At 46.4% G+C, this 57,671-nt stretch carries 53 protein-coding genes and 1 pseudogene (1 of these 54 running past the window's edge); 12 read left to right on the forward strand and 42 right to left on the reverse strand.

Annotated elements, in window-relative coordinates:
* The 9 genes from OEY58_14050 to OEY58_14090 form a co-directional block, all read right to left on the reverse strand.
* Nucleotides 1-716, reverse strand: a 716-nt coding sequence (locus OEY58_14050; protein MDH5326574.1) for a PAS domain S-box protein, incomplete at its 3' end; no start/stop codon positions are given.
* A 118-nt stretch (nt 717-834) separates the two neighbouring features.
* Entirely contained in the window at nt 835-2,025 is a 1,191-nt protein-coding gene (locus OEY58_14055) for a response regulator (protein ID MDH5326575.1), read from the reverse strand.
* Between the two features lie 125 nt (nt 2,026-2,150).
* Nucleotides 2,151-2,924: a 3-deoxy-manno-octulosonate cytidylyltransferase gene (gene kdsB / locus OEY58_14060; GenBank protein ID MDH5326576.1), complete on the reverse strand. Its 774-nt coding sequence runs from the start codon at nt 2,922-2,924 to the stop codon at nt 2,151-2,153.
* Nucleotides 2,925-2,941: 17 nt separating this feature from the next.
* Nucleotides 2,942-3,124, reverse strand: a complete 183-nt coding sequence (locus tag OEY58_14065; protein ID MDH5326577.1) for a Trm112 family protein — start codon at nt 3,122-3,124, stop codon at nt 2,942-2,944.
* Nucleotides 3,117-4,139 carry a tetraacyldisaccharide 4'-kinase gene (gene lpxK / locus OEY58_14070; GenBank protein MDH5326578.1) on the reverse strand — a complete coding sequence of 341 codons (1,023 nt, stop codon included), beginning with the start codon at nt 4,137-4,139 and terminating at the stop codon, nt 3,117-3,119. The genes OEY58_14065 and lpxK overlap by 8 nt, the downstream gene beginning before the upstream one ends.
* Nucleotides 4,140-4,160: 21 nt before the next feature.
* Nucleotides 4,161-5,912, reverse strand: coding sequence for a lipid A export permease/ATP-binding protein MsbA (gene msbA, locus OEY58_14075; protein MDH5326579.1), 1,752 nt, complete (start codon nt 5,910-5,912; stop codon nt 4,161-4,163).
* 9 nt (nt 5,913-5,921) lie between these two features.
* Nucleotides 5,922-6,344 (reverse strand): biopolymer transporter ExbD, encoded by a 423-nt coding sequence (locus OEY58_14080; GenBank protein MDH5326580.1) that lies wholly within the window; start codon nt 6,342-6,344, stop codon nt 5,922-5,924.
* A 42-nt stretch (nt 6,345-6,386) separates the two neighbouring features.
* Complete coding sequence (locus OEY58_14085) at nt 6,387-7,007, reverse strand: MotA/TolQ/ExbB proton channel family protein (protein MDH5326581.1); 621 nt, start codon at nt 7,005-7,007, stop codon at nt 6,387-6,389.
* A 76-nt stretch (nt 7,008-7,083) separates the two neighbouring features.
* The gene (locus OEY58_14090; protein ID MDH5326582.1) at nt 7,084-9,441 is read right to left on the reverse strand and encodes a DNA internalization-related competence protein ComEC/Rec2; all 2,358 of its coding nucleotides are present in this window, start codon (nt 9,439-9,441) and stop codon (nt 7,084-7,086) included.
* An 89-nt stretch (nt 9,442-9,530) separates the two neighbouring features.
* Here OEY58_14090 and OEY58_14095 point away from each other — a divergent pair.
* Nucleotides 9,531-10,031: pseudogene (locus tag OEY58_14095) on the forward strand (DUF2062 domain-containing protein).
* 210 nt (nt 10,032-10,241) lie between these two features.
* Here OEY58_14095 and lolD read toward each other — a convergent pair.
* The 17 genes from lolD to OEY58_14180 all read right to left on the reverse strand — a co-directional run bounded on the left by lolD (nt 10,242) and on the right by OEY58_14180 (nt 27,194).
* On the reverse strand, nt 10,242-10,946 hold the full coding sequence (gene lolD, locus OEY58_14100) for a lipoprotein-releasing ABC transporter ATP-binding protein LolD (GenBank protein MDH5326583.1): 705 nt from the start codon (nt 10,944-10,946) through the stop codon (nt 10,242-10,244).
* Entirely contained in the window at nt 10,939-12,186 is a 1,248-nt protein-coding gene (locus tag OEY58_14105; protein MDH5326584.1) for a lipoprotein-releasing ABC transporter permease subunit, read from the reverse strand. The genes lolD and OEY58_14105 overlap by 8 nt, the downstream gene beginning before the upstream one ends.
* Before the next feature lie 78 nt (nt 12,187-12,264).
* The gene (gene fliI / locus OEY58_14110; GenBank protein ID MDH5326585.1) at nt 12,265-13,683 is read right to left on the reverse strand and encodes a flagellar protein export ATPase FliI; all 1,419 of its coding nucleotides are present in this window, start codon (nt 13,681-13,683) and stop codon (nt 12,265-12,267) included.
* 1 nt (nt 13,684) lies between these two features.
* Nucleotides 13,685-14,338: a flagellar assembly protein FliH gene (locus OEY58_14115; protein ID MDH5326586.1), complete on the reverse strand. Its 654-nt coding sequence runs from the start codon at nt 14,336-14,338 to the stop codon at nt 13,685-13,687.
* Nucleotides 14,325-15,326: a flagellar motor switch protein FliG gene (fliG, locus tag OEY58_14120; GenBank protein ID MDH5326587.1), complete on the reverse strand. Its 1,002-nt coding sequence runs from the start codon at nt 15,324-15,326 to the stop codon at nt 14,325-14,327. Before fliG ends, OEY58_14115 begins: the two co-directional genes overlap by 14 nt.
* Entirely contained in the window at nt 15,323-16,975 is a 1,653-nt protein-coding gene (fliF, locus tag OEY58_14125; GenBank protein MDH5326588.1) for a flagellar basal-body MS-ring/collar protein FliF, read from the reverse strand. Before fliF ends, fliG begins: the two co-directional genes overlap by 4 nt.
* An 88-nt stretch (nt 16,976-17,063) precedes the next feature.
* On the reverse strand, nt 17,064-17,381 hold the full coding sequence (gene fliE / locus OEY58_14130) for a flagellar hook-basal body complex protein FliE (protein ID MDH5326589.1): 318 nt from the start codon (nt 17,379-17,381) through the stop codon (nt 17,064-17,066).
* Nucleotides 17,382-17,396: 15 nt separating this feature from the next.
* Nucleotides 17,397-18,809 (reverse strand): sigma-54 dependent transcriptional regulator, encoded by a 1,413-nt coding sequence (locus tag OEY58_14135; GenBank protein MDH5326590.1) that lies wholly within the window; start codon nt 18,807-18,809, stop codon nt 17,397-17,399.
* A gap of 15 nt (nt 18,810-18,824) precedes the next feature.
* Nucleotides 18,825-19,985, reverse strand: a complete 1,161-nt coding sequence (locus tag OEY58_14140) for an ATP-binding protein (GenBank protein ID MDH5326591.1) — start codon at nt 19,983-19,985, stop codon at nt 18,825-18,827.
* A gap of 122 nt (nt 19,986-20,107) precedes the next feature.
* A complete protein-coding gene (locus tag OEY58_14145; protein MDH5326592.1) occupies nt 20,108-21,544 on the reverse strand; it encodes a sigma-54 dependent transcriptional regulator in 1,437 nt (478 codons plus the stop codon).
* A 320-nt stretch (nt 21,545-21,864) separates the two neighbouring features.
* The gene (locus tag OEY58_14150; protein ID MDH5326593.1) at nt 21,865-22,416 is read right to left on the reverse strand and encodes a PilZ domain-containing protein; all 552 of its coding nucleotides are present in this window, start codon (nt 22,414-22,416) and stop codon (nt 21,865-21,867) included.
* 47 nt (nt 22,417-22,463) lie between these two features.
* Nucleotides 22,464-22,775, reverse strand: a complete 312-nt coding sequence (locus tag OEY58_14155) for a flagellar protein FliT (GenBank protein ID MDH5326594.1) — start codon at nt 22,773-22,775, stop codon at nt 22,464-22,466.
* A 12-nt stretch (nt 22,776-22,787) separates the two neighbouring features.
* Nucleotides 22,788-23,231 carry a flagellar export chaperone FliS gene (gene fliS / locus OEY58_14160; protein MDH5326595.1) on the reverse strand — a complete coding sequence of 148 codons (444 nt, stop codon included), beginning with the start codon at nt 23,229-23,231 and terminating at the stop codon, nt 22,788-22,790.
* Between the two features lie 32 nt (nt 23,232-23,263).
* Nucleotides 23,264-24,628, reverse strand: a complete 1,365-nt coding sequence (gene fliD / locus OEY58_14165) for a flagellar filament capping protein FliD (GenBank protein ID MDH5326596.1) — start codon at nt 24,626-24,628, stop codon at nt 23,264-23,266.
* A gap of 73 nt (nt 24,629-24,701) precedes the next feature.
* A complete protein-coding gene (locus OEY58_14170) occupies nt 24,702-25,133 on the reverse strand; it encodes a flagellar protein FlaG (protein ID MDH5326597.1) in 432 nt (143 codons plus the stop codon).
* A 238-nt stretch (nt 25,134-25,371) separates the two neighbouring features.
* The gene (locus OEY58_14175) at nt 25,372-26,199 is read right to left on the reverse strand and encodes a flagellin (protein MDH5326598.1); all 828 of its coding nucleotides are present in this window, start codon (nt 26,197-26,199) and stop codon (nt 25,372-25,374) included.
* Between the two features lie 170 nt (nt 26,200-26,369).
* The gene (locus OEY58_14180) at nt 26,370-27,194 is read right to left on the reverse strand and encodes a flagellin (protein MDH5326599.1); all 825 of its coding nucleotides are present in this window, start codon (nt 27,192-27,194) and stop codon (nt 26,370-26,372) included.
* Between the two features lie 339 nt (nt 27,195-27,533).
* Here OEY58_14180 and OEY58_14185 point away from each other — a divergent pair, with 339 nt between their 5' ends.
* The 9 genes from OEY58_14185 to OEY58_14225 are packed head-to-tail and all read left to right on the forward strand — an operon-like array spanning nt 27,534 to nt 38,677.
* The gene (locus OEY58_14185) at nt 27,534-30,032 is read left to right on the forward strand and encodes a DUF115 domain-containing protein (GenBank protein ID MDH5326600.1); all 2,499 of its coding nucleotides are present in this window, start codon (nt 27,534-27,536) and stop codon (nt 30,030-30,032) included.
* Nucleotides 30,029-31,042, forward strand: a complete 1,014-nt coding sequence (locus tag OEY58_14190; GenBank protein ID MDH5326601.1) for an NAD-dependent 4,6-dehydratase LegB — start codon at nt 30,029-30,031, stop codon at nt 31,040-31,042. The genes OEY58_14185 and OEY58_14190 overlap by 4 nt, the downstream gene beginning before the upstream one ends.
* A 6-nt stretch (nt 31,043-31,048) precedes the next feature.
* Nucleotides 31,049-32,233, forward strand: a complete 1,185-nt coding sequence (locus OEY58_14195; GenBank protein MDH5326602.1) for a LegC family aminotransferase — start codon at nt 31,049-31,051, stop codon at nt 32,231-32,233.
* On the forward strand, nt 32,223-33,392 hold the full coding sequence (gene neuC, locus OEY58_14200) for a UDP-N-acetylglucosamine 2-epimerase (GenBank protein MDH5326603.1): 1,170 nt from the start codon (nt 32,223-32,225) through the stop codon (nt 33,390-33,392). The genes OEY58_14195 and neuC overlap by 11 nt, the downstream gene beginning before the upstream one ends.
* Nucleotides 33,385-34,458, forward strand: a complete 1,074-nt coding sequence (gene neuB, locus OEY58_14205; protein ID MDH5326604.1) for an N-acetylneuraminate synthase — start codon at nt 33,385-33,387, stop codon at nt 34,456-34,458. Before neuC ends, neuB begins: the two co-directional genes overlap by 8 nt.
* Nucleotides 34,455-35,102 carry an acetyltransferase gene (locus tag OEY58_14210; GenBank protein ID MDH5326605.1) on the forward strand — a complete coding sequence of 216 codons (648 nt, stop codon included), beginning with the start codon at nt 34,455-34,457 and terminating at the stop codon, nt 35,100-35,102. The genes neuB and OEY58_14210 overlap by 4 nt, the downstream gene beginning before the upstream one ends.
* Nucleotides 35,096-36,148 carry a nucleotidyltransferase family protein gene (locus tag OEY58_14215; protein ID MDH5326606.1) on the forward strand — a complete coding sequence of 351 codons (1,053 nt, stop codon included), beginning with the start codon at nt 35,096-35,098 and terminating at the stop codon, nt 36,146-36,148. The genes OEY58_14210 and OEY58_14215 overlap by 7 nt, the downstream gene beginning before the upstream one ends.
* Nucleotides 36,145-36,858, forward strand: coding sequence for an acylneuraminate cytidylyltransferase family protein (locus OEY58_14220; protein MDH5326607.1), 714 nt, complete (start codon nt 36,145-36,147; stop codon nt 36,856-36,858). Before OEY58_14215 ends, OEY58_14220 begins: the two co-directional genes overlap by 4 nt.
* On the forward strand, nt 36,839-38,677 hold the full coding sequence (locus OEY58_14225) for a hypothetical protein (GenBank protein MDH5326608.1): 1,839 nt from the start codon (nt 36,839-36,841) through the stop codon (nt 38,675-38,677). Before OEY58_14220 ends, OEY58_14225 begins: the two co-directional genes overlap by 20 nt.
* Nucleotides 38,678-38,692: 15 nt before the next feature.
* Here the strand turns inward: OEY58_14225 and OEY58_14230 are convergent, their stop codons facing one another.
* From OEY58_14230 to OEY58_14275, 10 genes are all read right to left on the reverse strand, one after another.
* Nucleotides 38,693-40,090: a radical SAM protein gene (locus OEY58_14230; protein MDH5326609.1), complete on the reverse strand. Its 1,398-nt coding sequence runs from the start codon at nt 40,088-40,090 to the stop codon at nt 38,693-38,695.
* Nucleotides 40,091-40,121: 31 nt separating this feature from the next.
* On the reverse strand, nt 40,122-41,195 hold the full coding sequence (locus OEY58_14235) for an alpha-ketoacid dehydrogenase subunit beta (protein ID MDH5326610.1): 1,074 nt from the start codon (nt 41,193-41,195) through the stop codon (nt 40,122-40,124).
* On the reverse strand, nt 41,192-42,154 hold the full coding sequence (locus OEY58_14240) for a thiamine pyrophosphate-dependent dehydrogenase E1 component subunit alpha (GenBank protein ID MDH5326611.1): 963 nt from the start codon (nt 42,152-42,154) through the stop codon (nt 41,192-41,194). The genes OEY58_14235 and OEY58_14240 overlap by 4 nt, the downstream gene beginning before the upstream one ends.
* Before the next feature lie 7 nt (nt 42,155-42,161).
* Nucleotides 42,162-43,685, reverse strand: coding sequence for a PfkB family carbohydrate kinase (locus OEY58_14245; protein MDH5326612.1), 1,524 nt, complete (start codon nt 43,683-43,685; stop codon nt 42,162-42,164).
* Nucleotides 43,682-44,293 (reverse strand): SIS domain-containing protein, encoded by a 612-nt coding sequence (locus OEY58_14250; GenBank protein ID MDH5326613.1) that lies wholly within the window; start codon nt 44,291-44,293, stop codon nt 43,682-43,684. The genes OEY58_14245 and OEY58_14250 overlap by 4 nt, the downstream gene beginning before the upstream one ends.
* Complete coding sequence (locus tag OEY58_14255; GenBank protein MDH5326614.1) at nt 44,262-45,284, reverse strand: SDR family oxidoreductase; 1,023 nt, start codon at nt 45,282-45,284, stop codon at nt 44,262-44,264. The genes OEY58_14250 and OEY58_14255 overlap by 32 nt, the downstream gene beginning before the upstream one ends.
* Before the next feature lie 13 nt (nt 45,285-45,297).
* A complete protein-coding gene (locus OEY58_14260; GenBank protein MDH5326615.1) occupies nt 45,298-46,401 on the reverse strand; it encodes a radical SAM protein in 1,104 nt (367 codons plus the stop codon).
* A 234-nt stretch (nt 46,402-46,635) separates the two neighbouring features.
* Nucleotides 46,636-47,874 carry an ABC transporter permease gene (locus tag OEY58_14265; protein ID MDH5326616.1) on the reverse strand — a complete coding sequence of 413 codons (1,239 nt, stop codon included), beginning with the start codon at nt 47,872-47,874 and terminating at the stop codon, nt 46,636-46,638.
* Nucleotides 47,875-48,546 (reverse strand): ABC transporter ATP-binding protein, encoded by a 672-nt coding sequence (locus OEY58_14270; GenBank protein MDH5326617.1) that lies wholly within the window; start codon nt 48,544-48,546, stop codon nt 47,875-47,877.
* A gap of 5 nt (nt 48,547-48,551) precedes the next feature.
* Entirely contained in the window at nt 48,552-51,344 is a 2,793-nt protein-coding gene (locus OEY58_14275) for an efflux RND transporter periplasmic adaptor subunit (protein ID MDH5326618.1), read from the reverse strand.
* A gap of 452 nt (nt 51,345-51,796) precedes the next feature.
* Here OEY58_14275 and OEY58_14280 point away from each other — a divergent pair, with 452 nt between their 5' ends.
* Together OEY58_14280 and OEY58_14285 are read left to right on the forward strand one after the other, a co-directional pair.
* The gene (locus OEY58_14280) at nt 51,797-52,894 is read left to right on the forward strand and encodes a hypothetical protein (protein MDH5326619.1); all 1,098 of its coding nucleotides are present in this window, start codon (nt 51,797-51,799) and stop codon (nt 52,892-52,894) included.
* 91 nt (nt 52,895-52,985) lie between these two features.
* Nucleotides 52,986-53,114: a hypothetical protein gene (locus tag OEY58_14285; protein MDH5326620.1), complete on the forward strand. Its 129-nt coding sequence runs from the start codon at nt 52,986-52,988 to the stop codon at nt 53,112-53,114.
* Between the two features lie 57 nt (nt 53,115-53,171).
* Here the strand turns inward: OEY58_14285 and OEY58_14290 are convergent, their stop codons facing one another.
* The 6 genes from OEY58_14290 to fabA all read right to left on the reverse strand — a co-directional run.
* Entirely contained in the window at nt 53,172-54,545 is a 1,374-nt protein-coding gene (locus OEY58_14290; protein ID MDH5326621.1) for an ATP-binding protein, read from the reverse strand.
* A gap of 1 nt (nt 54,546) precedes the next feature.
* On the reverse strand, nt 54,547-55,242 hold the full coding sequence (locus OEY58_14295; protein MDH5326622.1) for a response regulator transcription factor: 696 nt from the start codon (nt 55,240-55,242) through the stop codon (nt 54,547-54,549).
* 145 nt (nt 55,243-55,387) lie between these two features.
* Complete coding sequence (locus tag OEY58_14300; protein ID MDH5326623.1) at nt 55,388-55,696, reverse strand: c-type cytochrome; 309 nt, start codon at nt 55,694-55,696, stop codon at nt 55,388-55,390.
* Nucleotides 55,697-55,891: 195 nt separating this feature from the next.
* On the reverse strand, nt 55,892-56,308 hold the full coding sequence (locus OEY58_14305; GenBank protein ID MDH5326624.1) for a polymer-forming cytoskeletal protein: 417 nt from the start codon (nt 56,306-56,308) through the stop codon (nt 55,892-55,894).
* Entirely contained in the window at nt 56,305-57,525 is a 1,221-nt protein-coding gene (gene fabB / locus OEY58_14310) for a beta-ketoacyl-ACP synthase I (GenBank protein MDH5326625.1), read from the reverse strand. Before fabB ends, OEY58_14305 begins: the two co-directional genes overlap by 4 nt.
* 12 nt (nt 57,526-57,537) lie before the next feature.
* On the reverse strand, nt 57,538-57,671 hold the 3' end of the coding sequence (fabA, locus tag OEY58_14315) for a 3-hydroxyacyl-[acyl-carrier-protein] dehydratase FabA (GenBank protein ID MDH5326626.1). It continues 382 nt past the right edge of the window; the window shows 134 of its 516 coding nt (coding positions 383-516); its start codon lies beyond the right edge, outside the window; it ends in the stop codon at nt 57,538-57,540.

A 57,671-nucleotide genomic window follows, 5' to 3' on the forward strand; every position in this document is an offset into this window, starting at 1 on the left:
CGTTCAGTAATATCCCGAACAATTCCTGAGAACAAACGTTCACCGTCGATCACCATCTCACTAACAGCCAACTCCAAGGGAAATGTACTGCCGTCCTTGCGCATACCTTCCACATCACGACCTATACCAATAATCCTGGCCTTTCCGGTTTGAAAATAATTTTTCAGGTAACTGTCATGTTCCCTGGCATAGGGATTGGGCATTAGCACATTGATATTGTTACCAATAACCTCATCAGCTTGATATCCAAATATCTTTTCTGCAGCAAGATTAAAATCCTGAACAATACCGCTTTCGTTAATGGTAATAATGCCGTCAACCGTGTGTTCAAGCACCGCTCGCTGACGCGTCTCAGTTGCACGCAGGGTGCGCTCAATATTCTTACGCTCGGTTATATCTCGTACGATACCCGAGAACAAGCGCTCGCCGTCTATCAGCATTTCACTGACCGCAAGTTCCAGTGGAAAGGTACTTCCGTCCTTGCGCATACCCTCTACTTCGCGACCTATACCTATGATCTTGGCGTTGCCGGTTTCTACGTAGTTGCTCAAGTACCCGTCATGTTCCTCGGCATAGGGATTGGGCATTAGTTTGTTAATGTTATGACCGACCACTTCATCGGCTTTATAGCCAAATATTTTTTCTGCCGCACGATTAAAGTCCTGAACAATTCCGCTTTCGTTAATAGTAATAATACCATCAACAATATTTTCCAATACCGCACGCCGACGAATCTCAGCAGCCTGCAGGGCACGTTCAATGTGTTTTTGTTGATCAGCCATTGTACCGTTCTCCTTCACGCTGCCGGCATGTCATCGGATCAGTTGCCTTTTTTCAGGCAATGGTAGTCGAAAGCTTTTCGTCTGATTGCGTTGAGACGTTTTGATTATCCGGTAAACTCACGGTAAAAGTAGTACCAATGCCTTCCATGCTTGCCACGGTAATATCGCCACCCAGTTTTTCGCAGAGTTGCTTTGATATCATCAATCCCAGCCCCGTACCTTTTATGAAATCATTGGCCTTGTCGTGCACCTGACTGAATTTTCTAAACAGATTATTGAGTTTTTCTTCAGCAATGCCGATACCGGTGTCTTGAACAATAATATTCCAAAAACTACCTTTTTTATGCGTTACTTTCTCCGTGCGAATAGTAATCGTTCCATTTCTTGTGAACTTTGCCGCATTGCTGAGGATGTTGGTCAGAACTTGAGTAAATCGGACTATGTCAGTGTATATCGTATGAGTACTGTCTATCTCTATATCCAGTTTATTATTGTTTCTTTGAATGATGGGCCTGATATCGGAAATACAGCCATGAACAATATCAGATATCGAAATTTCTTCAAAACGCAATCGAAGTTTGCGGCTCTCGATTCTGGCGATATCCAACAAATCATCAGTCAAAGATAATATGCGGTTACTGGATGTTAATATATGACCAATATTTTCCAAGTAGTGCGCATCATCATTTTCTCTCATCTCATATTGCATGACCTGACAAAATCCAACAATTGCCGACAAGGGAGTACGCAATTCATGGCTGATCATGGACAAAAAATCCGTTTTTGCTTCGTTGGCCGCTTCAGCTTCCTCTTTGGCCAGTTGTAGTTTTTCTTCGTTAAACTTCAGCAGCAAATTGGATTCGATTCGCGCCTGAAGCACCTCAAAATCAAAGGGTTTGTGAATATAGTCGTTGGCACCATGCTGTATTGCTTCAATAACCTTGGCAGCTTCATAGAAAGCCGTGACAATAATAACCGGCAGCTGAATTGTCGAATATTTGACTCGTATTGCCTTTAATACATCGATTCCCTGTATATCAGGTAACAAATAATCCAGCAATACCAGGTCGGGCTTGTGCGTGTCTACGGCTTCCAGTGCCTCAGTACCATTTACAGCCTGAATGACCTTGTGCCCCATATCCTCAACAGCGTGGGTTAGCAGGTCCAGGTTAATGGGGGTGTCCTCTACTACTAAAATACCTGCCAAACTCTTAGATTGTTTCAGCAACCTACTTGAGCTCATCACCTTTTTCCCTATTTTTGGTATGCGTGGACAAAATTTACTAAATTGGTCAACTATATGCCAAATCAATAGCCACTACAATAGTAGACTTTTTCATCTGGTATTGGAATGAAGGATCTTGGGTTTCAACATTTGAGTAATGCCCGCACTTTTTCCAGATCCTCCGGAGTATCCACTCCCACTCCCGGGTCTTTGGGCGACACTGCAACCGCAATTCGTTGATTATTATCAAGAACTCGCAATTGCTCCAGCTTCTCCAGTTGTTCCAGCGGTGATGGCTGAGTGATAACGTATTGGGACACAAACCCCGCACGATAGGCATAAATTCCCAGATGGCGAAAAAACTTGCCCCGCTCCAACGGCAATCCCATCTTGGCACTTAGTGTCTGCGCATCGAAGCGGTCTCTGTCCCAGGGTATGGGGGCCCGACTGAAATACAAGGCATATCCCAGTGTGTTCATGGTGACTTTGACCACATTGGGATTTAGCAGCTCTTCCAAGTTGTCTATGGGATAGCAAAGTGTTGCCATAGCCGCTGCGGTTTTCTCCATTAGAGTTCGTACGGTGAGATCGATAAGTACCGGAGGCAACATGGGCTCGTCCCCCTGCACATTGACAATGATTTCGCCCTGAGGCAATCGCATCAGGTCAATGACTTCCGCGATGCGTTCAGTCCCACTGCTGGGCTTATCTGTCGTCATGCATACCTGAGCCCCGAATCCGGTAGCCGTATCGTGTATACGCTCATCATCGGTAGCGATGATAACCCGATGTGCTGCGCTGGCCATAGCCAACTCATACACGCGTTGCAACAAACTTTTGCCGGCGATATCAAGCAAGGGCTTCCCGGGTAAGCGGGACGAGGCATATCGGGCCGGAATGACAACCGTAAATGACATATTACTCAGTACGCGGCTTAAGCCACTTCCTCGTCAGCAGCCAACTGCCGAGCTTCTTCTTCCAACATAACAGGAATATCCTCTCGAATCGGGAAAGCCAGACGATCACCTTTACAGACCAGTTCGGCTTTGTCCTGATTGAAAACCAGCGGACCTTTACACAGCGGACATACCAGTATATCTAACAGTTTTCTATCCATTTTTTACTCGCTCATTTAGTTTGATTAATAAATTATAATAAAATGTTTCATCCAATTGTGCCTGAACCGGAAGCACCCACATGTGCTCACTGGAAAATTTATGGCCCTTTTGGTGCTTTAAACTCTTTATTTTTACTGCATCCTTTTCAGTCATCAGTATCCATTTGCCGTCATTAAATACCAAATCTTCTTTTGAATATTGATGATGATCGGCAAAACTCCGAGGTGTCACTTTGATTTTATTGCGCTCCAACAATTGAAAAAACCGTTTTGGATTTCCAATTCCAGCAACAGCATTGACGGTCCGGTCTTTTAGTTCCACCACAGGTTTTGTCACACGGCTATCATCGAGGCGATACACGTGATCGTAGACCAAATTCATGGAAAACTCTTCGCAACCGGCCGTTTTTCCGTCGCCGTTACTCACTACAAAATCCACCGTTTTCAACCGCGACACCGGTTCACGCAAAGGTCCGGCGGGCAGCAGCCAACCATTGCCAAAGCGACGATCGGCATCAGTGACAGCAATTTCCACATCTCGCTTCAAGGCATAATGCTGTAAACCGTCGTCACACAACAACACATCACAATCAAACTGCTGCAACAATCGTTTCCCGTCTTCAACGCGGTTTGGGCCTACCACGACCGGACATTGGGTTCGCATCGCTAACAGGACCGGTTCATCCCCGGCTTCATTTGGATCCGAGTCAGCGCTAACGGCAAGTGGCCATTGCCTGGAGTTGCCGCCGTACCCCCGGCTTATAATTCCCGGTTTAAAGCCGCTTTGTTGCAAGCGCTTAACCAAGGCTATCACTAAAGGTGTTTTACCCGTACCCCCTACTGTAATATTGCCTACCACAATCACCGGCACCGGCAGCGATTGACTTTTCAGCACTCCCAGCCCATACAGCGTTCGACGCAAACCCGCTAAAGTGGCAAACAACAAAGACAATGGCAGCAACAACCAGGAGATGATGCAAGTCTTACCATACCAGCAATCCACCAGTCGGTTCACCGGAATTCGCCCTCTGCAACCCTACTCTGGGTTCTCTGTAAACTGCATTGTGTGTAATGCCGCATAAGTGCCACTCAAGGCCAATAGCTCTGCATGTTTACCTTGCTCAACAATTCGACCTTCATTCATAACCACGATCAAATCGGCGTTCTCCACCGTCGACAGTCTATGAGCAATGACAAAGGTGGTTCGTCCTTGCATAAGGATTTCCAGTGCATCCTGAATAATTCGTTCCGATTCGTTATCTAAAGCGGAGGTCGCCTCATCCAGGATTAATATGGGTGCGTCTTTTAATAAAGCCCGAGCGATGGCAACTCTTTGCCGTTGTCCTCCGGACAAACTACCCTGCTCCGTGATCAGGGTATCCAAACCTTGAGGCAATTCCTGAATAAACTCCATGGCGTGAGCTGCGGTAGCTGCTTTGACAATGTGTTCTCTATCTGTATCTTGACAACCATAGGCGATGTTGTTGGCAACGGTATCGTTGAACAAGGTGACATCCTGGCTCACCAAGGCGATGTGCTGACGCAGGTTACTTAATCGTAACTCCCCTAAAGGAATCCCATCCAGAAGAATTTCTCCCTGTTGAGGATCGTAAAAGCGTGGTAACAAACTCACCAATGTGCTTTTGCCGCTTCCGGAACGCCCTACAAAGGCAACGGTTTGGCCTGCGCTCACTTTGAGGCTTACCCCTTTTAAAACCTGCTGTTCTCTATCACGGTCATAACTGAAGCCAATGTTTCTAAACTCCACCTCACCCCTGGGCTTATCCAAACTGAGCGTACCCGTATCTATTTCAGCTTGCGTATCCAATAGTTCAAACAAACTTTGTGCAGCAGCCACACCACGTTGAATATTTTCGGTAACTTGAGTCAGTCGCTTCATGGGTGGTAACAGCAATAAACTGGCCGATACAAAGGACATGAACACGCCGGGTGTGGTGATAGTGGTTTCTTTGGTGACGAAGTAAACAACACAGGCCAAGGCCAGAGCCGCAAAAAATTGCGAGATGGGCACGTTCAAGCCGCTGGTAATGGCCATTTTCATAAATTGGCGCCGGTTAAATTCATTGGCTTGTTCAAAGACCCGTTTCTCGTATTCCTCCGCACCGTATACTTTGACCACCCGCTGCCCTTCTATCACCTGTTGTGATACTTGCGACACACTCCCCATGGATGTTTGTATTTTCCGACTGATACGCCGAAAACGCTTGCTCACATACACCACCAAACCGCCAATTACCGGTGTCACTACCAAATAAAACAGAGTTAGCTGCCAGCTGATAATAATCATCCAGATCAACAAGCCGAGCACAGTGAGGGTATCCCGTATTAACACGGTTAGGGCGTTGGTTGTAGCCCCTGCTACTTGTTCTACATCGTAGATCAATTTAGAGGTCAATTGCCCCTTGTTATGAGTATCAAAAAAACGACTGGGTAACCGCAGTAAATGTTCAAAGATAAGCCGACGTAAATCACGAATCACATTGCGACCCACCCATTCCATATAAAAACGGGTAAGAAACGCACCTACTCCGCGAATCAAAAACAACAGGAGCAATGCTCCCGGTAAATACTTAATGACTTTGGGATCTTTATGAATAAACGTGCCATCCAACAGAGGTTCCATCATGGCGGCAAAACCGGTTTCAGTGGCGGCCACAAGAGTCATACCGAAAACTGCTACCATAAATCCGCCAAGATAGGGGCGTGTAAAACGCAACAGGCGTTTATACACAGCGGATGCTGCGTCCTGATTACCAGCCTGAGCCATCACCCCGCCTTACTGGGATGACGTGGTTTGCGTGGTAGCAAAACTCAGATGGACAAAGCCCAACTGCCGTGCTGCATCCATGACGGTGACCACTGATTGGTGTGTGGTGTTAGCATCGGCACTCACAATGATGGGTGGGTCCTCTCTGCCATTGGCTACCTTTAACATGGCTTTTTTCAAGGTGTCGATTTGCGTGTTAATCACCCGTTTGCCATTGATGAAATAAGTCCCTTCCGCATTAATGACGATTTCCATAACAAAAGTTTCTTTTTGCGGGGCATCTATCGCGGCTTTAGGCAGTACCACTTCGATTTCCGATTGTCTTTCAAATGTGGTGGAAACCATGAAGAAAATAAGAAGTAAAAACACAACGTCAATCAACGGTGTGATATTTACATCCAGTTCTTCCTGTTTGGACTGTTTTAAATTCACTGAGAAAGAATCCTTTAAACTATAGGGTTGGACAGGTACGAATTACTTTTTCGAGCGATCCCTGTCACCGTGGATCACTTCAACCAGCTTGATGGCTTCGGCCTCCATGAAGACCACCAACTCTTCCACACGACCCCGTAAATAGCGGTAAAACATTAAGGCGGGGATGGCCACCGACAAACCGGCTGCGGTCGTTATCAAGGCTTTTGAAATACCACCGGATAATACCGTGGGATTACCTACACCTTCCTGAGTGATAATGCTGAACACCTCAATCATACCAATGACCGTTCCCAACAGCCCGATTAACGGAGTAATGGAAGCCACGGTGCCTAGGGAGTTTAAATATCGTTCCAGCTCATGGACTTCATGTCGGCCAATTTCTTCGATACTCTCTTTCATTACTTCGCGGTTGTGATGCATATTGGTCAATCCTGCAGCCAAGACACGTCCCAGTGGTGAACCTTTTTTGATAATATTGATTTGTTCCTCACCCAATTGTCCTTGACTATGCCAGTGCCAAATTTGAGCCACCAGATGTTTGGGAATGACGCGTTTTTTCTGCAGCGCCCAAAGCCGTTCCCCGATAATGGCTAAGGCGACAACGGAACATAAAATAAGCGGTACCATTAACCAACCGCCGGCTTTTACAATTTCAAACACTATGGTCTTCCTTTATTTTGGATTTTACGTAATGTAGCAAAGTCCGGGCTGCGCCGGTAGCCCAAGAGCGTATAGTTTACCAAAAACTGTACCAATTTCTTATATTTGAATGCCAATATCGTTGTTGCGAAAGACGATAAGCCTGATCCAATACCATCCCCCCAGACTCACTTCGAAAGCGAATGGCACCGTGCTGGGCGGAATCGTACAGCTGCATATCGCGTTGGCGGTAGCGCTGTAGCACCTCTGCCTTGGGAAACCCGTAGCGGTTGCGAAACCCCACGGGTAACACCACGACTTGGGGTGCAACCGCATCCAAAAAACCGGCGCTGGACGAGGTGTTACTGCCGTGATGTGGCGCCACCAAAACGTCCGCTCGCAACTCCCCGCTTCTGGTCGCCACCAGCCAGTCCTCCGCCGCTTTTTCTATATCCCCCGGGATGAGCACGCGGCCACCATCCGCCGAACTGACCCGAAGTACACAGGAAAGGTTGTTATTTTCTTTCACCTGCCGGCGCCATTGGTCGGTGGGGTGCAGTATTGTAAAACTCACGTCATCCCAAATCCAGCTCTCTCCCGCATTACACGGTGCCACCGCAGCGGCTTTAATCCCAGTTAATAGCTCAGGTTCTCCGGATAGCAGCTCGCTTACAGGTACACTCTTACTGACCGATTCTGCCCCCCCTACATGATCGGTGTCGGTGTGGCTGATAATGAGACGGTCCAGGTGATTCAATCCCTGATGCCGTAAATAAGGTAAAACCACCGACTCTCCGGTATTATGACCACTACGAAAACGTGGTCCCGTATCAAACAAAAGCACATGATGGCGGGTTTGTACCACAGCGGCCAGCCCCTGACCCACGTCAAGCAAAGTAAAATAGAATTGTCCTGATTGTGGTGATTCGGGTCGGATCATCAGCATCGGCAGGAACCAAAATATCCCCAGGAGTCTTGCCGGAATACCGGCAGGCATCAACATCCAGAGTAAACCCAGGATTGCAGGAACCAGCGTCCATCCGGGAGGACTAAAAAACTGCAGTTGCAGCGCGTCCCAGTCTGCCAACCGGGACAAACCCCACCACAGCAGGCTCAGACTGAGATCCGCTCCCTCGAGTAAGAGAGCTCCGAACGCAGGAAAAACCTCAATGAACAAAGTACCGCTCAATGCTAAAGGTACGGTGACAAAACTCACTACCGGAATGGCCAGGGTATTGGCCACAGGTGAAGATAAAGACAGTTTTCCATATATTATCAATAAGATAGGAAATAAACCCAGAAACAACACAAACTGCAGACGGCCCCAACGCCACCACCACCCCTGCGTTTTCAAGCGTCCGCCTGACGCAAATAAAATAAGGGCAACTGCTGAAAAAGACAACCAAAACCCTACATCCATAGCCGCCATGGGATCCAATCCCAGAACAAATATCAGCGCTAAGGCTAGAACCGTACTGCCTTTGACTTGTCGTTGCAGCAACAAAACCAGCATGACCACAGCCACCATAATCAGCGCCCTTTGAGTGGGGATGGAAAAACCGGCCAAGGCAGCGTAAATACAGGCACCAGGCAATGCTAACAGAGCCCCCGCTTTGGCCGCAGGAAATCTTAAAGGGGCCCGCGGTATGTATACCCACAACCAACGCCCCAAAAAAAACAATAAACCCGCCACCATCCCTATATGTAAACCGGAAATGGCCATTAAATGATTGGTTCCTGTTGCCGTCAGCACTTGCCACTGTTCCGGGGAGATATATTGACGATCTCCCAGGGTAAGTGCCCCCAGCAAGCCCTTATTAGGCGAAGTCTCCACAGCATTCATGATGGAGCGGCGTAAGCGATCCCTCACGGTATCCAATCCAAAACGGGGGCTGGTGGCAAAAGGACGATTCAAGGGTAATTCCGGCAATGCAGCCGCAAGTCTTTTGCCGCGTTTGCCACGATGCTCCAACACATATCCGGTTGCACCAATACCCTTCTTGAACAACCACTGCTCCCGGTCAAAACCACCGGGATTCAAGTTCCCGTGAGGCCGTTTCAAACGTACCAATAACAACCAGGATTGGCCTGGCTGTAAGATGTTGTCGCCGTTATACCATTGCAAGCGAACCTTGCTCGGATAAAAATTGGGGGATTCCAATTTGACACCCAAGGCATCTATGTTCCATAACTTTTTGATGGTAAACTCAAACGTAACGTGTTGATCGTCATACACCGGTAGGGATTTCACCTCACCGGATAGAATAAGATCACGGCCTTCCAATGAGGGGGATAAGGTGTCATGGACTTGAACCTGGGCATGTAATACCGCCCATAGAAATCCAATACAGGGCATCAAAATTGGCCGGAAATGTGAATACTTAAAGGCGACAGGCAGCAGGAGAACCAGCAACCACGACCATGCCGCATCCGGGACTTGTGGTTGAAACTGCAATAGCACCACTCCTAGCAATAAACCTAGCGCTGTTATTCGCATGTTTGACTTATATAATTGTTTACACTTTGTTAACCGGTAGTTGTTAAATGCCAAGGCGATACTTTAAGCGGTATGTCCCGGACCACGATAAAATTCGTGACCATAAACATTTACGTCTGATTCGTCCCTTGCTCAATGACCCCAATCTGCTTCATCTTAATCGCAGATCCATTTCGGGGGCAGTGGCAGTGGGCCTGTTTATGGCGTTTGTACCCGTCCCCTTTCAAATGCTGCTGGCGGCTATCGCAGCCGTTGTCGTACGAGTAAACCTACCCATCTCAGTTGCTTTAGTATGGGTTAGCAACCCCATTACCATGCCACCCTTGTTTTATTTTGCCTACAAAATCGGCGTATGGGTTCTGGATGTTCCTCCATCGGAATTCCAGTTTGAACTCAGCTTCGAATGGCTCGCTCATGGTTTAAGCACCATATGGCAACCTTTTTTGCTGGGTTGCTTCATTGTAGGAGCCACCAGCGCCTTAGTGGGCGGACTAGGCGTTCGCATGTTATGGCGTCTAAAAGTACAACAATTATGGAGACAAAGAAAGATATCGCGAGATATATTGAAGAGCAAGCCGGTACAAACCAAGGACGATGCAGCGTCCAAACCCCGGACGACGCCAACAAGTCAAACACATGAACACTAGCACAAGGCTTTCACATCGCTTTCACAAGGCATTAACAAAACACACAACAACAAACTACAACAAGCCACAACAAGCCATCACACCAACACCGCAGATGTATGTCTGGGGGGGTTATTGTAGTCGAAGAATGCCGTCTTCCAGGATGTATAGTCGTTGCATGCGATCGGCCAGCCCCTTGTCGTGAGTCACCATAATAATGCTGGTTCCCAACTGGGCGTTCAACTCCAACATTAATTCGTACACAGATTCGGCAGTGCCATGATCCAGATTACCTGTGGGCTCGTCTGCCAATACACACAATGGGTTGGTAATTAATGCACGAGCAATAGCGGTGCGTTGTCTTTCACCACCGGACAACTCTGATGGCTTATGCTTGAGGCGGGCAGATAAACCCACTTTCTCCAGCATGGTCCGGGCTTTTTGGGCCGCTACTTTAGGTGCCTCCCCCCTGACCAGCAAGGGCATGGCCGCGTTTTCCAGCGCGGTAAATTCCTGCAATAAATGATGAAACTGATAAACAAAACCCAAGGTTTCATTTCGAATTCGTCCCCGCTGAGATTCGCCCATGGTGGAAAAAGCTTTACCATTAACCCACACTTCACCACTACTACATTGGTCCAATCCACCCAGTAAATGTAATAAGGTGCTTTTTCCGGACCCGGACGCACCCATTATGGCGATTTGTTCTCCCGGATTCACGGTCAGATTCACACCTTTGAGAACATCCACACCGAACGAAGCTTCCTTGAAGGATTTAACCAGATTTTTGCACTGCAACACCGGTGTGATTTCATCCATCACAGACACCTCACTCATAGCGCAAAGCCTCTGCCGGTTGGGTTTTGGCGGCTTTTCTGGCGGGATAGATAGTAGCCACCAGGCTGATCAGAAAGGAGATTCCGCAGACTTGAAACACATCATCCCAATGTAATTCAGATGGAAAATCACTGATATAGTACACATCTGCAGGCATAAATTTAATACCCATAATCTGCTCGATAAATGCAATCACGGCATCTACATTCATGGCCAGAGCGACCCCGCAAACCATGCCCAGCATGGTGCCGGCAAAACCAATAACCACTCCCTGCACCATGAAGATACCCATAATGCTTCCGGGAGACACACCCAGGGTTCGTAATATAGCAATATCACTCTGCTTATCGGTAACCACCATCACCATAGTGGAAACAATATTAAATGCCGCTACGACAACGATAATCATTAAAACCAGAAACATCATGCGTTTTTCCAACTGCACTGCACGGAAAAAATTAGCATGTTGCCGAGTCCAATCTGTAATCCAAAATTCTCCATTGGTCTTATTGGACAATTCATAGCTAACTGCGCTGGCCTCAAATAGATCGTCCAATTTAACGCGCAAGCCACTCACATCATCTCGCATGCGATATAATTTCGCAGCATCTGCCATATGTACAAAGGCCACGGCAGAATCGTATTCATTGTGTCCAACTTCAAATATACCCACGACAGTAAAGCGCTTCAAGCGCGGCAGAACCCCGGCCGGTGTATTGATAGCCTGCGGCGTGACCAGGGTGATTTTTTCTCCAATACGCACTTGCAAAGCCCGTTTCAGAGTAGCACCCAGGATAATATTGTATTCCCCGGCTTTGAGTTGCTCCATCGAGCCGCTGACCATTTTTCCGTGCACATCGGAAACTTTAGGCTCCTGATTCGGTAAAATGCCCTTTACTTGAACACCTTTGACTTGCTGCCCGGATGACAGCATACCTTCACCCTGAACAAAGGGGGCAACACCAATAACCCGGGCATGTTTTTCCAAATCTGTTTGTACATTGCGCCATTCAGCCAAGTGGCCGTCAAAACTGCTCACCGTGACATGCGAGGCCATACCTAAAATGCGTTCTCGTAATTCGGTGACAAAACCGTTCATGACCGACAATACGGTAATCAGAGCGGTGACGCCCAATAAAATTCCCAGGACGGTAATAAAAGCAATAAAGGAAATGAAGCGGTTACGCCGTTTGGCGCGCAGGTATCTCAACCCAATAAAGATTTCCAGAGGTTTGTACATACGGGTTAGATTTGGTGCGACTGGGGCATAATCATTGGGCGATACTACCACGACCAAACTATTGTGTCACAAGCTTTTTCATCTGCGATCGGCATCAGTTTCCGGAGCAAGTTGAGCCATATTTGGAGTACCTGCATCAAGTTGCAGGAGATGCTTTAAGGCACTGACACTTTGCACGACGCTAACCGCCTCATGCATATTTTGTTGCAGAAATTCCCGCATTTTCGGATTCAGAGCGATTGCCTTATCGATATCCGGGTCCGCGCCGGCTTGATAAGCTCCTACACTGATTAAGTCACGATTTTGCCGGTAGGTCGAATAGTTTTTCTTAAACATATTGGCCGCAACCTGGTGATCGGCCGTGGTGATTTCTGTCATTGCCCGGCTAATGGACGCCTCCACATCAATGGCTGGATACAGACCCGACTCCGCCAGCTCCCGCGACAACACCACATGTCCGTCCAGAATAGCTCGGGCCGCATCAGCAATGGGATCATTATTGTCGTCACCCTCTGTTAGAACCGTATAAAAAGCGGTTATGGATCCCCCACCCTGCGGTCCGTTGCCTGCCCGCTCCACCAACTGAGGAATTTTGGCAAACACGGACGGTGGATACCCCTTGGTGGCAGGAGGCTCCCCTATGGCAAGGCCTATTTCCCGCTGCGCCTGAGCATATCGGGTTAGGGAATCCATTAACAGCAATACATTTTTACCCTTATCCCGGTAATATTCGGCAATTGTCGTCGCTAAAGAAGCCCCATGTAACCTCACCATGGGCGTATCATCCGCCGGCGCAGCCACAATGACTGCCTTTTTCATGCCTTCGGTTCCCAATATATTTTCAATGAACTCTTTAACTTCTCGGCCTCGCTCACCAATGAGCCCCACCACCACGATATCTGCGTTGGTAAATCTCGTCATCATGCCCAGCAAGACACTTTTGCCCACACCACTGCCTGCGAACAAACCCATACGTTGCCCTCGCCCCACGCTCATCAAGGCGTTAATGGTTCGCACTCCCACATCTAAGGGCTCCCGTATAGGGCTGCGTAACAAAGGGTTAATTAAGTGACCACTTAGCGCCCGGGTTTCCGCACATTCCAGGTTGCCCAAGCCATCCAGCGGCACGCCGGTTCCACTGAGCACTCGCCCTAACAGAACATCCCCCACGGGAACGGAATACACCTTATTGGTGGGTAACACCCTGGCATTGGGCGTAATGCCTCGTATGTCACCGGTGGCCATCAAATAGAGCTTCTCGCCGGAAAACCCCACAACTTCCGCTTCCACACTGGTTTCGTTGGGACCGATTACCAGGCAGCGGGCACCAACGGGCGCCTGACAACCCACGGCTTCCAAGGTCAACCCCACCATACGCGTCAGTTTCCCTTCCACATTGAATATGGGCCCTTGTACTTTTTGTTGCAAGGCACGAATCCGGTCAGTCCAGTGCTGTGACCGTAGAGTGAAGGCTTCAAAACTTTCCCGCGATTCCATATCAATCCTGTTCCCGCTCACCACCCATAATCTGACTGACTATGGAAGCGAGGCGCTTTTCCAATGTTGCATCAATAGAGGAAGATTCCGTAGTGATACGGCAATCCCCTCGTTCAAGCACAGGGTCTTCCAGAATTCTCCAGGCAGGATCGGTATCAGAGGTATTGAGTTTGTCTCGCACGATTTGCGCATCCTCCGGTTGCAGATAGACATTCACATTCCTTGAAGCAACAGGCAGCACCAGCACCGCTTCGCGAACCGTTGCCACTATTTGAGCCGGATCGGTTTTTATCTCCCTGCGTACCAATTGTTTGGCAATCAAAGCAGCAAGGGTGACTATCTCCGATTCCATCTGCCGGTCCAGCTCGGCAAAGGGTTCACTGAGCAGGTTTAATGCTTTTTCCATTGTTTCAGCCAGTTCCTTAACTTTGCCGGATCCTGCATTGATCCCTTCCTTGTAACCGTTACCATAGCCTTCATCATAGGCTTCTTTATAAGCCTCATTTTGAATTTTCTCTATGGCTTCCGCTGTCACTGGAGTTAGTTTCTGCTCCTGGGTAGACTGGGTAAGACCCACTTCTCCTTCCACATTAGGCGCCGTCCAGCGCTTCGCCTTATCTGTGCTGCCTCTCGGCATAATTTTAGATGTATTCATCTCCACCACCGCCACCTAATGAAATATCACCAGCATCTGCAAGCTTGCGTGCAATCGATAAAATCTCTTTTTGCGAGCTTTCCACATCGCTGAGTTTAACCGGACCTTTTGCTTCCAGATCATCCCGAAGCATTTCCGCAGCCCGTTTTGACATATTTTTGAATATTTTCTCTTTCAAATTATCATCCGCGCCTTTTAAAGCGAGCACCAGGGAATCGGAAGATATTTCCCGCAGTAAGGTTTGAATATCGCGATCCGATACTTCCATGAGATTTTCAAAAACAAACATCAAATCTTGAATTTGTTGACCCAAGTCATTGTCAAATTCTTTAACACTATCCATGATCTCGCCTTCCACCGAACTGTCTACAAAGTTGAGAATGTTAGCAGCGGTTTTTATACCACCTACATTCGAGGATTTAACTCCGCTATTTCCTGAAAACTGTTTTTCCAGAATTTCATTCAACTCTTTCAACGCTCCGGGTTGAATGCCATCTATAGTGGCAATACGCATGACCACATCGGCCCTGACTTTCTCCGGGAAATGCATCAACACTTCAGCAGCCTGATCGCTTTCTAAATACGATAAAACAATGGCGATGATTTGCGGATGTTCCAGTCGAATGATTTCCGCCACCGAACGCGGCTCCATCCACTTGAGGGTTTCCAATCCTTTTGTATTCGCCCCATGCAAGATACGGTCGATCATTCCATTGGCTTTGTCCGCACCCAATGCATTCATCAATACGTTACGAATGTACTCATCGGAACCCAATCCTAAAGCCGTTTGGGACTGCACGGTCTCACAAAACTCATGTACTACTTTTTCCACTTGCGAACGAGTGACATTGGACACAGTTGCCATCGCAGCACCCAGTGCTTGTACCTCTTTCGGCTCCATATGCTTGAGCACTTCTGCCGCGGCCTGTTCACCCAGGCTCATCATCAGAATTGCTGCTTTGCTGGCTCCGTCACTCGCATCGCTCATTCGTTTGAAACCCAGTTTTTAACAACCTGTGCAACCAGCTTTGGATCATCCTTCACCAACTGCTGAGCCGTGAGCATATTCATATCGTGTTGACTGGGCGGCGCCTCAATTTGCACGGCTCCGCCTGAACCCAGTGTGACTTTATCGGCCTGAACTCCGGATGCACCGGATATCCGACCATCCTTGCCCTCCTCTCCGGGAGGTAATGCAATGGATGGGGCAATAGACTTACCAAAGGATTTTAACGCTGGTTTTAACACGCCAAATACAATAAAAATAAGCAACAACCCGGCAAGAGCTTGCTTAGCTACATCCCAGATCCAGGGACGCTCCCAGATCGGTGTTTCAGGCAGTTGCTCAGGTGTTTCCGGTACCGTAAAGGATTCATTGACCACATTTACGGTGTCGCCTCGTTTCAGATCAAACCCAATGGCCTTCTTAACCAGCTCAGTGATTCTGAGAATCTCTTCAGGGCTTCGTGTGATTTTGGACCTGACGCCGTCTTTGTTTACGTTTACTTTATCATCCACGACAACGGCTGCTGACAATCGCTTTATGTTTCCCGATGCATATCGGGTATGACTGATGGTTTTATCTACTTCATAATTTTTAGTTTCCTTACGCATCATGCGGTTCGTACCACCACCGGAATCCGCTGCGGCTTCACTTGCTTTCTCAGGTGCTTCTGCATTTTGCGGTGGTTGATTACTCAAAGCACCCGGTATACCCGCAAAAGCCCCACCCGAAGTCTGTTCCTCTGAAGTCTGTACACTGACCGGGGTTTGCGAGTCAGGATTGAATATTTGTTGAGTCTGTTCATTAACCGTAAAATCAATCTCTGCCGTAACTTGGGCATGAACGGAATTGGGTCCAAGTATGGGAGTCAGAATGTTTTGAATACGCTCTTGATAGCTTTTCTCAATTTTTCTGGCATACTCAAATTGAGTGCTCGATAACGCAATATCCTTAGTTCTGTCCCCATTAGTTAATAAACGGCCGGTTTGATCCACAACGGTTACTTGTTCCAACTGAAGATTAGGCACGCTGGAAGCCACCAAATGCACGATAGCCGAAACCTGACCTTCAGACAAAGAGCGTCCCGGATATAAACTGACAATAACAGACGCTCTTGGCTTTTGCCGGTCCCTTAAAAAGGCAGACTGTTTGGGAATAGCCAAATGAATTCTGGATGATTTCACATTGCTGATACTGTTAACGGTTTGGACCAACTCTCGTTCCAAGGCACGTTGAAACAGAATGGTTTCTTTAGCGGCACTCATCCCAAAGGTGGAATCACCGTTATCCAACGAGGCAAATCCGCCGGCCGTACTTTTTGGCAGCCCTTGCGCCGCCAGATTTATGCGAGCGTCATAAACACTTTTTGAAGGAACCAACAAGGCACCGGTTTTGTTATCCAATTTGTATTGAATATTCAGCTGTTGGAGTGCATCCAGAACAATACTGGCTTCTCTTTCCTCCAATGAAGAAAACAACACACTGTAATTTGGTTCCTGCGACCACAGCAAAACCCAACCGGCGATAACAAAGCTTGCCGCTAAAGCAACAAAAAAACCGAGCTGACGCAACATGGTTGCTGCGTCCAGACCATTAACGGTTACGGTTCTGGTTTCCTGGGTTGCGGTTGCCATTGTTTTTTCTATCAGTTCCTTTGACCAATCTTTGCGGATCAATCCCTAATTTATGACCCTTTTGCTTATTCCGTACGGATACGGGTTCTTACACTTGCATAGACATTATTTCTTTATAAGCATTTACCAATTTATTCCTTACTTGAAGAACAGATTGAAACGCGATGCCCGCTTTTTGCTTTGCAATCATAACTTCTGCTAAAGTCACTGTGGGAGAACCCATCTCAAACGCCTTACTTAAATCTCCCGAATTCTTTTGTAATTCATTGACCTTATCAATACTCTGTTGCAACAAGTTGGAGAAATCCTCTTCCACTTTAGGCGGCTCTTGTACGCTACCGCTTTTGGAAGCCGCTTCAAGCGCTCTTAATTGCGCTAATATACTATCCGTAGTAATGTTGTTCATGCTCACTCCGCTTTATTAACCGACCATCCCGAAACGTTCCGGAATAGTGATTCCTTTTTCCCGCATTCTAGCTAATTTATATCTTAACGTTCTTTGACTAATCCCAAGTTTTTCAGCGACGACTTTACGATTACCCAGTTCTTCGTGTAATGTTTTTAGGATTTTCTGATGCTCATGGTTTTGCATCTCGTCTTCAAGGCAGGGGCTGTCAACATCAACGCTTTCCTCTTCAAGTGACGTACTGAAAGATTCAAATCGAATATCTTCTGCCGTAATTTCACTACCGCCCGAATAGATCAAAGCCCGTTGTACGACGTTGTCCAGCTCTCGCACATTTCCCGGCCAGTGATAGGCTAATAGTTTTTGCAGCGCGCCGGAGCTCAATATGGGACGTTGCAGGGGAACGCCGGCGTTACCTTGCTTCAGAACACCGTGACCGGCCTGAGAATTGCTATTTTTAAAGGTTCTATAGTGCTTTTCCAACAAAGCCCGCGTTATAGGTTCGATGTCCCCCGCTCGTTCTCTCAAAGCAGGTACCGTTATAGGAAATACGCTCAAACGATAAAACAGATCTTCTCGAAAATTTCCCTGTTTAACTTCCTGTGCTAACTTGCGATTGGTGGTCGCCAGGATTCTGACATCCAGGTCAATCATTTTACTTCCGCCAAGTCGTTCCACTTCCCTTTCTTGAATCACCCGCAACAATTTGGCCTGTAAGCCCAAATCCATTTCCGATATTTCGTCCAGCAACAAAGTACCGCCTTCCGCTTGTTCAAACTTACCAGGACAGGCTTTGTAAGCTCCGGTAAACGCTCCTTTCTCATATCCAAACAATGTCGCTTCCAACATGTTTTCCGGTATAGCGGCACAATTTATCGCAACAAACGGTTTATCCTTGCGCGATGAGTTTTCGTGAATGTATCGCGCCAATACTTCTTTACCGCTACCGCTCTCTCCGTTGACCAGAACGGTTGCATCGGTTTGTGCTACCCGACGTGCCATATCCGCTACCTGCAAACTTTTTGGGTCATCACAGATATATATTTGATTGGTATCAGTTATGGCATTGGAAATAAACTGGTTTACGGTATTTACCAGCACTTCTGCTTCAAATGGTTTAGCAAGATAATCTACAGCACCTTCTTTCATTGACTCAACCGCTTTTTGAATACTGGCATAGGCGGTTATCATTACCACAGGTAAATCCGGCCAACGGGATCGCAAAGATTTCAGCAATGTGTTTCCATCCATTTTTGGCATCTGAATATCTGTAACCACCAAATCAACGGAGTGCTTTTCCATTATCGCCATTGCATCCATACCATCCTGCGCCATCACCGTTTGATAGCCGGCCAATGCCAGGGTGGAACCAATGACGTCTCGTAGCGATTGATCATCTTCAACAACCAGTACCGTTGCTTTTTCCATAGTAACGCTTCCTTTTTACCTTCCTGTATTCCCTGACGACACGACCGGTAAGCTAATGGTGAACCGGCTTCCCTTACCGTTAGACTCTACCCAGGCTTCGCCACCATGGGCACGGGCAATGGATCTCACAACAGCCAAACCTAAACCCGTTCCGTTTGAACGTGTTGTATAGAATGGCTCAAATATTCCTGTTTGAATATGCTGCGGTATACCAGGACCGTTATCCCTGACACTTATATCGACTCGACCCATTTGATTACTCTGAACGTAGAGTCCAATTTCACCAACACCCTGCAAGGCCTGCTCTGCGTTATCAATAAGATTTTGTATAGCGCTGATCAACAACTCCCGATTACCTACCAGTGTGGCACTACGGTCTATTTCTTCGAGATCATGCTGATTAGCGTGAACGGAGAATCGAATTGAGGGAGTCATTGATAGGCGACAGGTATTTTCAATTTCCTCAACCATGGAGCAGATTGTAAAGGTGTCCGTTCCGCAATGTCCTGAGCGGGAAAACAACAACATATCTTCCACTAATGTTTCCAACCGGCGCATACTGCGCAGCATCGATGTTACAATTTCCTGACGTTGCATCGGTTCGAGCTTGTTACTGCGTAATTGTGAACCGTTCAGGGTAGCCGCGGCGAGAGGCGTTCGGAGCTGGTGAGCCAATGATGCAGTCATTTGCCCCAAGGCACTTAAGCGATGCTGCTGTGACAACATCTGCTCTAAACGCCGCTTATCAGTAACATCATTTATCAGTAAAACTTGTCCGGGAAATTCCGTCATAGGACAAGTCGATACCTGTACAATTCTGCCGTTCTTTAAGTGGTCGTCAAAAGAGTCCTTCGCCTTGGGTGCAAAAACTCGCTGTACCACTTCAGGCCAATACTCGCCCAAGGCCGGCCCCTCCAACAATGCAATTGCGGCGGAGTTACATTCCTGAATACGCCCTTGAGAATCCAGTACCACCACTCCGGCCGGTAAAGCTTGCAGCACGGCTGATAAAAACCGGGTCTCCGGGTCACTACTTTGGACTGGGGAAACAGAAACGGGGACGTCCGCAGGCGCAGCAGTGCACGCTTGCCCGGACTTCAAAGAGTCGGCTGAATTGTTAAAACTATTGACAGATTCCTGTTGGCCTTTGAATCTATCAGAGGCAAGAACTCCCATGTACGAAACGCTCCTGTAATAACACTTTAACCACAGCTATATTGGTTATTACAAGAGCAATTTCCATGCCGAGAGAAAATGGATTTTACAACATGAGCTTACAATGGTAATTCCGGCTTCAGTCAAACTTCCGTCATAGTTTCATTGCGCTGTAAGCCATACTTTCGCAATTTTTCCACCAACGTAGTCCGGCGCATATTCAAACGCTTAGCTGCATGAGCTACAACGCCTCCGGCTTCTTCCAACGCCTGTTTGATCAACGAACATTCCAAATTACTAATGTGATCTTTTAAATCAATACCGTCCTTGGGTAATCGAGATAAAGGTACAGACTCCATTGGCGCCAGGTTTGGCTCAAAAGTAACCGGTGTATCACTTTCGTTGCTATTGACACTGATGGGACGGAATTTTTCCGGCAAGTCATGCACGTCCACCACGCCGTAGGGATACATAATCACCAGACGTTCTAACAGATTTGACAGCTCTCTAACATTTCCTGGCCATTTGTATTGACACAAGGCCAGAATTGCCGCCGGTGTAAAACGAACCGAGCCGCGGTTTTCGTGTTCTAATCGGGCTATCAGTTCATTGACCAGCAGAGGAATATCATCCACACGGTCACGTAAGGGTGGCATCTCGATAGGAAATACTTGCAGCCGGTAATAGAGATCTTCCCGAAATTTTTCTTCCTCTATCATTTCCTCCAAATTACGATGGGTTGCGGCGATAACACGCACATCCACGGTAATTTGCTTAGCTCCACCCACTCGTTCAAAAGTTCGTTCCTGGAGAACCCGCAGCAATTTAACCTGCATGGTTAAGGGCATATCCCCGATTTCGTCTAAAAACAAGGTTCCACCTTCGGCCATTTCAAAACGGCCTTCCCGGGAACTAATGGCTCCGGTGAAAGCGTTTTTCTCGTGCCCAAACAATTCACTCTCCAAAAGTTCAGCAGGAATAGCACCACAATTAATGGGAACAAAGGGTTTGTTACGTCGTGAAGAGTGGTAATGCAAATTTCTGGCAACCACTTCCTTTCCGGTGCCAGACTCGCCCAAAATTAAAACTGTGGCATCTGAGCTGGCAACTTGTTCAATCAGGTTTCTTACCGACCGTATACCACGGCTGTTCCCCACCAAACTGCGAAACAAATCTAAGTTGAAACGTTCACCTTTCTTTTTACGACCGGCTCGAAAAACGTCGGCGCGGTGTAGGGCGTCTGTGAGCTCCGGATAACTGGGGGGAGAATTTATTAACGCAAAAGCCCGCTTGGACAACTCGGTATCCGGTTGTTTTCCCAATTCTCGAGTTAACATCAATAAAATGGGTACATCCCTGGCATTTTCATTGAAATAATCGAACACGGATGTCAGGTTCTCCGGGCTACCACATTGTCCCAGTAAGACAACGCCAATGTTGTTGTCTTTTACCGCCTCAGCAACCGAGTCGCAATCTGCTTGAATAATTTTCCCATAGCCAATGAATTCCAAAATTGCTGTCATTTTTAAGCGTTGTGATTCTTCGTGTTCGATAAGCAATAATGGCATCGACTCTGGCATTTCAAACTCTCCATTTTTGAATTTCATTAATTATAAAAAACCACCCAAGAAACCTATTGCATACAGGCAAAACAGGGTTTGCCTCACAGCCACCAAGAATAAGCTATCCGCAATCCACAAGCGTGACGCCCATCACATTCAAAGGTTCCTAAGTAATTAAATACCATGTTGAGGATATGTCAAAATATTGTCGCAATTATTTTCAAATAAACGTCAACTGTTACTATATTGATACAACTCTAAGCCTATAGTTCATTTGCTTTTAGCGCTTCACATAATTATTAATTCAATAGTTCTTACTATTTTTGATAAAGCCGCGTTTACTTCTTATTCTTACGCGTCTTCGCAACATGGTGACGATGCATTTGAAAGATAAGTTTAGCCAATAATTCCTTCAAATCCTCCGGCAGCGGTAGAAAAACAGCTGTTACTTCATATTGATCACTGCGTTGCACACAACTACATACTGTAGCAGCTAATTCAAGGGGATGCTGATATCGAGGAGAAATGAACAGTCGCAGGTGTAGCAATTGCCTGGGCAGGAGTTTCGTTGGCTGTGTATAGGACAAACCATTTTCACTGATATGGATATTGCCGGCCGTTATAACAGCCGGGTTTTGCGTTTGACCCATAAGGCTCATTAAAAAATCCAATTTCACATCCAGCCGGCGTATATCTTGATTTTCGCGACCTTCTTCACCTTCGCGAACGGGCTGAGACTGGGACTGCAGCACAATTTCCAACAACAACGTGTTTCGGTACAACAAACGTTGCCATTGTATTTCATCAACCGCTTCGATTCGCCTGACTTCCAAAGGCAAACAAGTCGGTAATGACAATACATTATGAAATGGATGGATATTTTCCGACATGGCCAAATCCCTTAACCATTTTAGTCCGATCACTGCACCACACTTAACTAAAAAGTATTCTTCTTATAGGTATCACAGGCCTTGCGATTGTTGTTGAGCGAAGATAACTTAGCGGCAACCACTTGCCGGTGTTGCTCAGTAATGGCAGCCGTTTTTTGGTTCCAGTCCTGCGCTTCCATAATATAGCCACGCAATTCTTCTGCGGGCAAACCGGACGGTTGTGAAAAAACCGCTTTAATCAGTTCATCGCTGTCTTTTTGCCGAAGCAGTAATTCTTCCCATTCGTTTCGCTCGGCCAAGTCGAACATTTTCCGACCCAGTTCCAAAATAGACTGCCAAGATTGTTTCTCTGTATCCACATTCTCACCTTTTTATGTGGCAGCGGCTTGATCTCTTTGCGCCATCAACTCTTCATGCCGACGTTGTACGTCCTCAGGTATCGCTGCCCACGCTTCTCGAATTGGGTTTATAAGATCTATGACTTCATCCAGTATTGAAGTGTCATTTTCTAAATTGGCATCCATCATCCGCTTAATCATATATTCGTATAAGCTATCCAGATTTTGTGAAATTTCACCGGCTTCGTTATCCAGACTGGCTTTCAATGCGTCGACGATAGAAATAGCATGTCCTATGTGAGTCCCTTTTTCAGCGATTTTACCGTGCTGCATATAACCCTTGGCTTTTGCCAATTTGCCAATGGCCGCTTCCAACAACATGAGTATTAAGCGATGTGGGCTAGCCCCGCTCACTCCGGTCTGTGCAGCCACTTTAGCATAGGCATTTACACCGCTCCCTCTGTTTCCGGTACTCATTATGTCTCCTTTTAAATAAGTTTCGGTCTATCCTAAACCGATGTTCTAGGACCAGGTAAATTGGCCAGCTGTTGGCTTAAATAGTTTCCGGTTGCTGTGAGATTAGCAAGCAAACTGTCCAACGCCCCAAATTGTTTCCTGTAACGTTGCTCGATTAACTCCAATCGATACTCAACATCGGCACGTCGGTCTTTAAGATTGTCGATTTGGGTATTCAAACTCTCGTTTTTTGTTTTTATAATTCCATTGTTGCCCAACAACTGATCCGCCAAAGTATCCAAACGGAATACATAACCTTGGTCATTATTGCCCAATAACTCCGCGACATCCGCATAGCTGGTGGCTAGTGCTGAATCCAGCTCACTATTATCCACACTTAGCTCGCCTTGCTTATTGGTCTTAATACCTATTTCAGAAAGGTAGTTGTAATTACCACTTAGTCCCGGTGAAGAATTAAAAACCGAACGCAATTGTGACTCGATGCTAATAACTGAGTTATCACCTTTAAGCTCACCACTTCGTAGCGTTTTTAATGTTGACACCAGCTCATTGTATGCCGCGACAAATTCATTAATCGATTCCTTTACCGCATCTTTATCATAACTAACATTCAGAGTCTGAGCGGTATCTGATTTTCCCTCTAATGTAACAGTGATACCCTGAATGGCATCTTTAATGACATTGGTTTGGCTGGTAACAGTGTATCCATCTAAGGAAAAAACAGCGTTTTGCGCCGCCTCGGCTGTCGCCATACCCAATCCGGCGGCAACGTTTCCGGTTGTGTCTGTTAACGCAATTGAATTATCCTCTCCGGTTTCGTCTGAGGTTAATAACAATCGACTTTCTGTACCGCCCAGGCCGTCATCTACATTGATAATAGTCGCAGTAACCAAATTGTCATTATCTACATGTGAATTGATCGCTGAGCGAATAGCATCCAAAGAATCGTTTGTATTGTCTACATTAATAGAGAAGCTGGTTCCATTGACACTAACTTCCATGGTGCCACTCACTCCGGTTGCTGTACTACTGTCAGCAAAACCGGAAGAATTCATTTTATGAGACTTAGCCAGTTGATGAGCAGGATCGGAATTTAAAAAACTTATTGTATATCTACCGGCTACCGCATTGGATGCCGCGGTAGCCGTGAAAACGGATTCATCAGACGATACTGTCGCAAATTTCTGAAAAGACGATACGTTTTTCAGAGTCGACAGAGAGTCCTGAAACTTGGACATCGCACTCTTTAGAGAGCCAAAAGCGCTAATTTTTGCTTGGATCTCGCTTTGACGTTGCGAAATCAAACGCAGTGGTTGACGTTCCACCGCCATTAAACTGGAAATAATGGATTCTACATCCAAGCCGGAGCCTACACCGGCAGCCGATATTCCCGCCATAACCCTACCTCTTTAACTTGTTTGCATCCATGCGATTCTGAGTATCCCAATTCATCCTACCGTTTGGAACCAATTAAACTTCCGTATTTAACAAATTACCCCTGTGTTCCTCCAACTCAGCCATCCTTCTTACGATAGACAGCACTTCTTCGGATGGTATCTGTCGAATCAACTCTTTCGATTCCCGGTTTATCACTTTAACCACCGTACTGCCGGTATCCTCATCGACACTGAAATTCAAGTCAGCGCGGGAATTCAATACAAACTCATTCATAACATCCAGAGCTTGTTTGAGCGAGATAGATTGAGTTGTCTGTTCGGATTGCCCCGATTGTTTGGGATCCTTTAACTCTTGAGACAGCTTATCATCAGCTTTACTTGCTGCACGCGCCTTGGTAGTTTCTACTCTGAGTCTTAGATCATGAGTTCCATCGGTTTTCGCCGAGTGAAAATCACGTCCTATTACAGGCCCGAAAGCCGGATTCATTTTAAGCTCAGATGACATATCATTCACCTATACCAATGATCTATCCTGCAGATCATTGCCTATTTCGCCAACACCGGATTCGCACTTACCCAATACATCCTGTACTCCGGCAAGTGCGACCCCAACGTATACTTCGCGACTACGTCGTTTGCCTCCTTTCGAATCCTTATCTCTCCTAACCTTCCGTGATCAAGCTTCCTTGCCTGACACCCTGTCAGTCGTCCTATCCTATCCATTTACTCCTATTTAGTTGCCATTACTGTATTAATGACAACACATTCTGCGGCTGACTATTGGCTTGAGAAAGCATGGCCACGCCAGCCTGTTGCAAAATCTGCGCCCGAGTCAATCTTGCCGTCTCTAATGCGAAATCTGCATCCTGTATTCTTGAACGTGAAGCCGACAGATTCTCCGCGACATTCAGCCCATTTCTTACGACCGCTTCGAAGCGATTTTGAATCGCACCTAACTCAGCTCTGGCTGCATTCACGCTATCCAAATACACGTCTACAGTTGCCAACAAGGCAGATGCTCCTGAAACTGTAGAAGCGGTTCCTGATAACACCACCGAAATATACCCTGTGGTGGTACTCATAATATTTACCGTGGTAACCGACACGGTATCGCCGGCATTAGGGCCTACCTGAAATACATAAGAGGTGGCTCCTGACCCGATAACAGCCGCACCGTTAAACTTGGTACCGGCTACACGGGTAATCTCCGCCTGTAACTGTGTAACCTCCTGATTCAGCGACACCCTATCCTGCGCACTGTTGGTTGCATTTATGGATTGCACTGCAATCTCACGAATACGCTGTAACGCAGTTGTCACTTCCTGTAATGCCCCTTCAGCGGTTTGCGCTAATGAAATCGCGTCACTGGCATTGCGAACGGCTTGATTGTATCCTCTTATCTGAGCTGTAAACCGCTCCGATATTGCCAAACCTGCCGCATCGTCCTTCGCGCTGTTCAGGCGCAAGCCTGATGATAAACGCGCTAAGGCTCTGTTTAAATCTCCCAAAGAACCGTTTAAAGCTCTCTGCGTATTAAGCGAAGCTACATTTGTATTGATGACTTGTGCCATTTTGCCTTCTCCTTGCTATGACATGACCAATCCTTGTTGTCACCCATAGCTATCGACAAAACTTGTGCTTTTCTTAAATATAGGGGCTGTAATTAACAGCCCCTAGTTTGTGTCATCATTGTAACTTTTTTACTTTACACCTCTCGGTTACTCATTGAATACTTCAATCGTTAACCGATCAAGCTCAACACGCTCTGCGGCAAGGCATTGGCCTGTGACAGCATGGCCACGCCTGCCTGTTGCAGTATCTGAGCTCTGGTCAATGCCGCAGTCTCCGCTGCGAAGTCAGCATCCTGGATTCGACTTCTGGAAGCGGACAGGTTCTCGGCGACGTTTTGTGTATTACGCACCACAGCTTCAAATCGGTTTTGAATCGCACCCAATGTTGCTCGAACGCTATTAATTTCGTCTAAATAGGTATCGACATTGGCCAGCAGTGAATTCGCTCCGGAAACCGTAGATATGGTTCCACCACTGATTGCACCGGCATATCCGCTCAAAGTAGTAACGTTTGTGGTACTGATAGTAATAGTTTCTCCGGCGTTTGCTCCAACTTGGAATGTGAACGCCTGGGCACTAACACCGATAATTTGAACGCCGTTGAACTCCGTTCCGGACACACGAGTGATTTCTTCCTGCAATTGAGCAACCTCAGCTTGCAAAGAAGCGCGGTCTAGATCACTGTTTGTCGCATTGATGGATTGCACTGCCAATTCTCTCATCCGTTGCAATGCAGTGGTTACCTCTTGCAGAGCCCCTTCACCTGTTTGCGCCAGAGAAATCGCGTCACTTGCGTTTCGCGCGGCTTGATTTAAACCACGGATCTGGGTAGTAAAACGTTCTGAAATTGCCAAGCCAGCCGCATCATCCTTCGCACTGTTAATACGAAGACCGGATGACAATCGAGCCAGTGAAAGATTGAGAGCGCTTTGTGAGCGGGTGAGAGCACGCTGACTGTTCAGCGATGCCACATTAGTATTGATTACTTGTGCCATGAATTTCTCCTCCGTACCTCAGCGACACCTTCCTTAGGTCACAGAGAGAGAGTTACTTAAGCGGATATACCTGAGCTCCTTCACTGGATTCATACGTATTTACCGCTGCCACACCATGTATCGTCTCTGCCACTTCCAGCATAAGCATCCAGGGTGAAGGTTTTACATTGTTGTAGCAAACAACCGTAGTTGTGGTAACTAACACGATTAACACTCAAGTGATTTGTAAAAAGTATTTTACAATTACATATGCACGCTTCTTTTATACACGGACAGGCTTGCTAATTGCATTTACCACAAGCATTTGACATAAATTCCACAACTGTTCGGGACAAACCATTGGATACCACAGAACCTGCTTTTTCGGAACCGCTGATTACCAATAGCTTTGGCGATAGCTATTTCTATGGTGTAAACCACCAAAGTTTTGATCGAATTGGCTCCACTGCGATTTACAAATCTCGTTGGGGTGAGAAACTGTTTCAGGAAAACCACTTATACATTATTGCGGGGAGCGACAGCGGCCTTTTAATAAGACACGTATTGAAATATGGCATACCCAAAGGCAGCCGCTACCTGTTTGTAGAACTGGACAGTATCGTACCGGAACTGGAATTTTTGTCTGGTATTATTGAAGCGGAATCCAATGTTGCATTATGTACAATTGACACCTTGGATAAATCGCTTAAATCATTTTCACTCGACCGGTATGCTTACCTGGATGCAGTAGATGTTCTGGTATCCCTAGCCGCAGAAGAAGCCTATCTTAGTGACTACGCCGTTTTGTGGAACAGCCTTGAAAAGGCCGTTCAACAAATTCTTTGGCTATACAAAACTCAGTTTGGTAATTGTACATTTTTTAGCGCGCAATTGAGAAACATGGCGGAAAACCGCTCTCCTGCCTCTATGCTGCGTAATGTATTTCCGGGAAAAACAGCTATTCTGTTGGGTGGTGGCCCCTCCCTGGATCCGGCTCTTCCCTGGGTTAAAAGCCACAGAAGTGAACTGGTAGTTACTGCTGTATCAAGAATCAGCAAGCGCCTGCTGGAAGTGGACTTAGTCCCCGACGTTGTGTTTACAGTAGATCCACACCCAGGTAGCTTTGATGTGGGCAAACACATGCTCAATTTTCCGCATAAGGTTCTGCTCGTCAATGCATACCATTCCAACTCTCGCTTGCTCGGACAATGGGGGGGTCGCAGTGTCTACCTCAACAAAAACAATCCATGGGTCAGTTTTAACGATAATGACAACGTTGTCACTGCGGCCCCCACCGTCAGCAATAGTGCTGTTAACATGCTCATTGCTATGGGCTTCAAAAGAATTTTATTAGCCGGGTTGGATCTATGCTTTAGTCCTGAAGGATACACACACGCCATGGGTAGTGACGAAAGAAAGCTCGGTGCGTTAGTGGGCGCCAGTCACTTATCGATACAAACGAACAGTGGTGAAATTGCTCAAACCGACAATAGTTTTTACATGGCTGCAGAAAGTCTCGCCAAACAAGCAGAATACGCAACGACACAACATTGTCGGCTTATCAACTGTGCGCCTCATGCCGCCAAAATTCCCAATATAGAATATCAAGACTTGAATAAAATACCACTTGAGCCATTGGGAGTGGATGTTTGGCAAACCATAGAACAAAGACTTTGCACCGATAATTCCACCTCCAGAATTGAGCATTATGAAAAATGCCTAAAAGTATTAACTAAAGCCGAATACAAATTAGAGAAAATTCGAAGGATGTCCAAAGATGCATTGACACACAATAAGTGGCTTTTTGACAAAAAGGGAGACCCGGGCTCATTTAAACACAAGATCAAAATGGACCGTATAGAAAAGGAATTGAACGGTGCATTAAAAGATTACAGCGTATTGTGTAAAATCTATGGGATGAGCGAGTTTGTCAAGACTCTCCGACCGGACGACAAAAGCGAATGGAGTGATGACGAGGTAGAAAAAGCCGGATTTACCTACTATGAAGCATATTTAACCGGTGCTGACAATTTGCTGAAAGAAGTCTGTTCAGCCGTTGAGAGGGTTCAGGCTCGCATTGAAGAGGAAAAACCCCATCCGGATTTTGAGTTATTGACATCTCAATGGGAACAGGATCAACAGTTTCACCGTGCAGCGCTTTGGAAGCAACGACAGAGTGACAGCTACTGTTTTACTACTACCATAAATACTCAAATCGCCAAATTCGAGCAACAATTCCATAGTGACATCCGTAACGAGAAACACAACTACTTGGTCAATATAAAGCAGCGTTCTAATCTAAAGGGAGTATGCAGCAAAGCGTTGGATCTATTTCGTCACAAAAACCTCAAAGGACTGGAACACTTGATCAATGGACTCAATACGCGCTCTGAATCTGAGGCCAAGCCATTGTTGTTGTTGACACAGGCCTACATCCTTGAATTAAACGACCAGCCGGATATGGCAATTTCCACATTGGAAGATCTTGTTTCCGATTGCTCAGATAGCAATCCACTGGAATACGCGTTAAGCCGCCTGTCAGTTCTTTATCTGGGAAACATGGATTTGGAAAAAGCAGCAGGCACATTAAAATTCCTATCCGGCATCTCCAGCAGTTATATGCCGCAATACGCTGACATGTTGAGTATTAAGGGCGACAAAAAATCCGCCATTGATGTCTACACCGACTATTTAACTAAGATACCGGGTGACTACGCAACCATGTTAAAACTGGGCCTGTTGTATTTGGATCTTGGAGTTACCGACGGTGCTCTTTGGATATTCCAGCACTTATATGATCTCGATCCCAATAATTCGAATATAGCAAGGCTTTTAAATGACACAAAGGCATCCGCATGAACAGTCAAAACAACTACACGGCTTTGGTTACCGGCGCTGATGGCTTTATTGGTTCTCATTTAGTTGAAGCGTTGGTCAAATCCGGGGTAAATGTTAAAGCATTTGTTTTATACAATTCACTGGGTAGTTGGGGTTGGTTGGAACATGTGGATCAACAGGTTTTGGATAGTATTGAAATACATTGTGGCGACATACGGGATCCGGGTTCCGCCAAATTGGCAGTCTCCGGATGTGATACCGTGTTTCATTTGGCCGCATTGATTGGCATCCCATATTCATACACTGCACCGGATTCCTATCTCGACACCAATATAAGAGGTACGCTTAACTTGCTCAATGCTGCACGGGACTACGATGTGAATTATTTTATTAACACCTCCACCAGCGAAGTATACGGAAGTGCGCTGCAGGTTCCAATACCGGAAACCCACCCACTTCAACCACAATCACCCTATTCCGCCAGTAAAATAGCCGCAGATCAATTGGCATTATCATACTACTATTCATTTGACTTACCTGTATCCATTATTCGACCCTTCAACACCTATGGACCAAGACAGTCTGCCAGAGCTGTGATACCCACAGTGATATCGCAAATTGCCAATGGAGCACAATCCATTAAATTGGGTTCACTATATCCCACTCGGGACTTCAATTATGTCAGCGATACCGTAAATGGTTTTGTAAAAATTAGGGAAACCAAAGCAGGAATAGGTGAAACCATCAATATTGGCAGTGGATATGAAATTTCCGTACAAAATACAGTTGAGCTGATTGCAAGTCTTATGGGGCAGCAAATAACCATAGAATCTGATGACCAACGTCTGCGACCGAAAAGCAGTGAAGTGGACCGTCTCTGTGCAGACAACAGCAAAGCCAAAACGATTGCGGATTGGTCGCCGGAACACGCGGGTATCGATGGACTAAAACGGGGTCTCAAGAAAACTATTGACTGGTTTTCCGACCCAGTCAATCTTTCCAAATACAAATCCTCTATTTACAACGTCTAGGCCTTCATGAATATTCAGTCTTTTGTTTCCACTCTCAAGTCTTTCGCAAGAGACAAAGACGTGCTTAACCTGCACGAGCCGATATTCTTAGGCAAAGAAAAAGACTACGTCAACGACTGTATTGAAACCGGTTGGGTTTCCAGCGTGGGAGCCTATGTCAACCGTTTCGAAAAGGAATTGGCGGAATATACCGGATCCAGACGCGCTATTGCTGTTGTCAACGGAACGGCGGCCTTACACATTAGTTTACTTTTGAACAATATTGGAGAAAATGACGAAGTCTTGCTTCCGGCATTGACCTTCGTCGCAAGCGCTAACGCCATTGCCTACTGCCGCGCAATACCGCATTTCGTCGAGATCAGTCAAGAAACCTTAGGCGTAGATCCGGAGCTTCTGAGACGGTATCTTCAGGACACTACCTTCATCAAGAATCAACACTGTATCAATAGAAAGACAGGTAGACCCATCAAAGCCCTGATGGTCGTCCATGCTTTTGGACACTGCGCCTCCATGGAAGCGCTGCATCAAATTTGCCAGGATCACAATCTAGCCCTTATCGAAGATGCAGCTGAAGCACTGGGTAGCACCTATAAAAACCAACACGCCGGTACTTTTGGTCAGGCAGGTGCTCTAAGCTTTAATGGAAATAAAATTATAACCACTGGCGGCGGTGGTGCCGTACTACTGAATAGCGAACGTATGGCCGAACAAGCACGCCATATCAGCACCACCGCCAAGCTACCCCATGGTTGGGAATATAACCACGACCAAGTGGGATACAACTACCGCATGCCAAACATAAATGCTGCATTAGGCGTAGCCCAATTGGAACAACTCCCCCAATTTCTTTTACAAAAACGTCGATTGACCCAGATCTACAAAGAGCGATTCTTGGAATTCAGTAACGTGACTGTTTTTGAGCAACCGCAGAACTGCCATAGTAACTATTGGTTAAATGTATTGCTATTGGATCAATCTCTCAACACAGAGGCTAAAGACCCCTCACTATTGGACCAGATATTGGCGGCCTGTCACGATGCTAATATAATGGTGCGACCTGCCTGGCGTCTTTTACATCAGCTACCAATGTACACTCACTGCCCAAAAATGGATCTCAGTTTCTCAGAAGACATTGTTAAACGGCTTATCTGCCTCCCCAGCAGTGCAGACTTGGTGAATCATGCTACCTGAGCATTTAAAAATATGCGCTATCAGCGGATCGCGCGCTGATTATGGCCTGCTGCTCTCCCTGCTCAAATCGTTGCAAAAAGATCCGCAGTTTACACTGCAACTACTCGTTACCGGCTCACATTTAAGTAAAAACCATGGCGACACCGTTACTTGTTTTTCAGAAGATGGAATTGCTATAGACCACCGTATTCCTATCTTAAGCAAATCGGACAGCCCCCAGGCGATCTGTAGTGCTGTTGCAAAAGCCGTTGAAGGATTCTCCGTAGCTTTTGCATCCTTGACACCGGACCTTGTACTCGTGTTGGGAGACCGCTACGAAATATTCGCGGGGGTCCAGGCTGCATTGTTTCACAAAATACCGGTTGCTCATATTGCAGGTGGCGATATCACCGAAGGTGCCTACGACGACGCCATACGTCATGCAATCACCAAAATGTCCCATTTACACTTTACCACCAATACCCAATCCACATCGCGTATTGTCCAGATGGGCGAAAATCCTGAATCTGTATTTACCGTAGGTAGCCCGGGAATAGACTTAATTAAGTCATTGCAATTGTTGGACAAGCAACAGTTACAGAAGGTGTTAAGCATACCGATGCAAGAGCGGGTCTTTCTGGTGGGCTATCATCCCGTTACTTTGGAAACACGTACCATTTCACAGCAGTGCCAAACGTTGTTTTCTGCATTGGATCAATTTCCAGAATCTACTGTGATTTTCACCAGCGCTAATGCAGATACCGAAGGCCATACAGCGAATAAACTAATTCGGTCTTATGTTGCCAAACATTCTTTTGCTCACTACTTTGAGTCATTAGGGCAGTTGAAATATTTGAGTTTACTGCAATGTTGCAATGTCGTTATAGGTAACTCCTCCAGCGGTCTATACGAAGCCCCCAGTCTGGGTACTCCGACTGTCAATATTGGTATCCGACAAAAAGGTCGACTCAAGGCAGACAGCGTACAAGACTGTGAGTTAGACACAGATTCGATTATTAGCTGCGTCAAGGCAGCACTGAAAAGCGCAACCATTGTTGCGGAAAACCCCTATGGAGACGGAAACAGCGTAGCGCGCATTATGGCTGTTTTGAAAGATTTGAATCGGTTCAAACTGGATTCACTGGTCCAGAAGTCATTTTTCGAGGTAACCCGTGTCTAACTCTTGTTTTATTATTGCTGAAGCCGGTGTCAATCATAACGGAGAAATGGAAACCGCGTTCGAATTGGCACAGGCGGCATTGGATGCCGGCGCGGACGCAGTCAAGTATCAGTTATTTATCCCTGAAGCTTTGGTATTGGATGGTACCCCCACTGCAGATTATCAACAACGTAATACCGGACAGCAATCTCAACTGCAGTTACTGCAGCGCTTAGCCCTACATTCTGAACAACACGCACAAGTGAAACAGTACTGTGAACACATCGGTATCCAGTATATGTGTTCTCCTTTTGACAATAATAGCGCGGACTACCTCTGCAATGTACTACAGTTGGATACGATAAAAATCGGTTCCGGAGAATTGAGCAATGGCCCTATGCTATTGCAGATTGCCCAAAGCGGGAAAAATACAGTTTTGTCTACCGGTATGAGTACAGTAGCCGACATTCGTTGTGCCCTAAACATCCTGGCTCATGGATACTCTCGCCCAAAATCAGAAAATCCGCTGCCATACACACAATTGCTGGCAACACCTCCGGATCTAAGTATTCTACGAAACAAGGTGGTACTATTGCATTGCACCACCGAGTACCCTTGCCCTGAAACTTCTGTCAATCTGTTGGCCATGCGCGATCTGGCGCAACAGTTTGAGTTACCGGTAGGTTTGTCTGATCACAGTGAAGGTATTTTAGCATCGACCAGTGCAGTGTCATTGGGAGCATGTGTCATAGAAAAACATTTCACCTTAGATAAAAACCAAAACGGGCCCGATCATTGCGCTTCATTGAATCCTGCGGAATTCAGCGCTTTGGTAAAAGGAATACGAAGCGTAGAACGCATGCTGGGTAATGGCGTTAAACAACCAGATCCTGTAGAGTTACAAAACAAAAAAGTGGTACGAAAACATATCGTAGCCGCCTGCGACATCAAACAAGGGGAACTGTTCACAGAACATAACCTGACTTGTAAACGGACTCCATCCGGTATATCCCCCTTTTCTTTTTGGGAATTACTGGGTAAACCTGCCGGCAAGGACTACGCCATTAATGAGGAGATCCGGTTTTGACGCCTCCTTTGATTCTATTGGGTAGTGGTGGACACGCATCGGTGTTAGCCGAATGTATTCAATTATGTGGATTCAGCTTATACGCCGTTGTTTCCCCAACAAAACCCGAGGGCCCTTTGTTTGAACAAAGCGTATGGCTAAACGGTGACGCAAATGCTTTAGACTTGGATGTCAGGCAATACCGGGTAGTCAATGGCGTGGGTTCCATTGGTGACACGGGAAAAAGAAAAGCCCTGTTCGATTTGTACAAGTCTAAAGGTTTCTATTTCCAAAATATCGTTCACCCCAGTGCTGTGATTAGCCCTCACTTAAGAAACCTGGGCGAAGGTTTTCAAGCTTTATCCGGCTGTATCGTTAACACCGGGTGCCACATTGGTGACAACGTGGTCCTAAACAGTAGAGCCGTGGTGGAACACCACTGCCGCATAGGTAACCACAGTTTTGTGGCAAGTTCCGCGACCTTATGTGGTTCCTGTGAAGTTGAAGACCAAGTTCATATTGGCGCAGCTGCGGTTCTAAACCAGGGACTCTTTGTGGGTCATGGCGCACTAATTGCAACCGGTTCTGTAGTCATTAGGAATGTAACAGCGAAAACCCTGGTAATGGGTGTACCCGCACGGAAGCAGCGTGATTTATCATGTTAAATCATGAATGGAAGAATATCGCCGTTAGACCTGACGCTACTATGCGCGAGGTACTGGCCCTTATTGATAAAACCGCTATGCAAATCGCATTGGTGGTGGATGACGCCTGCCATTTAACAGGTACCATTACGGACGGAGATATACGTCGAGCCCTGCTCAAAGGTGAAAACCTGGACACAGCGGTACACCTATTTATGAATCCCAATGCCGTTACCGGTTTGGTGGACGAAGATCCGCTAAGTTGGCAACGCGCTATGCAACGTCACTCATTAAAACACCTTCCCCTATTAGATGCGTCCGGCTGTATCAGAGCACTGGCCCGACTGGAGATACCCCAGGAACCTAAACGGGAAAACCGTGTGGTGCTCATGGCCGGAGGTCTCGGAACACGTCTACGTCCCCTTACACAAAGCAAACCCAAACCGTTACTTACCGTTGGAGACCGACCTATCATAGAAACGATAATTGAAAATTTTGCACAGCAGGGTTTTTACCAATTTACCCTATGCATCAATTATCAAGGGGAGAAAATCAAAGCATATTGCGGAGATGGAAACAAATGGGGTGTACAAATAGACTATGTGGAAGAATCCAAACGACTGGGAACTGCGGGTGCTTTAGCGTTGTTATCTGAGAGACCGGATTTACCCTTTTTTGTGATGAATGGAGATTTGTTAACAAAAGTGGATTTCGTTCGGTTTTTGGATTTTCACAAAAAACAAGACAACCATGCCAGCATGTGCGTTCGAGAATACAGATATCAGATCCCGTATGGTGTTGTGGATCTGGACCAACACAAAATAGTGCAATTGCGGGAAAAGCCGGTCTTCTATCACAATGTCAACGCAGGAATTTATTTGCTCAATCCGGAAGTGCTGCAATTAATACCCCGTAACACCTATTTCGATATGCCCCAATTATTCGATCATCTAATATCCGAGAGTTATCAAGCGGGCAGTTTTCCTCTGCGTGAATATTGGATGGATGTCGGCAGGATGGAGGATTTCCATCAAGCCCACAGCGACTACATAGAGCAATTCGGATGATCGACAACAAGCGAATCTTAGCAGTTATTCCTGCCAGAGGCGGGTCAAAAGGATTACCCGGCAAAAATATTCTCACATTACTCGGTAAACCACTAATCGCCTGGACCATTGAAAGCGCTTTGAACTCGCACCTCATAGACCATACTATCGTATCTTCGGATGCGGAGGACATTATTGCGGTTGCAGAACAATTACGTTGTCAGGTACCGTTCCGACGCCCCGAAAACTTGTCCGGTGATGACAGCAGTAGCATAGACGTCCTCATTCACGCATTGGAACAGGTGCCCGGCTATGACTATATAGTTTTGTTGCAACCCACAAGTCCATTGCGTACCACAGAAGATATCGATTCCGCTATAAAACACATGTTCCGGAATAAGGCCAGCAGTTGTGTTTCCGTTTCGCGGCTCAACAAAGCCTTACAGTGGATGTTTTACCTGGATGAACAAAGTCATTTGTTCCCGGTTGACCAAATCAGCAGCAGCCCACGACAAAAACTCCCAACACTATTTGCACTCAATGGTGCTATTTACGTGATTAACTCACAATTACTTATGAGCAGCCGAAAACTGATTCATTCTGATACGGTGGCTTTTACGATGGATCCTTCACACTCGGTGGATATTGATGACAAGGGCGATTTGGAATACGCCCGGTTCTTGTTGTCGCAACGAAAACAAAGGCACAAATATGAGCAACCATCCCGCTAAGACACCTGCCAACAAAGATCAGGAGTGTTTCGAAAACGCCAGTCACTGCCATCTTTATACTCTGGACCGTAAATGGGCCAGAGAAACAGCCATGCAAAAAAATACCGTTTATGAAAATGGCAGATCCTGTACGCAGATTTGCTACTACGATGGTGAACGTTATGAGAGTGCACCTGATAATCTTATTCATGTTCCCTTGGATCGGTTTGCGGATTTCTTCGCCGCTAATGATCTACCGGTACCCACATACTTTTACAACGGTGACGACAGCTTGCACCAAGAAGAACGGCAACGGCAAATAAATACGTTCAATCTGTTAAGTCAAAAAGTCATTGAATTCAGAGAAAAAATACATAGCAAACACAGCAAAAACCCTGAAATAAAGGACTGTTACTTTTTCGATCGAAACGTTGCCTACTATACTTCGCTGCTAAGAAACCGGGTTGCCACCACTCACCAGCACATTGACGGTCTTCAAATATGTTACCACGATGGTGACCCCTTTGATGCTGCGCCGCCCAATTTGGTATCGGTGCCTTTTGCCGAAATACTCAACCAATTTATTGACGAACGCAAACGACTGCCTCAACTAATAATGTTTGCCAACGATTTCAGCGAGTCACAAAAAATAGAGATTAAAAACATTTTCACCGAAGTAATTAAACAGGTCGGTGAATACCGCAATCAAGTTAGCATGGAATTATTGGCCGCAATGGGTAAGTCTGCACCATTGAGAAATCCTAAAAATCTTAGATTTTTTCTGTCCGCTTCCCGTCTTACCACCGTAATGCAGTATGCTTCGAAGAACCTCGCCCAGGCGCTACAACAATTAGGACATGAGGTTTGCTTATGTATTGAAGAAAATGACATGGAGCAGTTGGATACCAGTCATCATTTGCGCGCTATGCTGGACTTCAACCCCGACGTGGTGATAACGGTCAACCAACTGGCAAATGCCTTTTTGCATCCGGATACTCTGAATATCATCTGGTGGCAGGATCCTATGACTCAGATTCGAAATACTCAGGAATTGCCCTGGCGTAAAAACGATCTCATATATTCCGCAGTACGGCCACTGGATGAATATTTGTTAAGAAATGGTGCTCAGAACGTAAAGCGAGCACCATTTTGTGTGGATTCCCGCATTTTTCACGCAAACTTCCCCAATGATCACGAAAAGATTGAACGAGAAAACAAAATTGTTTTTATCGGATCGTCCTATATTCATCATGTTGCGCAAAGAAATAATAAAGAAGCTATTCTCGCAGAATTTTCCACGCTTTTGAATGAGGGAACTCGATTTGATAATCTTCTTCTAAACAGATTGTCTCACAAATTCAAAGTATCTTATGACGAGCTTTTTTGGCACTTCTTACATTACGCAGTAAGAGACTTTACATTGCACTGGCTGTGCGAGGTCTCCCCTATTCCGGTAGAAGTTTACGGACCCGGATGGGAGTACGACGACACAGTTAAACCCTTTCTCAAAGGAAACCTCCCCCACGGACAAGCGGTCGCCCAAGTGTACCGAAGCGCCCGTTATGCATTAGTGACTCACCCCTTTGAACTCAATTCGCAGAGACTGGCGGAAGCGGCAGCCTGCGGCTGCATCCCCATTGTCTACGATTGCAGACACAGCTCGGATCAGCCTCATTGGGAAGACGAACTCCAGTTTTTCAAAAACAAAGAGGATCTGAGAAACATGCTCTCTCAGGGAACAGGACAGCCGGTAACACATATTGGTGAGCATTTCAGCTACCAACGTCTCGCCGAGAGCTTTTTAAAGGATATCCTGCAACATATTGGAGAAGAAAAGTAATGCCAATGGTGACTATTATATAAAATTCTTATGCTCAGGGGAGTGGTGCAGATCCCACAAGAATTTATTGACATAATCCTGGCGACAACCAATGGCGCAATCCTTGTGAACGTCCACACTTTGAGATAAGTCCTGGTGTACGTTCCAATAGTGATCACTCTTAACCAAATCGTAAAAAGAACCATCGTGTAAATCACCGATATAGAAACGCTCTTTATTGAAAAATGGACCGCAGGGATATATTTTTCCATTCCCGGAAATTTGCAGTAAAAATGGAGTGCCTAGACACACATCGTACTTACGGAATCCATTTTTATACAATTCCGTCTCGCCTGCAGCACCTATTTTATTCCACTTCACTTGCACAACGTAGTCATCGGTTGAAAAGGATTCGGCTTCTTGTAACACGTCTGCTACGGTCTCATAGTCCGCGTAGTCTATTCCGATTTCCTTATATTCAGAATCTGAGCAGTGCTTAATGACAAAGTAATCTACACCCAGTTCACGTCCCAGCTTGGCTTCCGCAATAACCTGATCATAGCATTCCGGAATCAATACCATTTGCAAGCCTAGAGTGCATTGATAGCCGTACTCTGTTTTGATTCTAACCAATTCCTTTATTTTCTGAATCAACTCGTGAAAGTTTTTCTCACCGGATTGGTGTACTCGACGAAAACCCTCCGGTGTACCCGCAGACAAATTGAAACGAATCCAGGACATATTTTTTAATAAATCGTGTGCCCGATCCATATCCAATAAGAGTCCATTGGTTGCCATAGAGGTATCCACGCCGTATTCACCGGCCAAAACAGTGGCATCGTACAGTGCCGGGTTCAAAGTGGGCTCCCCATCTCCAATGAATCCAATCGAACGGACCCCAAGCCGGGCACAATCGCTTATATAGTTCAGTAAGGCGTCCCGTTGAATCATATGCCCCTTAGTCATATTTTGCACCACTGCATAACAATACAGGCAAGCTGTATTGCAAAACTTAGTCAATCCCATATCGATGTGAATCGGAGCAATGCGTTCACCGTTTTGCCAGGCTAAAACCCGATCCAAATGATGCAACATTTTGTGACCATCAAAACGAAACCGTTGTTTCTCATTGCGGAAACTGGGACCGGTAAATTGATTCGGTACTTCCTTTGTTTCGTCTTGCTCCTGTCGTACCAATCCCGTTTGGTCTTCGAATTTGAAATATTGAACCACCTGTCCATCCAAAGTGGTAAGATCTGCACTACTGATCTCTTGCTGTTGCGACGGCCTACTCTGCTGCCCCTGTAGAACAGACCGATCCACAATGGTATTGGACGTTCGCAGCTTGTGACCGGGACGCTGTACCAAAGTAGCGTTTTGAGGTATTTCAGTGGTAACTTCATTACCAAATCGATTTTTTTTCGAATGTTGCATGTCCATATCCTTGGAGTGTTTCCGGTATCCGTTAAAACGGCCCTCTAAATTGTACATTGGGCACATCGCGTGCCGCTTCGCGGTAGAGCGTATTTTCCAAATGTTCGATATTCCCCGGCTCATCTTTACCCAACACCTTAAGACAAGCGACAGCGATATCAGCGGCTTCAGGGTAGTAATCGTTGGCAATAAAATGAGACGTAGGTACGGGGTAGTCCGGAGATGCAATTCTAACCGGTGTGTGTGACAAGTACAGGAAACTGGATTCACATACCTGAGCGATAAGTTCCGATGCAATACCGTTGGTCGTATGCCCGGTGTCGGCTACAATCAATTTTCCGGTTCTTTTTATGGATTCACATACCGGCCCAATGTCCATAGGCCGAACCGAACGCATATCAACAACCTCCACTTCTATACCTAATTTTTTCAATTCAGAGGCTGCAGCTAAAGCCTCCAATACCATGTAGGAAAACGCAGCAACAGTAATATGCTCCCCCTGCCGTACGATTTTTGCTTGATCCAAGGGAACGGTATACAGGCCCTCCGGAACCTCGCCTGTGGTAGAGTGCAGCCATCGATGCTCAATAAATATGACCGGGTTATTGTCCTGAATGGCGCTGATCAACATACCCTTCGCATCATAGGCACTGACGGGCATGACCACCTTTAATCCGGGTATATGAGCAAATAAGGTTTGCAAGCTTTGGGAATGTTGCGGTCCCTGCCCCCACCCCCGACCGATAATCATTCGCACCACCATAGGAACCGTATTTTCACCGTTGAACATATAATTCCACTTCGCGGCGTTGTTAATCAACTGATCCATAGATAACAAAGCAAACTCTATGCGTTGATGTACCAATACTGGTTTAAAGCCGGCTAATGCCGCACCGATACAAACACCGGTGACCCCATTTTCTGACAACGGTGAATCGAATACCCGATCCGGTCCAAATTGATCTTTTAGTCCCAGCGTAGTCCCGAAGATGCCCCGCGGATCCGGCACCCCTTCGCCTAATACGATGACCGAAGAATCTTCCTGCATAGTAACCACCAAGGCCTCGCGGATGGCTTCTGCCTGACTCAGTATACGGCTGCTCATGCTGCGTAAACCGATGCCTGCAGATTGTCCATAGTCGGAATAGAACTGGTTTTGGCAAATTCAAACGCCTGTTCAATTTCCATACTTATGCTATCTTCCAGTTCCTGATCTCTCGCCTTATTTAGTACATTATCCTGCTGCAAAACACTTCTTGCTAACTTTATAGGGCAACGATCCAACCAGTAGTCCAGTTCCCCCTCTGCACGGTAGCCCAAATCATCATCGTAGTAAGGTCCACAATGCTCACGCCAGCGATGCGTCTTAAATTCCAGAAACTGGGGACCCTGACGATTTCTCGCTTTGTTAATGGCTTCTGAGGCAAGCTCCTGTACAGAAAGAACGTTATTTCCATCGCCCTCATAGGAGGCCATACCATAAGACTCCGCCATGTAGTAAATGGGTCGTTCAGGTTGGCGCTGACTCAACGGACTGTAAACTGCATAGTTATTATTTTCGCACACAAAGATGACCGGTAACTGATGTAAAACCGCAAAGTTCATGGATTCGTGCACAACGCCTTCTTCAAAACAACCGTCTCCAAAATACACGACCGTTACTGAGGACTCTCCACGCAAGCTTGCGGCCCAGGCATTCCCCACAGCTACGGGCACTGTCCCTCCAACAATAGGAGTTGACCCCAGGAAACCCGCACCTTTATCGATTAGATGCATCGAACCGCCACGGCCACCGCAACAGCCACTGACACGGCCGTAGAGTTCTGCAATCATCCGATTCAAATCACCGCCTTTGGCTAGATAGTGGCCGTGAGCCCGGTGATTGCTGAAAACCGCATCGGTGGTGCTAAGATGACGACTGACACCCACTGCGACAGCCTCCTGCCCTATGCACAAATGCATGGGACAACGCATTTCCTGCTCCTGATATTTATCGGCCAATGCCTCTTCCACGCGGCGAATTCGTAACATATCCATATACAATTCGAGTAATATGTCATTCATGCTGAGCCTACTTCAGTAAGGTAGTAACGTATTTGTACAACGCCACAGGATCAACAGAATCCCGATTGCAGACAATTTGTACATCCAGTGCGGCAGCAGCTGCACCAACGAAAGAACATATAGGTGTGTCCAAGCCCCCGGCCACGCTGACTCCAGCGTATGATAAAAATGCATCCCCGGCGCCGATCCTGTCTACCACCTTTGTGGACAAAGCCGCCGCGCTATGAAACTGATTTTTGTTAGAGTCGTACCACTGAATGCCTTTTCTCCCCTTGGTGACAGCCACATGTCGCGCCCGTAACTTAGCTGCCGTTTGTACCATTATGTCTTCCAAACGACCGGACTTATCGTGCGCCGCCATACGGATTTCCGGCTCGTTGAGCGATACAAAATCTGCTCTTGAATATCGATTAATCACGTGGTAGCCTCTGTTACCGCTGTTAAGCTGCGTATTGACTGCTAAGGTCTTCGCCTTGTTGCAGATAACGTTAACCATTGCGTCCGTTATAAATCCATTGCCAAAATCCGAAACCAGCACCAAATCGAAGTTTTCTATGTTTTCGTTAAGCCAACAACAGGCGTTGCGTTCTTTTTCACCGTCTAAAGGGTGGTCATTGTATTCATATACTTCAAACAGCTTAGCCATATCAGCGTCTACATAACGACGTTTTACCAATGTAGGACTTTTTTCAAAGTAGATGAACTCCGGGTGAATGTTTGGTTTTAGTTTGGAGCGAATGAAGTTTTCATGACTGTTGTAGTCACCGAGACCGCTGAAAAGAGTGACCTCGTCTACCACTCCGGCGACATGATTTGCGACTGCTATAGCACCTCCGGCAAACAGTTCCCGATCTTTATACTTCACTGACAAAACGTTATATTTTCCGGTTTGTCCTAGAGTATCAGCATAACAATACTCGTCAACAATGGCATCGCCAATAACCAGGACTTTCAAATTATAGAGTGACTGAACACAACCGATCACATCATCCGACCTGATGTGTTGCTTTATTTTTTCCAAGTAGGATTTAGTCTCAGGTAAGAAAACGTCAAAATAGTCATTGATCAACTTGCTGGAACTGTAGGTTATTTCATCGGTAAATACGATTCTCCCGCCGTTCGCCTCTACCGCCTGTTTTTCTCTTAGAATATTCCCCGTTAGATCATCCTCGGTTTTATAGTCACCACCTTTTACATAGACATGGGGTTGAATTGCTTGAATCGCGGGTAAACCACTCGCATGGTGGACAACGGCTACGCCACTCACCGCAGACAATGCGGCCAAGTGTTCACTCCGTAGCTGTTCGTTGAAGACAGGTCGCCCCGGTCCCTTGATAATAAAATCGTCTGCAGTAATGGTGACAAAAAGCACGTCCCCTTCTTTTGCAGCGGACTCAATGTGGCGGATATGACCAATGTGTAGCAAATCAAATGTACCGTGACATAAAACAATATTTTTTCCTTCTTGCCGCAAGCCGTTAGCGATGCTACCCAACTCAAGCAGAGAAAATATTTTTGTCTCCGTTTTCATACACTCGATACCAGTACTTTATCGTGCAAGGCCATTCGACCGGCTGCAATTTGATCCGACAAATGGTGCAACAAAAACATGTGGGCAATTTCCACCATCCCGTAGTCAGAAGAGTTGACCCAATAGTTAACATCACCCAGCTGCCTAAGCGGGTTTTGCGCAGAGAAACCGCTTAAGGTAACAATCTTGCCACCCACACCCCGCATCACCATCGCCGCATTTACAATATTTTGAGATTGTCCTGAACTGCTGATGGCAATGAGCATATCTTTAGGTTTGGCTATTTTGTGCAACTGCATTGAGAATACGTTTTCATAACCGTAGTCGTTGGCGAAACAGGTCACGGAACAGGATTCATGCAATACCGTAGATCGAATGGAACCCACATTGATAAAATCAGTACAGATGTGACTTGCAATGGAAGCACTTCCTCCATTACCCACAATAAACACACATCCATCCTGTTCTTTTACTTTGTGTAAGTTCTCCAATATTTCCTTATTGGCACGGTCTTGGGTGAAACTCAAGTCTTCCCTACCGGTAAACTGCCCCGTTTTTACCAGATTGCAAAACCGTTCACATTGTCCGTTCAGCGAAGTTATTTTCATGATCTTTTCTTTCCATGTATTTAAACCAGGTTTGCGTCGCCTGTTGAATAGAATCCGGATCCCACAAAGGCGCGGATTGCCACTGTTTTAGGTTTTCCACCATATTGCCGATTCCCGTCTCGAAATCGACCTTAGGACTCCAGCCCAATAATGTCGTTATTTTTCGCACGTCCGCAAAAGTGCAATCAGGTTCCCCAGGCCTTTTGGGAACATACACAACGTCACCGCCTAAATGTTCTACCAGACGATTTATGCTGTAGTGGTTTCCACTACCCACATTCATTATCTCTCCATCGAGCTTAGACTCCGCTGCGCGCAAGAACGCGCCGGCAACGTCAGTCACATAGGTAAAATCACGAGTTTGTTGACCGTTACCAACCACCGTATAGGGTTTGTTATTTGCTTTTTGTGCCAGGAATACACCAAAAACAGCGCCGTATGCTCCATTGGTTCTCACCCTGGGACCGTAAACATTAAATAGGCGTAATGAAACACAGGGAAGTTGATAAATAGCATTCCAATGCACCACCAACTGTTCGCCCATATATTTACTCATTGCGTAAGGATACTGTGGTCTAACAGCGGCTATTTCCGGGGTTGGATACTGATCAGGTATGCCATAGCAGGATGATGAGGCTGCATAGACAAACCGCTTTATTGCATGCTTACGGGAACATTCCAGAACATTCATGGTTCCCTGAAGATTAGTAGAAAAATAGGCTCCCGGATTTTCTATCGAGGGCACAATATCCGCGATACCTGCCAAATGGATTACCCAATCAATATTGGCAAAATGAGGTTCAATTTGGGAAAAATTTCTAATATCCGCTTCTACGAACTTAAAATTTGGATGGCCTTCCACTTGGTTGAGGTTTTCCATTCTGCCGCCTTCCATGTTATCAACCACTTTTACCTGATAACCGTTTTCAATTAGCAGATCGCAAACATGACTTCCTATAAATCCTGCGCCGCCGGTAACGAGTACTCGCATAAAATTAACCTGCCTATATAAAATTTACATGCTGAATGTTTTGTTCGGACACACTTTCCAAATATCTGTTGACCTCGTCCATGCGGCAATTTTTCCTACAATCCTTAATATCCAGTTCATTATTGATAAAGTGAAAATTGTTCTTCCTGGCATCGCTATGCCATACTTTCTTAAAAGTTAAGTCGTTTATGTTGCCGTAACAAAATCGAGTATCCTTTAAATATGCACTACAACCATAGACTGATCCATCGGCCATAACGTAAGCCCAAAAAAACGGTGTGGCGTGGCAACTTTGATATGAAGGCTGCTTATACTCAATGTACTTGCTAATGGCATTACCTCGATATACCAACTTAAACTTGTCACTGCTCAATTCACCCCATATGGCCGCTTTGTTTTCAAACAAGCGATAATCAATGTTTTCGTAAATCGTGGTTTCACTGAAACGATGTTGTGAATAGGGTTTTACAACTAAATAGTCCAATCCAATGTCGTCCCGGCAAAGTTTTGCCAATGTTTCCACTTCATTGACATTTTCCGGCAACAACAGGATTTGTGCTCCTATAGTACAATTCAAATTGTTTTCATTACGATAGGCCACCATATTACGCAAATTTTCCAGCGCCTTATAAAAATCTTGGTCCTTTGTTCTATGGATGCTCGCATATGTTTTGGCCGTGCCTGCATTGATTGATACTTTAATCCACTGCGTGTGAGCTAATGCATTATGTATGAATTCGTCGCGTACTACTGTTGCATTGGTGGTAAAGGAAACGTCGATACCACTTTCTTTGCAGAATAGAACATGTTGGGAAATATCTTTATGCAGCATTGGTTCTCCCTCGCCGGCAAACATAATGCTTTTAATTCCCAATCGACCCATTTCAGATATTCGCTGTTCCAGAATGTTGGTATCTAAACGAACGGGCCTATATCCAATGTAATCCACTGCGCAAAATGTACAACGATGGTTGCATGCACCTACCGGCGATATCTCCACATAAATGGGATATACGTTCTTTGCCGTGTCCCAGTCATGTCTTCCATCTAACCACTGGCTTACGTTTCTGGGGTGATACATCAGTTTATGCCCGTCTATGGCAAATTGATCGGCCATGGTGTCCTTCCGTGTTATCGTCCTTGATGAACCGATGAGTTCCGTGGCTGTACCAACGGATTACCGCCGGCCGGCTACATCGATAAATAGAAGTTGAGCAATTAATGTGCCAGGGAAAAGTTACAATAAGGAAGAAACGAGTTTGAGACAAACCTTATCAATCATTATCTGATCAATAAGATACAGTAGATAACACAAGTACTTTATGAAGCGATATTGTCGGAAAAATTGTGATTATTCATATCGCAGCGCGTCTACCGGTTTCATCGTCGCGGCACGATGCGCCGGATAATAGCCGGACACTATTCCCACCAGCATGGAGACCAAGAGTGCGACAAGCGCCATATACCAGGAAGGATGAATGGGGTAGCCGATAAACAAGCCGGTTGCGTAAATTACCCCTACCCCCAAAAGCAAACCGATCACCCCCCCCACACTGGTGACATACACGGATTCCAATAAGAACTGAGCTAATATATCGGAATACTGCGCCCCCATCGCTTTTCGGATCCCTATCTCGCGGGTACGCTCAATGACCGATGTACTCATAATGTTCATGACCCCCATTCCACCAACAAGCAAAATGATAAAGGCGGCGCCCAATCCGCCTGCAGTGATGGAGTAACGCCAATATTCCGCTTGCTGAATCCACTCCTCCATGGTTTCTTTCACATACTCAAACTTGCTTGAATGCGAGCGATTTAACAAACCCTCCAATTGATCCACCGCATCCCGGGTTTTGGCCATGGAAACCGCTTCTGCCTGCAAAGTGTGTATATCCTTGGAACCTAAATATGTTTGATAGACAGTGTAGGGAACCAAAATGCGGCCGTTAACGTCGTAAGTATCCACTCCCAGGTTGGCCAGCAGATCCCGATTCTTGTTATCCAACAATCCAATCACCGTAAATTTTTGGTCGAATAATCTAAAGCTTCTACCCAAGTAACGGCCACTGCGACCGAACAGTCCCTCTGCCACCTTGGGGGCAATTATGGCTACATTTTTGCGCCTCGAAACTTCATCGGAACGGAAATTTCTACCGGACATTAGCCGATCGTTGTTTATACCGAGGTATTCCACCCCTATTCCCTCGATAACTGCATCAAAAAAGGAACTACCAGCGCTGACACTGGTCGTCTCGTTGACGAATACGGAAGGTGTTGCACGAGCAATGGCCGGACAACAGCCTTTCTGAATATTGCCAAAATCCTCGTTGGAAATACCGCTACCCTGCCTTACAGACCGATTGGGGTTTTCGTTTTCCCATTTCCGGTAAATCCAAATAGATTTTAGACCGTAGGTTTCCAACTCTGAAAATACGTATTTCTTAATAGCTTCACTGGCTGTGCCTACCGCCATAACCGCAGCGATACCCAAAGCAATACCTAGCACACTTAACATGGCTCGCAAACGATTCTCTGCGATGGAATGTAGCGCTTGTACTGAAGCATCATAGATAATGTATAACTGCATCTAAGTCTTTTGCTCCAGCAATTTACCATCCTTTACCTGTACAATTCGACTGGCATAAGCTGCCACTTCGTGCTCATGAGTCACCATGACGATGGTTTTACCGCTTTGATTCAATTGGGTAAAAATCTGCATGATTTCATGACTGGTATTTGAATCCAACGCGCCGGTAGGTTCATCCGCAATTATTAAATCGGGACTGTTAACCAAGGCTCTGGCAATAGCCACTCTTTGTTGCTGCCCCCCGGACATCTGTGCAGCAGAATGATCGGCTCGACTTCGTAAGCCCACTATATCCAAAGCAGCCAACGCTCGATGTTTCCTCAAATCCACCGATACACCCGCATATACCATGGGTAGTTCCACATTTCGCAATGCGGAAATTCTGGGGATGAGATTGAACGATTGAAATACAAATCCGATATGACGATTGCGAATGGACGCCAGTTCCGCCTCCGAAGCCAGTCCCACCGGACGCCTGGCAAATAGATATTTGCCCGTATCCACGCTGTCCAAACAACCAATGATATTTAAAAGCGTTGTTTTACCGGAACCGGATGGTCCCATAATAGCGACAAATTGACCTTGCGGCACGTGTAACGAAACATGCCGGAGCACAGGCACCGGCACGTTGCCAAGATAGTAAGTTTTACTTACATCTTGAAGTTGAATCATAAATTTTATCGAGCCAGATGGACGCGCTCACCGTCTTGTAAGTCCGCACCGTTGGTGATAATCACAGTTTGGCCGATACTGATTCCCTGTTGAATTTCCACATGTGTAAAATCTTCAATACCTGTTACCACTTCGGCATAACGAACTTTCCCTTGCTCTGCCAAAGCCACATAGGATCGTCCACCACGATTCAAAACCGCGGCAAACGGTAACTTAATAGCATTGGGATTCCAGGCAGTACGTATATCCGCGTCTACCTGCTGTCCAAAGCGCAACGCGGGCGCACTATTACCCAAACTAATGTACACACTGACTGTATTCGCTTTGTTTTTATTGTTAGCGGCTGCAGCCAGGCGTGTAACGGATTCGGACCATTGCAAACCTGGAAATGCTTCGGAAGACAGACCCACGGTTTGACCCACGGCAATACCACTGCTATCCGCAGTCGCCACTTCAACCTCGATTTCCTTTTGCCTTTCATCAATCAGTGTAAATAAAGTCTCAGACGGTACTACCCACTGCCCAACCTCAACAAAACGCGACGTGATGGTGCCGGCGAACGGTGCCAATATCCTGGGGTTCTCCAGGCTCAGCTTAGCAGTCCGAACCTCTTCGGCGGCGATACTTTCACGAGCTTTTGCAGAACGTAATTCAACTTCCGCCTCTTCTACTAATTGCTTCGCTACAGCTCCCTTACTGAAAGCTTGATTTAGACGTTTAAGAGCTCGTTCCGCCAGGAGCACGTCTTCTTTAGCGCTTTCATGGGTAGCCATGGCCCGCTTCAAATAACTCTTCGCTTCGCGATCATCCAGCAATGCTAACAAATCACCGGTTTTTACTTTATCACCTTCTTCCACTTTTATTTGTGTTAAGCGCCCGGCTATAGAAGGTGTAATATTGGTTCTCAGTTTGCTCACCACTTTACCGGGAACATTTATGGATTGAAAAATTTCACCCTGCTCGGCAACGATATATTGTACCGGCTTGCCCTCATCAAAATATTCACTCCAAATGGAATACAAGAAAAATAAGGCAATGCCTACAACTGCAAACGTAAACAGTTTACGCGGACCGTACAGTTCCATCACTGAGCCGACGACGGAAACAAACCGTGACGGTGAATAAGTGTTGCCAAAATCGGCCTCAACCAACGGGTAACGTTCCATTTCTTGCAAAATGTTGGAAGCGGCTTCAAGATCAGATTGAAAACCTCCCGACGGGCGATTCGGCTTTTCCGAGTGAGCAGCCGATTCGGCAGATGGTTGTACAGGCTCCTGTGGTGGAACTTGTTCTTGCTGCGGCGGTACTTGAGCTTGTTGAGGTGGTACCTGAGCCTGCTGCGGCGGTACTTGAGCCTGTTGAGGTGGTACCTGAGCCTGCTGCGGCGGTACTTGAGCTTGTTGAGGTGGTACTTGAGCTTGTTGAGGTGGTACCTGAGCCTGCTGCGGCGGTTCCTGAGCTTGTTGAGGTGGTACCTGAGCCTGTTGCGATCGCTGTGCTGGACGTCTGCGCACGGGTTGATAATCTATTGGCTGATCCGCATTGGTAGAGCGAGCGGCCAAGGACTCTGGCGTGACTTGCTGATCCAATGTTGGGGCAAAGACATGATAAGAACTATTATCCAACGGTTCCAATGTTAATGGTTCAGATGCAGCAGGAACTTGCTGTTGCGGCTGCCGTTGTTGCGACTGACGTTGCGACTGACGTTGCGACTGACCTTGTTGCGACTGACCTTGTTGCGGTGGTTGTTGTTGCGGGGTTTGTTGCGGGGTTTGTTGCGATGCCAAACGCTCCACTTCCGCCTGGCGGCGTGCCGCTGCAATTTCAGCCATACGCTTCTTCTTGGCCAAGGCTTTTGCTTTCAACAAACGTTCGCGAGCGGCTAATTGTTGCTCTGATGATTTAGCCGCGTGGGTATCGGGTGCCGCGGTTGGTTTGCTTGGTTGAGCTTGTTGGGGAGCGGCAACCGCTGTATGCGCTGATGGCTCTTTATACGCTGATGGCTCTTTATGCGCTGATGGCTCTTTATGCGCTGATGGCTCTTTATGCGCTGATGGCTCTTTATGCGCTGATGGCTCTTTATTCGCCACTGGTGCATCTGAGCGAATCGTGGGAGTCACGGGTTTGGCCCGCTTCACATGTTTTACCGGTTGTGGCGTTTCCACTTCAGCGCTTTCATCCGCTGCAGAGGTTTTCAGGTTTCTGCGACCTACACTTTCCGCGTCAGCTTCGGGTTCGTGTTTCGTATCGTGGCCAAAAGGAACTACAGTGGACTCGGATTTCTTATTGGTCTCTAGTTTGAATTCTGGTTCTTCTTCCGCCTCGACGAAGAAATCCCCATCACCGTTTCGGTATGACTCCACCAAGTTGCGTATGTGCTCATCCAGTTCGTCACCATTGACCGGCTTACTCATTATCTGGTTAGCACCGGCTGCATACACATTATTTAACACATGCTCATCGGTTGCACCTGTGATCACAATTACCGGCAATGAGCTGACATGCTTATGGCCGCTATTGCGTAACGCCCGCACTAAATCATCTCCATCCATACCTTCGGGTGAGACTTTGAGATCGGTGAGCAATAAATCGTATTGGTCTTCTACCAGCGCCACGAGTGCCGGTTCGGCTGAATCAAAATGATCCACCGTGTAACCGTAGGGACGTAATAGACGTTTAACTACATAAGCGGAGGTACGACTGTCATCTACATAACATAAATGAGCCGGACCGGCGTTTGAATTTTTTTCGATCTCTCTGGACCGGTTTTTCGCACTTTTAGAACCGCTGCCTGTCATTGGAGGATATACCGTATTCACAACCACGTACTACTTAAGAAATAGACTACACAAAATGGGTAAGCAGGCAAGATCCAGTTTTATATACACTTTTGAGTTATACATGATCATGCTGCCCCCGCCGCACTACGTAACATACCACTAACAATTACGTTGTATACACAATACATGTCATTAGTACTAAATTACAACCAAAAATTCTTATTTTGTTCGTTTTAAAAAACTTACAACAAAGCGGCAAAAAATTGACTTTGACCGCAGGAATCAAGAACATAGTGGATCATACACTAATTCGAAGCACAACTAAAATCAGCAAATACTATAAAGGCCGCCATCTTTAGAATGATTCCACAAATAGAAAAACGCCGTATAAATTGACGCAATTATCTCTTTGAAACATAGAGAAAATCAAATTAACTATAGCATCACCTACATGAAGTAAGACTTTTCCCATGACTAAAACGAAAACAAAAACTTCCTATTTTTTTCCCGTTTTTGGCATTTTTGCATTGAGCGCCCTGTTTTTCACGCTTTTACCAAAACGTTATACACCGGACCCAAGCATTACCGAGATCTGGAAACCCGCCAGATCTTTTCAATTTCCCAGGCGTGCGCCCGCCGCCATAGCCCATCGAGGCTACATTTACCTGGTTGGCGGCGTGGATTCCGAAGGCAGCTATGTACAAACTGTGGAATTCAGCAAAATTGACCCTGAGGGACATTTATCACCCTGGCAAAACACCTCCGCATTACAACAAGGTCGGTTTTATCTGGCTGCTACTGCTGTGGGTGATTTTGTTTTCGCAATTGGTGGCGGCGCAGGCCCCTTGGGCGCGGCCAATTACCCTGTCGCGACCGTAGAAAGAGCCCGGATTCTGGAAAATGGGAGCCTGTCCCCCTGGGAAACAGTAACGCCGTTGGGCACTCCGCGACGCGGCTTAAAAGTGGCATCGGACAAATCAGGTCGTGTTTTTGCAATCGGTGGCTATGACGGTAAGTTTTTGCGATCTATTGAACACTCGCAAATTTTTGCAGACGGAGAAATGGCCCAATGGCAAACGGACCCAGAGCAATCCTTGCTGGATCGATACATACATTCCGCAGCTGTATATAAGGAATTCCTATACGTTTTAGGGGGACACGTGCAAAAACAAAACAGCATGAGTTACGGTGATGTAGAAATGAGCCGAATTCGTGCTGATGGCTTTGTCACGCCTTGGCAAATTCAAAAGAGCCGTTTAAACCATCCTCGCTTTATTGCTTCGGCCTTTGCTGCCGCGAATCATTTGTATATCGCCGGCGGTCATAACGGCGCCCAACGTCTCGACAGCGTGGAATTTGCCCTCATCGCCGCATCCGGACAGATCGGTCAGTGGCGCATGACCGCTGCTTTGCGGCAACCACGCAGTGCTGCTGCCATAGCCCATAACGATCAGTTTGTGTTTATCTTAGGTGGAATGAGCAACGATTCCCTACTCAATACAGTGGAATACACGCATATACACGCAAACGGCCAACTGGGCTTTATTGAGAAAACCACTGCAAAATAGTGCCTTCAAGATCTGGGTCTTGCCAGCCCGGTACTTTTAATGCATCATCAGCGGCATTCTGAATGTAAAATCCTGTAGGGAGGCAATAAACGTGTTGGATGTATTAACTTGGATGGTAACAGCAGTGTCCGTCGTCGCAGTGGTTTTGATGGGAATTTTGGTAGTACAAATTTACAATGAAGACCATCCCTTAAATCAAAACCGTAAAGACACAGACTAAACCACGTAGCTCTGTAAGCGAACACGGCGAGCGGAGGGCGTCCTGGTCGCAAATCGTTCAATGGGTGCTTAGCGATGCCGCTACCCTTGCACCTCCCAGCTCGCTGCGTCCCAGACGCAGTTCGCCGCCGTAGATATGCACAATGTCCTGCACTACGGACAATCCAATCCCATGCCCGTGCACACCCTGGTCAGCTCGTACACCTCTTTGAATAACTTGTTTGATTTTCCGATCCGGTATTCCTAATCCATCGTCCTCCACAACGATCAGTATACCGTTTTCTGCCAACGGATTAGTTGTATCAGCTTCTCCCAAGCTAGAAATGCGGATAGCCACTTTGGAGTCACACCACTTAAAAGCATTGTCCAGTAAGTTTCCGGCTACTTCCATAAGATCGCCTTCATCCCCATGAAATACCGCACCCGAAGTCACTTTCACTTCCGTTATAACTTTTTTGCGGTTGTACACTTTCATCAAACTGTTAATAATTTTATGGACAACCACATCGACGTTGACCGGTGCGACTAAAGGTGTTTTCCCTGCTGCGGCCGCCCGTTGCAGTTGGTATTCCGTAATTTGATTCATGCGATCCAGTTGATCCTGAACCACTTGTTTCAATTCCGGCAAGTCCGTAGTTTTTTCTATTGTGCTTTGTAATACGGCTAGTGGTGTTTTCAAACTGTGTGCCAAATCACCCAGGGTATGCCGATAACGCTCCAAGTGCTCCTGTTGATGCCCCAACAATGCATTGAGGTTGTCCGTCAACCCCTTAAGATCAACCGGATACTCCCTTTGCAACAGCATTTGTCGACCTTGCTCGATAGCGGACAATTCAGCCGCCGCAGACTGCAACGGCGCCAAACCCCATTTGATAATTCCACCTTGCACCAAAAGAAACAGTAACCCAACTGCACATAACCAACCCCATAAATTGTATCTGAACGCGCTGATTTTTTTTCTAAACACGGTTAGGTCTTCCGCTACGCTGTATACATAACGTTGCGGATTCAGACTGTCATCCCAGGCAACCCCATGACTCAACATAGCAAAGGCTTTACCGTTCTGTTGTGATGTTGAGTAGGAAAAGTATCGCTCATTGCGCTGCAAATCCGCGATAAAACCCAGCTCTCCTGTGGCCAACGAACTGGAACGCCAGACAGGAGTCTTATCGCCCACTTGGCTGATTTGTGCATACAATTCCGGGCCTGCCAAAAAATATAAAGCTTCCGGCACCGGATCCGGCATATAAACACCCTGTTCTTTGACTTCTGTGGTGGCAATAAGAGCGTAAATTTGACCCGCCAAGCGGTCTTTTAGCGCTTCTTCAGTGGTTGAATAATAAGCCCGCTCCAAGGTCAAACCCACGAGCCCGAAAAAACTGATCAATACAATACTTGCTACAATCAGTACCCGAGCAGTTAAAGAGGGCATGTCAACCTTCTTGTCGATTGGTTGAGGGTGCTAAGGCAAAACGGTATCCGCGTCCTCGCAAAGTCTCGATGGGGTTGTATTTATCCTCCGGATCCAATTTACGTCGCAGCCTTCCAACAAACACCTCAATAACATTGCTGTCCCGGTCAAAATCCTGGTCGTAAATATGCTCGGTTAATTGCAGCTTTGAAACGACTTGCCCTGCATTTAACATTAAATATTCCAGAACGCGGTACTCGTACGCCGTTAGCTCCAATTCATTGGAATCAACAGATACCTGTTGTGTAGACGAATTCAAAGTCACCGGACCACAAGTAATGACGGAATGAGACCACCCGGCTGAACGGCGCAACAAGGCTTTGAGCCGAGCTAACAATTCTTCTATGTGAAAGGGTTTAACCATGTAATCGTCACCACCGGCTTCCAAACCTTCCACTTTATCCTGCCAACGATTTCGCGCTGTTAATATCAGGACAGGAAAATTTTTCCCTGCGGTCCGCAATTTGGTGATCAAATCAATACCGGATAAATTAGGCAAACCCAAGTCGATTATGGCAACGTCTATAGGATACTCCGATCCCAGATAGAAGCCCTCTTCTCCATCCTTAGCCCGATCCACCGCATAGCCCGCATCTTCCAAATTGGACACTAACTGCTCGAGTAAGGGAATTTCGTCTTCAACAACCAATACACGCATGCCATATCCTTCTTGTGATTTGGGAAATTATACTAAAAACTGAGGCCGTTGTTCTTGTAATATGGTCATTCAACCCGGCAAATAAAAAGCCGTATCACGTGAGTGATACGGCCTGGATTCTCACGAAGAATCGAATACCTTAAAATTAAAGGCCGAGGACGAAATCCACTAATTTTTCGATATTTTCGTCAGATACTCGGGGAGAGTAAGGAGGCATGGGTGTAGGACCCCAGTTTCCTTTACCGCCGGTTTTAACTTTTTTCAAAAGCTCACCTTTAGCGCCCGCGTTGCCTTTGTATTTAGCCGCAACGTCTTTCCAAGCGGGACCAACAATTTTCTTATCTACACTGTGGCAAGCCAAACAACCACTTTTCTTAGCCAGATCCAAGTCCGCGGCAGCTATTCCGGAAAAGAACATCGCAGCCAGACCAATAACGAAAACTCGCATCGCCATCCTCCAAAATTACAAAAATTAATATTTGATTAAAATCAGAGCGAACTGTATCGCAGTTAGACTGAATACAAACTGAACAAAATGATCAAGAAGTAACCCGATCGTATGAGTCGGATTAGCGAGCAGATTAGATTTTTTATTGAATTACAATAGCTTGCTGTAGGGATTATGCAATCCCTACAATTTGTGAATTTTTCAGCTATCGCGCTTGTCTTTAAAGCGTTTCACATCCATTTCCCGGCCCATATGTACCACGCCTTCATGAACAGCGCCTTCGGCAATGGCCAAATATTGACTGCGAATGGTTCCAACCACGTGGGCAGTAGAAATTATTTCCATTTTTTCTCTGGCGACCACGTCACCTTCCACTTTTCCGGCAATTAGAATGTGATCGGCGATAACATTCCCCTGCCAATGGCCGGATTCGCCCACCACCAAGGTGCCCTCTATGTCACAGTCGCCCCTAACATGGCCTAGGATTAAATAGTGGCCACGACCACCGATGTTGCCTGAAAATTCGGCTTCTGCACCAAATGTAGTGGTAAATCCATCGGCTTTATCAAGCGTCCGGCGCCCTTTTGACTGCCCCAAATTAAGTGCTAACTCTTTCATTCTGGCGAATACCTTTGAAACACCAAACTGCAATTCGTACCGCCAAATCCAAAACTATTGGAAAGTACCGTTTGCAGATTTGCATTATCGATTCGTTTCACGGCTATTGGCATATTCTGTGCTTGTTCATCCAGTACATTTATGTGAGCGGATTCACAAATAAAGTCCTTTTCCAACATCAGTAACGAATAAATTGCTTCGTTTACGCCTGCCGCACCTAACGCATGCCCGGTCAATGATTTGGTGGAACTGATTTTCGGGATAGCGTCCCCAAACACTTCGGCAACTGCCTGCAATTCTTTAACGTCACCGATGGGTGTGCTGGTCCCGTGGGCATTAATATAATCGATAGGTGCATCTACATTCTGCAGCGCTTGCCTCATACAACGTATAGCCCCTTCTCCAGAAGGTTGTACCATGTCATAACCGTCGCAGGTAGCACCATACCCTACAACTTCCGCATATATTTTCGCACCGCGTTTTCTGGCGTGTTCCAATTCTTCCAATACCAGAACGCCTCCACCGCCGGAAATGACAAACCCGTCGCGGTCTGCATCAAATGCCCGTGAAGCCACACTGGGATTGTCGTTGTATTTGGAAGACAAGGCTCCCATGGCGTCAAACAACACTGTCAGACTCCAATGTACTTCTTCACCACCACCGGCAAAAATGATGTCCTGTTTTCCCATTTGAATCAGTTCATAACCATTGCCAATACAATGGGCACTGGTGGAACAGGCCGAACTGATGGAATAAGACACACCTTTGATTTTAAATGCCGTGCCCAAACACGCTGAGGTGGTACTGCCCATGGTACGTGGAACCATAAAGGGACCCACTTTACGCACACCTTTGGAGCGAAGAATATCGGCAGCTAAAACGGTATTTTCTGTGGAAGCACCACCGGAACCCACCACCAAGCCAGTGCGTTCATTAGAGACATGCTGAGTTTCCAGGCCGGCATCTTCAATGGCTTCTTGCATTGCCAAATAATTATATGCTGCCGCATCCCCCATAAAACGCAACAATTTTCGATCGATTAGTTCCGCAGTATTTAATTCGATTTTTCCGTGTACATGACTGCGAAACCCTAATTCTGCATATTCTTCACTGTGTGAAATGCCGGATCGCGTGTGATATAAAGAATCCGCGACCTCATTTTTATTATTGCCTATGCTGGAGACAACCCCCATGCCGGTAATTACAACGCGTTTCAATTGACTTTCCTTCTAAAATGCATCCGTTGATGTGAACAACCCAACCCGTAAATCCGTAGCGGCATATATTGGGTCACCATCCACTTCCATGACAGCGTCAGCGATCCCCATCACCAAACGCCGCATGATTACCCGCTTAATATCGA

The organism is Gammaproteobacteria bacterium, assembly GCA_029882975.1.
In the GTDB taxonomy this organism is placed as follows: domain Bacteria; phylum Pseudomonadota; class Gammaproteobacteria; order SZUA-152; family SZUA-152; genus JAJDNG01.

What these genes read in the sequence shown, in the direction of transcription:
- fliE (MDH5326589.1), bottom strand. Translation starts at nt 17,381, where the DNA reads ATGAACAACATTACTACGGATAGTATATTAGCGCAATTAAGAGCGCTT.
- OEY58_14250 (MDH5326613.1), bottom strand. Translation starts at nt 44,293, where the DNA reads ATGAAAATAACTTCGCTGAACGGACAATGTGAACGGTTTTGCAATCTG.
- msbA (MDH5326579.1), bottom strand. Translation starts at nt 5,912, where the DNA reads ATGGCTCAGGCTGGTAATCAGGACGCAGCATCCGCTGTGTATAAACGC.
- OEY58_14170 (MDH5326597.1), bottom strand. Translation starts at nt 25,133, where the DNA reads ATGTCATCTGAGCTTAAAATGAATCCGGCTTTCGGGCCTGTAATAGGA.
- kdsB (MDH5326576.1), bottom strand. Translation starts at nt 2,924, where the DNA reads ATGTCATTTACGGTTGTCATTCCGGCCCGATATGCCTCGTCCCGCTTA.
- OEY58_14135 (MDH5326590.1), bottom strand. Translation starts at nt 18,809, where the DNA reads ATGGAAAAAGCAACGGTACTGGTTGTTGAAGATGATCAATCGCTACGA.
- OEY58_14115 (MDH5326586.1), bottom strand. Translation starts at nt 14,338, where the DNA reads ATGAATACATCTAAAATTATGCCGAGAGGCAGCACAGATAAGGCGAAG.
- OEY58_14300 (MDH5326623.1), bottom strand. Translation starts at nt 55,696, where the DNA reads ATGGCGATGCGAGTTTTCGTTATTGGTCTGGCTGCGATGTTCTTTTCC.
- fliI (MDH5326585.1), bottom strand. Translation starts at nt 13,683, where the DNA reads ATGGAATCGCGGGAAAGTTTTGAAGCCTTCACTCTACGGTCACAGCAC.
- OEY58_14105 (MDH5326584.1), bottom strand. Translation starts at nt 12,186, where the DNA reads ATGTACAAACCTCTGGAAATCTTTATTGGGTTGAGATACCTGCGCGCC.
- OEY58_14240 (MDH5326611.1), bottom strand. Translation starts at nt 42,154, where the DNA reads ATGAATGACATATTACTCGAATTGTATATGGATATGTTACGAATTCGC.
- fliD (MDH5326596.1), bottom strand. Translation starts at nt 24,628, where the DNA reads ATGGCGGGAATATCGGCTGCCGGTGTAGGCTCCGGCTTGGATGTAGAA.
- neuC (MDH5326603.1), top strand. Translation starts at nt 32,223, where the DNA reads ATGCTACCTGAGCATTTAAAAATATGCGCTATCAGCGGATCGCGCGCT.
- OEY58_14230 (MDH5326609.1), bottom strand. Translation starts at nt 40,090, where the DNA reads ATGCAACATTCGAAAAAAAATCGATTTGGTAATGAAGTTACCACTGAA.
- OEY58_14065 (MDH5326577.1), bottom strand. Translation starts at nt 3,124, where the DNA reads ATGGATAGAAAACTGTTAGATATACTGGTATGTCCGCTGTGTAAAGGT.
- OEY58_14270 (MDH5326617.1), bottom strand. Translation starts at nt 48,546, where the DNA reads ATGATTCAACTTCAAGATGTAAGTAAAACTTACTATCTTGGCAACGTG.
- OEY58_14275 (MDH5326618.1), bottom strand. Translation starts at nt 51,344, where the DNA reads ATGACAGGCAGCGGTTCTAAAAGTGCGAAAAACCGGTCCAGAGAGATC.
- OEY58_14150 (MDH5326593.1), bottom strand. Translation starts at nt 22,416, where the DNA reads ATGTCGGAAAATATCCATCCATTTCATAATGTATTGTCATTACCGACT.
- OEY58_14255 (MDH5326614.1), bottom strand. Translation starts at nt 45,284, where the DNA reads ATGCGAGTACTCGTTACCGGCGGCGCAGGATTTATAGGAAGTCATGTT.
- OEY58_14220 (MDH5326607.1), top strand. Translation starts at nt 36,145, where the DNA reads ATGATCGACAACAAGCGAATCTTAGCAGTTATTCCTGCCAGAGGCGGG.
- OEY58_14295 (MDH5326622.1), bottom strand. Translation starts at nt 55,242, where the DNA reads ATGCGTGTATTGGTTGTTGAAGACGAAATTCCCTTACTCGAGCAGTTA.
- OEY58_14235 (MDH5326610.1), bottom strand. Translation starts at nt 41,195, where the DNA reads ATGAGCAGCCGTATACTGAGTCAGGCAGAAGCCATCCGCGAGGCCTTG.
- OEY58_14180 (MDH5326599.1), bottom strand. Translation starts at nt 27,194, where the DNA reads ATGGCACAAGTAATCAATACTAATGTGGCATCGCTGAACAGTCAGCGT.
- OEY58_14265 (MDH5326616.1), bottom strand. Translation starts at nt 47,874, where the DNA reads ATGCAGTTATACATTATCTATGATGCTTCAGTACAAGCGCTACATTCC.
- OEY58_14290 (MDH5326621.1), bottom strand. Translation starts at nt 54,545, where the DNA reads ATGCCCTCTTTAACTGCTCGGGTACTGATTGTAGCAAGTATTGTATTG.
- fliG (MDH5326587.1), bottom strand. Translation starts at nt 15,326, where the DNA reads ATGAGCGATGCGAGTGACGGAGCCAGCAAAGCAGCAATTCTGATGATG.
- fliS (MDH5326595.1), bottom strand. Translation starts at nt 23,231, where the DNA reads ATGAGTACCGGAAACAGAGGGAGCGGTGTAAATGCCTATGCTAAAGTG.
- OEY58_14190 (MDH5326601.1), top strand. Translation starts at nt 30,029, where the DNA reads ATGAACAGTCAAAACAACTACACGGCTTTGGTTACCGGCGCTGATGGC.
- OEY58_14145 (MDH5326592.1), bottom strand. Translation starts at nt 21,544, where the DNA reads ATGCCAGAGTCGATGCCATTATTGCTTATCGAACACGAAGAATCACAA.
- OEY58_14175 (MDH5326598.1), bottom strand. Translation starts at nt 26,199, where the DNA reads ATGGCACAAGTCATCAATACAAATGTAGCTTCGCTTAATACGCAGAGA.
- OEY58_14225 (MDH5326608.1), top strand. Translation starts at nt 36,839, where the DNA reads ATGAGCAACCATCCCGCTAAGACACCTGCCAACAAAGATCAGGAGTGT.
- OEY58_14245 (MDH5326612.1), bottom strand. Translation starts at nt 43,685, where the DNA reads ATGAAAACGGAGACAAAAATATTTTCTCTGCTTGAGTTGGGTAGCATC.
- lolD (MDH5326583.1), bottom strand. Translation starts at nt 10,946, where the DNA reads ATGAGTGAGGTGTCTGTGATGGATGAAATCACACCGGTGTTGCAGTGC.
- OEY58_14305 (MDH5326624.1), bottom strand. Translation starts at nt 56,308, where the DNA reads ATGAAAGAGTTAGCACTTAATTTGGGGCAGTCAAAAGGGCGCCGGACG.
- OEY58_14055 (MDH5326575.1), bottom strand. Translation starts at nt 2,025, where the DNA reads ATGAGCTCAAGTAGGTTGCTGAAACAATCTAAGAGTTTGGCAGGTATT.
- OEY58_14260 (MDH5326615.1), bottom strand. Translation starts at nt 46,401, where the DNA reads ATGGCCGATCAATTTGCCATAGACGGGCATAAACTGATGTATCACCCC.
- OEY58_14215 (MDH5326606.1), top strand. Translation starts at nt 35,096, where the DNA reads ATGTTAAATCATGAATGGAAGAATATCGCCGTTAGACCTGACGCTACT.
- fliF (MDH5326588.1), bottom strand. Translation starts at nt 16,975, where the DNA reads ATGGCAACCGCAACCCAGGAAACCAGAACCGTAACCGTTAATGGTCTG.
- OEY58_14195 (MDH5326602.1), top strand. Translation starts at nt 31,049, where the DNA reads ATGAATATTCAGTCTTTTGTTTCCACTCTCAAGTCTTTCGCAAGAGAC.
- OEY58_14140 (MDH5326591.1), bottom strand. Translation starts at nt 19,985, where the DNA reads ATGGGAGTTCTTGCCTCTGATAGATTCAAAGGCCAACAGGAATCTGTC.
- OEY58_14280 (MDH5326619.1), top strand. Translation starts at nt 51,797, where the DNA reads ATGACTAAAACGAAAACAAAAACTTCCTATTTTTTTCCCGTTTTTGGC.